The organism is Kitasatospora sp. NPDC052868 (assembly GCF_044547105.1).
Taxonomy (GTDB): domain Bacteria; phylum Actinomycetota; class Actinomycetes; order Streptomycetales; family Streptomycetaceae; genus Kitasatospora.
In genome coordinates this window covers 59,353-117,023 of record NZ_JBITZW010000021.1, presented here as the reverse complement: position 1 = coordinate 117,023, position 57,671 = coordinate 59,353, and the positions used below count along the sequence as shown (strand labels likewise).

The 57,671-nt window shown below is 74.5% G+C and carries 46 protein-coding genes (1 of these 46 running past the window's edge); 27 read left to right on the top strand and 19 right to left on the bottom strand.

Going from position 1 to position 57,671, the window contains the following annotated elements; all coding sequences use genetic code 11:
- Window positions 1–700: the 5' portion of a BadF/BadG/BcrA/BcrD ATPase family protein gene (locus ACIGZJ_RS28575; protein WP_396459940.1), read on the bottom strand. The gene continues 323 nt to the left of window position 1, outside the view; the window shows 700 of its 1,023 coding nt (coding positions 1–700); the start codon lies at window positions 698–700; the stop codon falls past the left edge of the window.
- 423 nt (window positions 701–1,123) lie between these two features.
- Here ACIGZJ_RS28575 and ACIGZJ_RS28570 point away from each other — a divergent pair, with 423 nt between their 5' ends.
- The gene (locus tag ACIGZJ_RS28570) at window positions 1,124–2,830 is read left to right on the top strand and encodes an N-acetylmuramic acid 6-phosphate etherase (protein WP_396459939.1); all 1,707 of its coding nucleotides are present in this window, start codon (window positions 1,124–1,126) and stop codon (window positions 2,828–2,830) included.
- A 108-nt stretch (window positions 2,831–2,938) separates the two neighbouring features.
- Here the strand turns inward: ACIGZJ_RS28570 and ACIGZJ_RS28565 are convergent, their stop codons facing one another.
- Window positions 2,939–3,799, bottom strand: a complete 861-nt coding sequence (locus ACIGZJ_RS28565) for an alpha/beta fold hydrolase (RefSeq protein WP_396459938.1) — start codon at window positions 3,797–3,799, stop codon at window positions 2,939–2,941.
- 201 nt (window positions 3,800–4,000) lie between these two features.
- Here ACIGZJ_RS28565 and ACIGZJ_RS28560 point away from each other — a divergent pair, with 201 nt between their 5' ends.
- The 7 genes from ACIGZJ_RS28560 to ACIGZJ_RS28530 all read left to right on the top strand — a co-directional run bounded on the left by ACIGZJ_RS28560 (window position 4,001) and on the right by ACIGZJ_RS28530 (window position 12,400).
- Entirely contained in the window at window positions 4,001–5,020 is a 1,020-nt protein-coding gene (locus ACIGZJ_RS28560) for a hypothetical protein (protein ID WP_396459936.1), read from the top strand.
- Window positions 5,021–5,239: 219 nt separating this feature from the next.
- Entirely contained in the window at window positions 5,240–6,340 is a 1,101-nt protein-coding gene (locus tag ACIGZJ_RS28555) for a DegT/DnrJ/EryC1/StrS family aminotransferase (protein WP_396459935.1), read from the top strand.
- A 350-nt stretch (window positions 6,341–6,690) separates the two neighbouring features.
- Complete coding sequence (locus tag ACIGZJ_RS28550; RefSeq protein WP_396459934.1) at window positions 6,691–7,638, top strand: NAD-dependent epimerase/dehydratase family protein; 948 nt, start codon at window positions 6,691–6,693, stop codon at window positions 7,636–7,638.
- 16 nt (window positions 7,639–7,654) lie between these two features.
- Window positions 7,655–8,755, top strand: a complete 1,101-nt coding sequence (locus ACIGZJ_RS28545; RefSeq protein WP_396459933.1) for a hypothetical protein — start codon at window positions 7,655–7,657, stop codon at window positions 8,753–8,755.
- A 196-nt stretch (window positions 8,756–8,951) separates the two neighbouring features.
- Window positions 8,952–9,395, top strand: coding sequence for a helix-turn-helix transcriptional regulator (locus ACIGZJ_RS28540; RefSeq protein ID WP_392938485.1), 444 nt, complete (start codon window positions 8,952–8,954; stop codon window positions 9,393–9,395).
- Between the two features lie 10 nt (window positions 9,396–9,405).
- Complete coding sequence (locus tag ACIGZJ_RS28535) at window positions 9,406–9,816, top strand: VOC family protein (RefSeq protein ID WP_396459932.1); 411 nt, start codon at window positions 9,406–9,408, stop codon at window positions 9,814–9,816.
- 178 nt (window positions 9,817–9,994) lie between these two features.
- The gene (locus ACIGZJ_RS28530) at window positions 9,995–12,400 is read left to right on the top strand and encodes an ATP-binding cassette domain-containing protein (protein ID WP_396459931.1); all 2,406 of its coding nucleotides are present in this window, start codon (window positions 9,995–9,997) and stop codon (window positions 12,398–12,400) included.
- Between the two features lie 120 nt (window positions 12,401–12,520).
- On the opposite strand, the gene ACIGZJ_RS28525 is transcribed toward ACIGZJ_RS28530, so the two are convergent.
- The 4 genes from ACIGZJ_RS28525 to ACIGZJ_RS28510 all read right to left on the bottom strand — a co-directional run bounded on the left by ACIGZJ_RS28525 (window position 12,521) and on the right by ACIGZJ_RS28510 (window position 16,206).
- Window positions 12,521–13,354, bottom strand: coding sequence for a polysaccharide deacetylase family protein (locus tag ACIGZJ_RS28525; protein ID WP_396459930.1), 834 nt, complete (start codon window positions 13,352–13,354; stop codon window positions 12,521–12,523).
- Complete coding sequence (locus ACIGZJ_RS28520; protein WP_396459929.1) at window positions 13,354–14,142, bottom strand: SDR family NAD(P)-dependent oxidoreductase; 789 nt, start codon at window positions 14,140–14,142, stop codon at window positions 13,354–13,356. Before ACIGZJ_RS28520 ends, ACIGZJ_RS28525 begins: the two co-directional genes overlap by 1 nt.
- A 184-nt stretch (window positions 14,143–14,326) precedes the next feature.
- On the bottom strand, window positions 14,327–15,214 hold the full coding sequence (locus ACIGZJ_RS28515) for a hypothetical protein (RefSeq protein ID WP_396459928.1): 888 nt from the start codon (window positions 15,212–15,214) through the stop codon (window positions 14,327–14,329).
- Window positions 15,215–15,399: 185 nt separating this feature from the next.
- Window positions 15,400–16,206, bottom strand: a complete 807-nt coding sequence (locus ACIGZJ_RS28510; protein ID WP_396459927.1) for an SAM-dependent methyltransferase — start codon at window positions 16,204–16,206, stop codon at window positions 15,400–15,402.
- Between the two features lie 235 nt (window positions 16,207–16,441).
- On the opposite strand from ACIGZJ_RS28510, the gene ACIGZJ_RS28505 reads away from it, so the two are divergent.
- Both ACIGZJ_RS28505 and ACIGZJ_RS28500 read left to right on the top strand, forming a co-directional pair.
- Window positions 16,442–17,050, top strand: coding sequence for an RNA polymerase sigma factor (locus ACIGZJ_RS28505; protein WP_396459926.1), 609 nt, complete (start codon window positions 16,442–16,444; stop codon window positions 17,048–17,050).
- An 86-nt stretch (window positions 17,051–17,136) separates the two neighbouring features.
- Complete coding sequence (locus ACIGZJ_RS28500) at window positions 17,137–17,859, top strand: hypothetical protein (RefSeq protein WP_396459925.1); 723 nt, start codon at window positions 17,137–17,139, stop codon at window positions 17,857–17,859.
- A gap of 91 nt (window positions 17,860–17,950) precedes the next feature.
- Here ACIGZJ_RS28500 and ACIGZJ_RS28495 read toward each other — a convergent pair whose 3' ends face one another.
- The 5 genes from ACIGZJ_RS28495 to ACIGZJ_RS28475 form a co-directional block, all read right to left on the bottom strand.
- A complete protein-coding gene (locus ACIGZJ_RS28495) occupies window positions 17,951–19,675 on the bottom strand; it encodes a condensation domain-containing protein (protein WP_396459924.1) in 1,725 nt (574 codons plus the stop codon).
- A 142-nt stretch (window positions 19,676–19,817) separates the two neighbouring features.
- Entirely contained in the window at window positions 19,818–20,531 is a 714-nt protein-coding gene (locus tag ACIGZJ_RS28490) for a 4'-phosphopantetheinyl transferase family protein (protein WP_396459923.1), read from the bottom strand.
- Entirely contained in the window at window positions 20,528–21,388 is an 861-nt protein-coding gene (locus tag ACIGZJ_RS28485; RefSeq protein ID WP_396459922.1) for a hypothetical protein, read from the bottom strand. The genes ACIGZJ_RS28490 and ACIGZJ_RS28485 overlap by 4 nt, the downstream gene beginning before the upstream one ends.
- Before the next feature lie 5 nt (window positions 21,389–21,393).
- Window positions 21,394–21,684: an acyl carrier protein gene (locus tag ACIGZJ_RS28480; protein WP_392938511.1), complete on the bottom strand. Its 291-nt coding sequence runs from the start codon at window positions 21,682–21,684 to the stop codon at window positions 21,394–21,396.
- 88 nt (window positions 21,685–21,772) lie between these two features.
- A complete protein-coding gene (locus ACIGZJ_RS28475) occupies window positions 21,773–22,705 on the bottom strand; it encodes a 3-oxoacyl-[acyl-carrier-protein] synthase III C-terminal domain-containing protein (protein WP_396459921.1) in 933 nt (310 codons plus the stop codon).
- Window positions 22,706–22,804: 99 nt separating this feature from the next.
- On the opposite strand from ACIGZJ_RS28475, the gene ACIGZJ_RS28470 reads away from it, so the two are divergent.
- The 5 genes from ACIGZJ_RS28470 (at window position 22,805) to ACIGZJ_RS28450 (ending at window position 26,665) form a co-directional block, all read left to right on the top strand.
- Window positions 22,805–23,101, top strand: a complete 297-nt coding sequence (locus ACIGZJ_RS28470) for a hypothetical protein (RefSeq protein WP_396459920.1) — start codon at window positions 22,805–22,807, stop codon at window positions 23,099–23,101.
- Window positions 23,098–24,294, top strand: a complete 1,197-nt coding sequence (locus ACIGZJ_RS28465; RefSeq protein ID WP_396459919.1) for a glycosyltransferase — start codon at window positions 23,098–23,100, stop codon at window positions 24,292–24,294. Before ACIGZJ_RS28470 ends, ACIGZJ_RS28465 begins: the two co-directional genes overlap by 4 nt.
- A 94-nt stretch (window positions 24,295–24,388) precedes the next feature.
- Window positions 24,389–25,345, top strand: coding sequence for an ATP-binding cassette domain-containing protein (locus ACIGZJ_RS28460; RefSeq protein ID WP_396459918.1), 957 nt, complete (start codon window positions 24,389–24,391; stop codon window positions 25,343–25,345).
- Between the two features lie 25 nt (window positions 25,346–25,370).
- On the top strand, window positions 25,371–26,135 hold the full coding sequence (locus tag ACIGZJ_RS28455) for an ABC transporter permease (RefSeq protein ID WP_392938523.1): 765 nt from the start codon (window positions 25,371–25,373) through the stop codon (window positions 26,133–26,135).
- A gap of 188 nt (window positions 26,136–26,323) precedes the next feature.
- Window positions 26,324–26,665 (top strand): hypothetical protein, encoded by a 342-nt coding sequence (locus tag ACIGZJ_RS28450; protein ID WP_396459917.1) that lies wholly within the window; start codon window positions 26,324–26,326, stop codon window positions 26,663–26,665.
- Between the two features lie 160 nt (window positions 26,666–26,825).
- On the opposite strand, the gene ACIGZJ_RS28445 is transcribed toward ACIGZJ_RS28450, so the two are convergent.
- The 4 genes from ACIGZJ_RS28445 to ACIGZJ_RS28430 all read right to left on the bottom strand — a co-directional run bounded on the left by ACIGZJ_RS28445 (window position 26,826) and on the right by ACIGZJ_RS28430 (window position 31,243).
- Window positions 26,826–28,226, bottom strand: a complete 1,401-nt coding sequence (locus ACIGZJ_RS28445; protein ID WP_396459916.1) for a PLP-dependent aminotransferase family protein — start codon at window positions 28,224–28,226, stop codon at window positions 26,826–26,828.
- Window positions 28,223–29,158: an alpha/beta hydrolase gene (locus tag ACIGZJ_RS28440; protein ID WP_396459915.1), complete on the bottom strand. Its 936-nt coding sequence runs from the start codon at window positions 29,156–29,158 to the stop codon at window positions 28,223–28,225. The genes ACIGZJ_RS28445 and ACIGZJ_RS28440 overlap by 4 nt, the downstream gene beginning before the upstream one ends.
- A gap of 64 nt (window positions 29,159–29,222) precedes the next feature.
- On the bottom strand, window positions 29,223–29,990 hold the full coding sequence (locus tag ACIGZJ_RS28435; protein ID WP_396459914.1) for a class I SAM-dependent methyltransferase: 768 nt from the start codon (window positions 29,988–29,990) through the stop codon (window positions 29,223–29,225).
- A gap of 149 nt (window positions 29,991–30,139) precedes the next feature.
- Complete coding sequence (locus ACIGZJ_RS28430; protein ID WP_396459913.1) at window positions 30,140–31,243, bottom strand: alpha-hydroxy acid oxidase; 1,104 nt, start codon at window positions 31,241–31,243, stop codon at window positions 30,140–30,142.
- A 184-nt stretch (window positions 31,244–31,427) separates the two neighbouring features.
- Here ACIGZJ_RS28430 and ACIGZJ_RS28425 point away from each other — a divergent pair, with 184 nt between their 5' ends.
- From ACIGZJ_RS28425 to ACIGZJ_RS28370, 12 genes are all read left to right on the top strand, one after another.
- Window positions 31,428–32,849, top strand: a complete 1,422-nt coding sequence (locus ACIGZJ_RS28425; protein ID WP_396459912.1) for a class I adenylate-forming enzyme family protein — start codon at window positions 31,428–31,430, stop codon at window positions 32,847–32,849.
- 228 nt (window positions 32,850–33,077) lie between these two features.
- The gene (locus ACIGZJ_RS28420) at window positions 33,078–33,353 is read left to right on the top strand and encodes an acyl carrier protein (protein ID WP_392938542.1); all 276 of its coding nucleotides are present in this window, start codon (window positions 33,078–33,080) and stop codon (window positions 33,351–33,353) included.
- Window positions 33,350–33,622: an acyl carrier protein gene (locus tag ACIGZJ_RS28415; protein ID WP_392938544.1), complete on the top strand. Its 273-nt coding sequence runs from the start codon at window positions 33,350–33,352 to the stop codon at window positions 33,620–33,622. Before ACIGZJ_RS28420 ends, ACIGZJ_RS28415 begins: the two co-directional genes overlap by 4 nt.
- Window positions 33,619–34,767 carry a beta-ketoacyl synthase N-terminal-like domain-containing protein gene (locus ACIGZJ_RS28410; RefSeq protein WP_396459911.1) on the top strand — a complete coding sequence of 383 codons (1,149 nt, stop codon included), beginning with the start codon at window positions 33,619–33,621 and terminating at the stop codon, window positions 34,765–34,767. Before ACIGZJ_RS28415 ends, ACIGZJ_RS28410 begins: the two co-directional genes overlap by 4 nt.
- Window positions 34,764–35,273 carry a hypothetical protein gene (locus ACIGZJ_RS28405; RefSeq protein WP_396459910.1) on the top strand — a complete coding sequence of 170 codons (510 nt, stop codon included), beginning with the start codon at window positions 34,764–34,766 and terminating at the stop codon, window positions 35,271–35,273. The genes ACIGZJ_RS28410 and ACIGZJ_RS28405 overlap by 4 nt, the downstream gene beginning before the upstream one ends.
- A 145-nt stretch (window positions 35,274–35,418) precedes the next feature.
- Window positions 35,419–37,038, top strand: a complete 1,620-nt coding sequence (locus ACIGZJ_RS28400) for a class I adenylate-forming enzyme family protein (RefSeq protein WP_396459909.1) — start codon at window positions 35,419–35,421, stop codon at window positions 37,036–37,038.
- Window positions 37,035–38,291, top strand: a complete 1,257-nt coding sequence (locus ACIGZJ_RS28395) for a beta-ketoacyl-[acyl-carrier-protein] synthase family protein (protein WP_396459908.1) — start codon at window positions 37,035–37,037, stop codon at window positions 38,289–38,291. Before ACIGZJ_RS28400 ends, ACIGZJ_RS28395 begins: the two co-directional genes overlap by 4 nt.
- Before the next feature lie 41 nt (window positions 38,292–38,332).
- Window positions 38,333–39,316 carry a 4-hydroxyphenylpyruvate dioxygenase gene (hppD, locus tag ACIGZJ_RS28390; RefSeq protein WP_396459907.1) on the top strand — a complete coding sequence of 328 codons (984 nt, stop codon included), beginning with the start codon at window positions 38,333–38,335 and terminating at the stop codon, window positions 39,314–39,316.
- Between the two features lie 27 nt (window positions 39,317–39,343).
- On the top strand, window positions 39,344–40,258 hold the full coding sequence (locus tag ACIGZJ_RS28385; RefSeq protein WP_392938560.1) for a phytanoyl-CoA dioxygenase family protein: 915 nt from the start codon (window positions 39,344–39,346) through the stop codon (window positions 40,256–40,258).
- Entirely contained in the window at window positions 40,255–41,307 is a 1,053-nt protein-coding gene (locus ACIGZJ_RS28380) for a thiamine pyrophosphate-dependent dehydrogenase E1 component subunit alpha (RefSeq protein ID WP_396459906.1), read from the top strand. The genes ACIGZJ_RS28385 and ACIGZJ_RS28380 overlap by 4 nt, the downstream gene beginning before the upstream one ends.
- Window positions 41,304–42,263 (top strand): alpha-ketoacid dehydrogenase subunit beta, encoded by a 960-nt coding sequence (locus ACIGZJ_RS28375; protein WP_396459904.1) that lies wholly within the window; start codon window positions 41,304–41,306, stop codon window positions 42,261–42,263. Before ACIGZJ_RS28380 ends, ACIGZJ_RS28375 begins: the two co-directional genes overlap by 4 nt.
- A 23-nt stretch (window positions 42,264–42,286) precedes the next feature.
- The gene (locus ACIGZJ_RS28370) at window positions 42,287–43,078 is read left to right on the top strand and encodes a DUF3050 domain-containing protein (RefSeq protein ID WP_396459903.1); all 792 of its coding nucleotides are present in this window, start codon (window positions 42,287–42,289) and stop codon (window positions 43,076–43,078) included.
- 9 nt (window positions 43,079–43,087) lie between these two features.
- Here ACIGZJ_RS28370 and ACIGZJ_RS28365 read toward each other — a convergent pair whose 3' ends face one another.
- The 4 genes from ACIGZJ_RS28365 to ACIGZJ_RS28350 form a co-directional block, all read right to left on the bottom strand.
- Window positions 43,088–43,939 carry a class I SAM-dependent methyltransferase gene (locus tag ACIGZJ_RS28365; RefSeq protein ID WP_396459902.1) on the bottom strand — a complete coding sequence of 284 codons (852 nt, stop codon included), beginning with the start codon at window positions 43,937–43,939 and terminating at the stop codon, window positions 43,088–43,090.
- Window positions 43,940–43,965: 26 nt separating this feature from the next.
- The gene (locus tag ACIGZJ_RS28360) at window positions 43,966–45,417 is read right to left on the bottom strand and encodes an MFS transporter (protein WP_396459901.1); all 1,452 of its coding nucleotides are present in this window, start codon (window positions 45,415–45,417) and stop codon (window positions 43,966–43,968) included.
- Between the two features lie 138 nt (window positions 45,418–45,555).
- Window positions 45,556–55,494 (bottom strand): amino acid adenylation domain-containing protein, encoded by a 9,939-nt coding sequence (locus ACIGZJ_RS28355; protein ID WP_396459900.1) that lies wholly within the window; start codon window positions 55,492–55,494, stop codon window positions 45,556–45,558.
- Between the two features lie 16 nt (window positions 55,495–55,510).
- Window positions 55,511–57,067, bottom strand: coding sequence for an alpha/beta fold hydrolase (locus ACIGZJ_RS28350; protein WP_396459899.1), 1,557 nt, complete (start codon window positions 57,065–57,067; stop codon window positions 55,511–55,513).
- Window positions 57,068–57,671 lie beyond the last annotated feature (604 nt).

Genomic DNA, 57,671 nt, shown 5'->3' with positions numbered 1-57,671 from the left:
CCGGGCAGCCGTCCGCGGCCGCCCCGGCGACGGCGGGGGCGAAGGCGGCCAGGAGGGCGGCACGGTCCGGGCGGGGCTGAAGGGCGGCGGGCAGGCCGGCGACCGGGCCGTAGTGCCGCTCGGCCAGGTCGAGCAGGGCGGTCGAGCCGCCGCTGCGGCCGTCGTGGGCGCGTAGCGCGGCCTCCAGGCCGGCCCGGCCGAGCCAGCTGCCGCCTCCGCAGTCGCCGAGCAACTGGCCCCAGCCGTCCGCCCGTTGCCAGCCGCGCTCCGGGTGGTAGCCGATCGCCACCACCCCGGTCCCGGCGGCGACGGCCACCCCCGGCCCGGTCCCGAGTGCGCCGATGTAGGCGGCGATCGCATCACCGGCCAGCACCAGGCGGGCGGCTCCGGTGCGGCGGGCCAGCGGGGCCGGCAGCTTGGCCGCGAGGTCGCGGCCGAGCAGCGCCATGCCGGTGGCGCCGACGGCGACCGCGCCGATCCGGCCGCCCGGCGGCAACGCGGCGGCCAGCGAGTCGAGTGCGGGCAGCAGTCGGTCGAGCAGGGCGTCCGCGTCGTGGCCGCTGCCGGAGATCCTTGCCGGGGCGGCGAGTTCGACGGTGTGCGCGTGCGCCAGGTCGGTCGGCCAGGCCTCGGGGGCGAGCGCCAGCCGGATGCCGCTGCCGCCGACGTCGATTCCGACCACCCAGGTGTCGTCAGGCATGCCGGAACCGCCGGTCGGCCGCCGGGGCCGCTGCCGACCGTCCGTTACGCCTGTTGCGCACGCGCACGGCCTGGTGGGTGAGGATGCGTTCGGCGAAGGCCCGTTGCACCGGTGACCGGGACGGCAGCGTGTCCCTCAGTCGGACGATCAAGGCCTGGGCCGATGTCCCGTCCACAGCATCCCTCCCGCGGGTCCTGCGCCGACCTGGCGCCCGGGTACGACGCCCCGACGGCGCCCCACACGATGCCTTCATAGTGCTCTTCACATCGGAGGAGCAGGGGCGAGACTCCCAGTTGCAGGCCATCCCATTTGGCCCCTTGATAGCCTGGAAGGTGTGATCATCACCGGATGCCTGGCGCCCGACGAGTTGCGGAAGCAGGGCTTTCCCCGGCCGCACCCAGACGGACGAGTGCGGACCGCCTCGTGAACGACGAAGACGGCGGGCTGGTCTTCCCGACCACCGAGCTTGCGCGCGACACAGTGCGCCACGCTCAGGCTCTGGTCCCAGCCGCGATCTTCAATCACAGCCTGCGCACCTACCTCTACGGACGCCTTCTCGGTGAGCGGCGTGGTCTGCAGCCCGACCGCGACTACGACGACGAACTACTCTTCCTGGGATGCGTCCTGCACGACTGCGGGCTCAGTGTCGAGGGCAACGGTGACCAGCGGTTCGAACTGGACGGTGCCGACCTGGCGGTCGGCTTTCTGACCGGGCGGGGAGTGTCACCGGACCGAACGGAAGTCGTGTGGGACGCGATCGCCCTGCACGTGGACCGTGAGATCGCCTTGCGGAAGCGGCCGGAGATCGCGCTGGTCGCCCTCGGCGCGGGTTTCGATCTGGGCGGCGGCCCGAGCGCACTCCCGGACGGCTACGCGGAACGCGTCCACCGGGTGCTTCCCCGTCTGCATGCGGCAGCGGTCCTCCACGACGGCATTGTCGGCCAGGCGCTGGCCAAGCCGCACAAGGCACCGCTCTTCACGATGCCAGGCGAGCTCGTCCGCCAGGTGACCGGCCGCGTCTGGCCGACCTGGAGAGAACTTTCCCGATCCTCAGGATGGAACGACTACGACGACTACCGCCCTGATGCGCCAAGCGCACCCGCGCCCAAGCCGAGCCGCATCACGCCGGCGCCGCTGCGCCAAGCCGTCACCAGGCCCATCCGCACCACACCCCGGGGAGGACCCGTGCACCATCTGCCGCCGACCGAGGGCCGCAATCCGCGCAGTGCCGACATCGACCTGCTGGACTCGCTGGGCATCCTGCGCCTCGTCAACGCCGAGGACGCCACCGTGCCCGCCGTCGTCGCCGCCGCGCTGCCCGTCCTCGCCCGAGCCGTGGACGCGGCGGTGGACGCGCTGCGGGCCGGCGGGACGGTGCACTACGTCGGCGCCGGGTCCTCGGGCCGCTACGCCGTCCTGGACGCGGCCGAGCTCCCGCCCACGTACGGGCTCGAACCGGGCCGCTTCCGGGCCCATCTCGCCGGCGGTCCGGACGCGCTGACCCGCGCGGCCGAGGGTGCCGAGGACCGCGAGCAGGCCGGCCGGGAGGCGCTCGCCGACGCGGCGGCGGGGGACGTCGTGGTCGGGCTGGCGGCCAGCGGGCGCACCCCGTACGTGGCGGGCGCACTGGCCGCCGCCCGCGCCGCCGGGGCCGTGACCGTCCTGGTCAGCGCCGATCCGCGGGCCCCGCTGGCGGCGCTCGCCGATCTGCACGTCTGCGTGCCGACCGGGCCCGAGGTGGTGACCGGCTCGACCCGGATGAAGGCCGGCACCGCGCAGAAGCTCGTCCTGCACGGCTTCTCCACCGCGGTGATGGTCCGACTGGGCCGCACGTACTCCAATCTGATGTCCGATGTGGCCGCCGGGAACCGGAAGCTGACCGCACGCACGCTCACGCTGCTCGGCCAGGCCTCCGGCGCCGAACCGGCCGCCTGCCGGGCCGCGCTTGACGCGGCCGGCGGTGAACTGAAGCCCGCGCTGGTGGTGTTGCTCTCCGGCGCCACCCCCGAGGCGGCCCGGTCCGCACTGGCGGCGGCCGGCGGCCAGGTGCGCGGCGCGCTCGCAGCGGTGCAGCCGGGCACGGACGCAGGCGCGGGCCGAGATCCCGACGGCTCCCCCGCCCGCCCGTGACCCGGCGGGCGCGCAGGTGGAGCCTGCCCCGGGGAGGACCTCCGTCCGTGCCCGCGCCAACGCCCCGGTGCCGTCAGCCCCTTCGCGCCCTCGCCGGCCTGCGGTTGGTCAGTCGGCGGACAGGAAGCCGTCGACCAGGTCCACGAACCGCTGCGGCTCCTCCACCCACGGCCGGTGCCCGGACCGGGCCATCACCTCCAGGCGGCCGCCGGGGTGGCAGGCGGCCACCGCTCGGGCCGGGGCGGTGCCGATCATGCCGTCCGCCGCGCCGGCCAGGACCAGGACGGGGGTGGCGGCGGCGCCCAGCCGGGCGATCCGGTGCGCGAGCGTCGCCGGTTCGGCCGAGCCCGCGTAGAAGGCCTCCCGCAACCACGGCAGGGCGGTGGCGTATTCGGGCCGGTACTCGGCCCGGCGCTGCTCGGTCCAGGTGTGCCAGAAGAACGGCAGGATCCGCTGCTGGAGCGCCGCCGACCCCGCGCCACCGACGCCTCCCTCGGCGAGCAGCCGGTCGGCCTCGGCGGCGTCCCGGTACCAGGGTTCGCCGGAGCGCGCGGCCCGGAGGGCGGCCAGCTCGGCCAGGTCGGGCTCGCGGCCGGCCCGGCCGACGGGTGCGACCAGCACCGCCCGCCGCACCCGGCCCGGCCGGGCGGCCAGGTACTCCTGGGCCGTCAGGCAGCCCGCCGAGTGCGCGAGCAGGTCGAACCGCTCCAGCCCCAGATGGCGGCGCAGCGCCTCCAGATCCCGGGCCTGTTCGACGAAGGAGACGGTGGCGCGGTCCTCGGGCACCTCCGAGCGGCCGGCGGCCCGCGCGTCCACCAGCACCAGTCGGCGTCGGCGGCCGAGCCCGCCGAGGTCCCCCAGGTACCGCACGTCCATCCCCGGGCCGCCGGGGAGGACGACCAACGGCTCGCCGTCCCCGGCGAGTTCGTACCGGATCCGGGTGCTGTCGTACGAGGGGAAGGTCGGCATGCGGGAAACGATCACATGCCGGGCCGGGCACTGTCACCAGCATTCCGCATAGTGGTCTGGACCACTAGGCGGAATGCTGGTGACCGGCCATCCGGCGGCACCGGGCGGGCGGGACGGGAGCCGCCGCGAGCAGGATGGTGGAGAGCCGTCGACCGTCCCGGCCCGCCTGGGAGGCGGACCCGCCAGCCATGGGAGTGCGCCGTGTCCGGAGAGACCGAGCCGAGTACCGGGAGCAGGGCGGAGCGGGCCGGTGCCGCCGACCTGACGATGGTCGCGCTGGCCCACCGGCCCACCGGGGTGGCGGTCACCCCGGACGGGCGCCGGGTCTACCTGACCGTGCTGGACCGACACCCGGACGGCCTCGACTTCGGCGGCGTGACCGTCGTCGAGACCGCCACCGACGCCGTGACCGCGACCCTTGACCTGGGCCGAAGCCCCCGCGGGATCGCGATCTCCCCGGACGGCGGCCGGGTCTACGCGCCTTCCGTCGACCCGGTCCGCGGCGAGAGCGTGCTGAACGTGATCGACACCGCGACCGACACCGTCGCCGCCAGGGTCGTCCTGGGCCCCCGCTCCACCCCGCCGACGGGCGTGGCGCTCTCCCCAGACGGGGCGCTCGCCTACGCGGTGACGGTCCCCGGGCCCGGCCTGTCCTCGGGCGCCCTCCATGTGGTCGACACCGCGAGCGGGACTGTGACCGAACGGATCGCGGTGGACCTCGACCCCTTCGGCATCACGGTCACCCCGGACGGGCGCCGCGCGTACGTCAGCATCTCCGGTGACGACGGCGTGGAGGTCGACCTCTCCACCCGCACCGTCACCCGCCGCCTCGGGTTCCCGTTCTCCAGCGAGTTCAGGATGGCCGTCACCGCCGACGGCACCCGGGCGTACGTCGTCCGCACCGACAACACGGACGCGTTCGCGGTGGACCTCGCCACCCTCCAGGCCACCGGCGCCGCCGAGACGACGGGCCTCACCACGGATGTGGCGATGGCGCCGGACGGACGCCGGGCCTACGTCACCCAGCGGCAGGGGGAGAGCGCCGCGCAGAACCTGATCGCGATCGACACCGCGACCGACCGGGTCACCGACTCCCCCGTCCGCTGGCCGGGTGACGCCAGCGCCCTGGCGATCACCCCGGACGGCACCCGCGCGTACGTGGCCGACCAGCGCGCCAGTCAGCTGGTCGTCATCCTGCTCCCCCTTCCACCACAGCCGTAGCCGCAGGACCCTGCGGCCGCAGCCGTAGCCGCCGGGCCGGGTGCCAGGCGCGGAGCCCCGGGCCGGCGGGTCACCCGGGCGGTGGCGACGACGGGCCGGGGGCGGTCCGGGGAAGTAGCGTGATGTGTCTGACCCGACCGCTTTGGGCGGGTATCGCCAGAGATGACCCGTTCATCCCGGAGCCGGAGGTGGCCGATGGGGGTTCCAGCCGCTCGCATCGTGTTCGACGAGAGTGACCGCACGGCCGTCGCGGACGCCGTGACGGAGATGCTCACCACCGGTGCGCTGACGCTCGGCCCGTGGACGGAGCGCTTCGAGCAGGCCTTCGCCGCCGAGCACGGCGCCTCGCACGCGGTCGCCGTCGCCAGCGGCACGGCCGCCCTGGAGATCGTGCTGCGCACCGTCGACGTCCGGGACCGCGATGTGGTCGTACCGGCCGTCACCTTCTACGCGACGGCCGGCGCCGTCCTGCACGCGGGCGGGCGGCCCGTCCTGGCGGACGTCGATCCGGAGACCCTCGCGCTCAGCCCGCAGACGCTGGAGGCGGCGCTCACCCCGGACACCGCCGCCGTGGTGCTGGTGCACATCGGGGGCCTGATCACCCCCGACGTGGACGGGCTGCGCGCGGTCTGCGACCGCCGGGGGATCCCGCTGGTCGAGGACGCCGCCCACGCCCACGGGAGCGGCTACCAGGGCCGCACGGCGGGCTCGTTCGGCCTGGCCGGCGCGTTCTCGTGCTACCCGACCAAGGTCACCACCAGTGGCGAGGGCGGCATGATCCTCACCGAGTCGGCCGAGCTGCGCGACGAGGCCAGGATCTACCGCGACCAGGGCAAGGGCTCCTTCACCACCAACCACCACGTCCGGTTCGGGGCGTCCTGGCGGATGAGCGAGCTGAACGCCGCCGTCGGCACCGTGCACCTGCGGCGGCTGAAGGAGTTCGTCGAGACCAGGCGCCGGGTCGCCCAGCGGTACGACGCCGCGCTCGCCGGCCTGGACGGCATGCGGCCCGTCCTCGAACCGGCGGGCTGCCGCAGCAACTACTACAAGTACGTCGCGCTGCTGCCCCCCGGTGTCGACCGCGCCGCGTTCAAGCGCGCCGTGGCGGAGGAGTTCGGCGTACGGCTGTCCGGCGAGGTGTACGACCTGCCGCTGCACCACCAGCCCGTGTTCGGCCCGTACCGCGGGGTGCCGCTGCCGGTGGCCGAGGACGTCTGTGCGCGGCAGATCTGCCTCCCGGTGCACTCCGACATGACCGAGGACGAGACCGACCAGGTGATCGCGGCGGTGTCGGCCGTCCACGGCCGACTCGCCGGCTGAGCCTGCCGGACGGCTTCGCCGCCCCCTGCACTTTGCAAACAGTGACTTTGCAAAGCGCAGGGGCACCCAAGAGTTAGCGGCGGCGGATCGATTCGGCAGGCCGGCCGTGCGGAGTCGCCGGCCTGGCGACTTTGCAAAGTCACTGTTTGCAAAGTCGTGGCAAGCGGTCACTGCAGGCGGTCACCGCAGGCAAGCGGCCTGTGCGAGGAGGCCGCTGCAGAGGGTCGCTGCAAACAGGCGGTCCCGGCGAGGAGCCACGGCAAGAAGGGTCACCGCAGGCCCCGACCGGACGGCGGCGGCCCCGACCAGAGAGCAGCCCCGACCCGGGGCTCCGGAGAAGGAGTGAGAACGTGCGCGTAGCCGTCACCGGGGGGTGCGGATTCATCGGCTCACACGTCGTGGACCGGCTGCTGGCCGCCGGGCACGAGGTACTCGTGGTGGACACCACCGACAAGTACCTCAACACCGACGCCGAGCACGCCCGGATCGACATCCTCGACCTGCCCGCGCTGACCTCCGCCCTCGACGGCAGCGAGGTGGTCTTCCACCTCGCCGCGATGGCCGATGTCGAACAGGTCGCCGCCGACCCGGTCAGGGCCGTACGGCTGAACATCGACGGGACCGAGACCGTCCTGGAGGCGGCCCGGCGCAGCGGCCTGAGCCGGACGGTGCTGGCCAGCACCGTCTGGGTGTACGGCGCCGCACTCGCCGAGAACCACCTGGACGGCGAGGAGCAGGAGCTCGACGAGCACGTCCCGATCGAGCTCGACCACAGCGGCCACCTGTACGTCGCCACCAAGCTCGCCGCCGAGATGCTGGTCCACAGCTACCGGGAGCTGTACGGGCGGCACTTCACCATCCTGCGCTACGGCATCCCGTACGGGCCGCGGATGCGCGACGAGCTGGTGGTCGCCCGATTCGTCCAGGCGGCCCTCGACGGGCGGCCGATCACCATCGCGGGCGACGGCCGGCAGAGCCGCAACTTCGTCTACGTGGAGGACCTGGCGGACGCCCACGTCCGGGCGCTGTCCCCCGCCGCCGAGGACCAGACCTTCGCGCTGGAGGGCTCGACCGCCGTCTCCGTCCGGGACATCGCCGACACCGTCGACCGGCTGCTCGGCCCGGTGACCATCGAACACATCAAGGCCCGCGCCGCCGACTACGCCGGGCGCCGGATCTCGCACGCGCAGGCGAAGCGGCTGCTCGGCTGGTCCCCGCACACCAACTTCGCGGACGGCGTGAGCCGGTACGCGGACTGGTACCGGGAGGCGTCCGGCCGCCCGGCCGGCGGGTCCTGAGCGGCCGGGTCCCGTCGTGCCGCATGCACTGCTGGTGTCCGGTTCGCTCGGCCAGGGGCACGATGTGATGGCCCAGGCCTGCGCGGACTCGTTGCGGGAACGGGGCTGGACCACCTCGACGGTGGACGCGATGGCCCTGCTGGGGCAGCGGGCCGGCGCGGCCGGGGAGGCGGTCTTCCGGCACCTGCTGGACCTGCCCGGGGTCTACGACGCCTTCCACTTCTCGGCGCTGCGGCCGGGCGCGCGGCTGGCGCTGCTCGCGGACGCGGCCGCGCGGCGGCGGCTCGGCCCGGCCCTGCGGGAGCTGGTGGCGGCGCAACGGCCGCAGCTGGTGGTGTCGGTGTTCGCGACCGCCACGTCGGCGGTGAACGGGCTGCGGGCGCGGGACTTCCGGCATCTCGTGCTCTGTACGGACGTGACACCGCACCGGCTCTGGGTGCAGGACGGTACCGATCTGTTCCTGGTCACCTCGCAGGTGGCGGCCTGTGCGGTGCGGCGCTACCGGCCGGATGCGCCGATCGCCGTGGTGCCCGCACCGCTGCGGGCCCCGTTCTACCGGCCGCCGGGGCGGGCGCAGGCGCGGGCGGAGCTGGGGGTGCCGGGGGGTGCGCGGTGCGTGCTGCTGATGTCCGGGTCCTGGGGGCTCGGCCCGCTCGCCCGGACGGCGGCGGCCTTGGCGGATGCCGGGCCGCACGTGCTGGCTGTCGCCGGGCGCAACGAGGAGTTGGAGCGCCGTCTGCGGCACGCGGCGGGGAGCCGGCCGCGGTTGCACCCCTTCGGTTACACCGAGCGGATCCCGGCGCTGATGGCGGCGGCGGACCTGGTGGTGACCAGTTCCGGGGACACCTGTAGCGAGGCGCGCGCGCTGGGTCGGCGTCTGCTGCTGCTGGACGTGGTCCAGGGCCATGGGCGGGACAACCTGCAGCACGAGCTGGAGCTGGGCCACGCCGATGTCACCTCCGCCCGCCCGGAGGAGGTGGTCCGCAATGCGCTGGCCGCTCTGCACCGGCCGCCGCCCGGTCTGTCGGCGGGCGCGTCCCCGCTGGGGTGGCGGACGGGGTTCGCGGCGGCACTGGACCGGGTCGGCCTGGGGGCGGCGGGCGAAGGGCGGGGGTAGCGGTGGGGGCGTCGGGTCGCGGGTGGCACCGGGTTGCGTCCGCGGGCCGAACTCCCTTGCCGGTTGCGGTCCCTGCCGGTCGGGGGAGATCCGGGACGGGGCTCGGGGTGTTCGGCCGCCGTGGTCGGGGCGGGGTCGGGCCGGCGCCGGTTCGGCCACGCTCGCGGCTGTCGGTGCCGTGTGGCAGGATCCGCAGGTGACCAGCAGAGCCAGTGAATCGCAGCGGCTGAACGATCTCGCGCGGCTGCGCCGGGTCCGTGACCGGATCGACCGGGAGTACGAACAGCCGCTGGACGTCGAGGCGCTGGCCCGCGGCGCGCACATGTCGGCCGGGCACCTCAGCCGCGCGTTCCGGGCCGCGTACGGCGAGTCGGTCTACGGGTACCTGATGACGCGGCGCATCGAGCGGGCGATGGCGCTGCTGCGCCGTGGCGACCTCAGTGTCACCGAGGTCTGTTTCGCGGTCGGTTGCTCGTCGTTGGGCACGTTCAGCACGCGTTTCACGGAGCTCGTCGGCATGCCGCCCAGCGTGTACCGCCAGCAGGCGGGGGGCGTGACGGAGGGGATGCCGTCGTGCGTGGTGAAGCAGGTGACCAGACCGGTCAGGAATCGAGAAGCGCCCCCTGCGGGCCGCGGCTAGCGTGATCGACATGGATCTCACCATTCACACCACGTTCCTCCCGCACGACGACGCGGACGCCTCGCTGGCCTTCTACCGCGACATCCTCGGCTTCGAGGTCCGCAAGGACGTCGGGTACGGCGGGCTGCACTGGATCACGGTCGGCCCCGTCGACCAGCCCGGTACGTGCATCGTCCTGGAGCCGCCGGCCGCGGACCCGGGCATCACCGACGACGAGCGCCACACCGTCACCGAGATGATGGCCAAGGGCACCTATGCCCGCCTGGTCCTGGCCACCGCCGACCTCGACGGCACCTTCGGGCAGCTGGTGGCCAAGGGCGCCGAGGTCGTCCAGGAGCCGACCGACCAGCCGTACGGGGTGCGCGACTGCGCCTTCCGCGACCCTGCGGGCAACCTGATCCGCATCAACGAGGTGCGCTGAGCCGTCCGGCGGGCGCGGACGGCGGCAGTACCGCGTCGAGTGCGACCCCGGCGGGCGTCCGAGGGGGGCGCACCGGCGGAGCAGTACCGGACGTACCGACCGGGGCCGGTCGGATGATCAGGCGAGGCGACACCGACGGAGGCCGCGAGGGCGGCCCCGCCCGACAGATGGAGACACGATGAGCAAGGCCACGAGGACGGACTCGCCGTCGCCTGCGCCGCACGCCGCCGACAGCCACGAGATGATCCGGGTGCACGGCGCGCGGGTGAACAACCTCAAGGACGTCAGCGTCGAGATCCCGAAGCGCCGGCTGACGGTGTTCACGGGTGTCTCCGGCTCGGGCAAGAGCTCGCTGGTGTTCGACACGATCGCCGCGGAGTCCCAGCGGCTGATCAACGAGACCTACAGCGCCTTCGTGCAGGGTTTCATGCCGACGCTGGCGCGGCCCGAGGTCGACGTCCTCGACGGGTTGACCACCGTGATCACCGTCGACCAGCAGCGGCTGGGCGGCGACCCGCGGTCCACGGTCGGCACCGCCACCGACGCCAACGCGATGCTGCGCATCCTGTTCAGCCGGCTGGGCGAGCCGCACATCGGTCCGCCGGGTGCGTACGCCTTCAACGTCCCCTCGGTGCAGGCGACCGGTGCGATCACCGTCGAGCGCGGTGCCAAGAAGGCGGTCAAGGCGACCTTCAGCCGCACCGGCGGCATGTGTACGCGCTGCGAGGGCCGGGGTTCCGTCTCCGACATCGACCTCACCCAGCTCTACGACGCCTCCAAGTCGCTCGCCGAGGGCGCGTTCACCATCCCCGGGTGGAAGTCCGACAGCTTCTGGACGGTGCGGGTCTACGCCGAGTCGGGGTTCCTCGATCCGGACAAGCCGATCTGCAGGTTCACCAAGAAGGAGATGCACGACTTCCTCTACCGGGAGCCGACCAAGGTGAAGGTCGAGGGTGTGAACCTCACCTACGAGGGGCTGATCCCCAAGATCCAGAAGTCGTTCCTGTCCAAGGACAAGGAGGCGCTGCAGCCGCACATCCGCGCGTTCGTGGAGCGGGCGGTCACCTTCACCACCTGCCCGGAGTGCGAGGGCACCCGGCTCAGCGAGGGGGCGCGGTCGTCGAAGATCAAGCGGATCAGCATCGCCGACGCCTGCGCGATGCAGATCACCGACCTGGCCGAGTGGGTCCGCGGTCTGGACGAGCCGTCGGTGGCGCCGCTGCTCGCCGCGCTGGAGCAGACCCTCGACTCGTTCGTGGAGATCGGGCTGGGCTACCTCTCGCTGGACCGGCCGTCCGGGACGCTGTCGGGCGGCGAGGCGCAGCGCGTCAAGATGATCCGTCATCTCGGGTCGGCGCTCACCGACATCACCTACGTCTTCGACGAGCCGACCATCGGTCTGCACCCCCACGACATCCAGCGGATGAACGACCTGCTGCTGCGGTTGCGGGACAAGGGCAATACGGTGCTGGTCGTGGAGCACAAGCCGTTGACGATCGCGATCGCCGACCACGTCGTCGACCTCGGTCCGGCTGCCGGTACCGGGGGCGGCACCATCTGCTTCGAGGGGACCGTCGAGGGGCTGCGGGCCAGTGGCACCATCACCGGCCGTCATCTCGACGACCGGGCGGGTGTCAAGGCGCAGGTGCGCACGCCGACCGGTGCGCTGGAGATCCGTGGCGCGACGGCGCACAATCTGCGCAAGGTCGATGTCGACATCCCGCTCGGGGTGCTGGTGGTCGTCACCGGGGTGGCGGGCTCCGGAAAGAGCTCGCTCGTGCACGGGTCGCTGGTGAAGGACTCGGGGGCGGCGGGGACGGGTGTGGTGTCGATCGACCAGGGCGCGATCCGCGGCTCGCGGCGGAGCAATCCGGCGACGTACAGCGGTCTGCTCGATCCGATCCGCAAGGCGTTCGCGAAGGCCAACGGTGTGAAGCCGGCGTTGTTCAGTGCCAATTCCGAGGGTGCGTGTCCGACCTGCAACGGTGCCGGGGTCGTCTACACCGACCTGGGGATGATGGCCGGTGTCGCCACCACCTGCGAGGAGTGCGAGGGGAAGCGGTTCGAGGCGTCGGTGCTGGAGTACCGGCTCGGCGGGCGCGACATCAGTGAGGTGCTCGCGATGTCGGTGACCGAGGCCGAGGAGTTCTTCGGCTCCGGGGAGGCGAAGACGCCGGCCGCGCACGCCGTCCTGCGGCGGCTGGCCGATGTCGGGCTCGGCTACGTCAGCCTCGGGCAGCCGCTCACGACGCTGTCCGGTGGTGAGCGTCAGCGGTTGAAGCTGGCCACCCACATGGCGGAGAAGGGTGGCGTCTACGTCCTCGACGAACCGACCACGGGCCTGCACCTCGCCGATGTCGAGCAGTTGCTCGGTCTGCTCGACCGGCTCGTCGACTCGGGGAAGTCGGTCATCGTGGTCGAGCACCACCAGGCGGTGATGGCGCATGCCGACTGGATCATCGACCTCGGCCCGGGGGCCGGCCACGACGGTGGCCGGGTGGTGTTCGAGGGCACGCCCGCCGAGCTCGTCGCCGCCCGGTCGACGCTCACCGGCGAGCACCTCGCGGACTACGTGGGCGCCTGACCGCGGAGCCCGGGTCCGACGCTTGGCACGTTGTGTCGGGGTGGCGCGTCGTGTCGGGGTGTCGCGTCGTGTCGTCATGACATGTCGTGTCGGGGTGGCATGTCGCGTCTTGGTGGCGGGTCAGGTCGCTCCGGCATGACGTGCCACCCCCGTGCACGGTGGCACGCTGTGCCGGAGTGGCACGTCGTGCTCGTGCAGGGGGCCGAGGGTGAGGCCCCGGTCGTGGCAGTGGGCCGCGATGAGGGGGAGGGCGCCGAGGGTGGAGCGCCAGGAGCCGGGGGCCGAGGTGCAGTCGGAGTCGTGCAGGAGCAGCGTGGCGCCGGCGGTGAGGCCGGGGCGGGCGGCGGCGAGGACGGACTCCGGCGAGGCGTCCGCGGTCCAGTCCCGGCCCCAGACGGTCCACAGGACGGTGCGCAGGCCCAGGCGGTGGGCGGCGTGGGCGAGGCCGGCGGTCAGGACGCCGTAGGGAGGGCGGTACCAGCGCGGACGGGCGCCGCACAGCTCGGTGACGGCCTCGGTGGTGCGGCGCAGTTCGCGCAGGTCACGGGCGGGGGCCGGGTACCACTGCTCGCGGTGTCGCCAGCCGTGGACGGCGACCTCGTGGCCGCGGTCCACCAGCTCGCGGCCGAGGGCGGGGGAACGCTCCAGCATCTCGCCGAGCAGGAAGAAGGTGGCCCGTACGCCGAGCGCGTCCAGGGCGTCCAGCACGGACGGGGTGCCGCGCGGGTCGGGTCCGTCGTCGAAGGTCAGGGCGACGTGGTGCGGGGCCGATCCGTAGCCGGCGGTGTGCCGAGCGACCGTGTGGCGGACGAGGTCCAGGCGGACGGCGGCCGGGGCAAGGTGGAGCAGTTGGACCGCCGCCCCGGCCGTGGCGGCCCACCCGGTGGCCCGTACTGCGCCGCCGAGCGGGCCGGTGGAGCGGCCGGGAGAGCAGGCGGCGCGCTCCCGGTCCATCAGCCGAACCTGGATGCCATCCGCCGGAACACCCCCGGTGCGGCGCCGTGGATGCGGGCGGGGAAGCCGAGCCAGCGCGGGACGAAGGGCCGGTCGCAGGAGGTGGTGATGGTCGCGAGGACGGCGTCCGCGACCCGCTCGACGGCGACCGGGCGCGGGCGTTCGCGCTGGTAGGGGGTGCCTCGGCGGGCGAAGAAGGGGGTGTCCACCGGGCCGGGCAGGACGATCCGCACGGCGACGCCGGTGCCGCGCAGCTCGTACCAGAGGCTCTCGGCGAACATCGCCAGCCCGGCCTTGGTGGCGGCGTAGGCGGCCTCGTCGCGCACGCCGACCTGGCCGGCCACCGAGCCGAGCAGGACGATCCGCCCGCGCCGGCGCTCCAGCATGCCCGGCAGCAGGAGCCGGACCAGCCGCAGCGGGGCTGCCAGGTTGACCTCCAGCATCCGGTCCAGGGCGTCGGACGGGGTTTCGGCGAAGGGCCCGCGCCAGCCGAGGCCCGCGCTGGCGACCAGGGCGTCGATCCGGCCTGCGGTGGCGAGGGCGGCCTCGGCGAGGCGTTGCGCGCCGTCCGGTTTGGCCAGGTCCTCGGGCAGCGGGTGGCCGCCGGTGCGGGCGGCGACGGCGTCGAGGCGGCCGCGGTCGGTGCCGGAGAGCAGGAGCCGCCAGCCGGCTGCCGCGAGGCGGTCCGAGGTGGTCGCGCCGATGCCGGAGGAGGCTCCGGTGACGAGGGCGACCGGCGGTTGCGGGTGCTCCGACCGCCGGGACCGTTGAGGGGCTTCGTCCGCCATGGTCTCCTACCGCTCTCCGGTCGCCTTGCCGTCCACGGGTCGGGGACGGGCCGTCCGGCACGATCTGTCCGGGGTTCCCGGTCTGGAACGGTCCGAGGTCCCCGGTGTGGGGCGCCTGATCGGAGCCGTGCCGTCTGGGTGGTTTCGCCCGGAATGTCACCATCCCATGGCTCTGGTGGCCGGGCTACCGGGGCCGGGCCGCCGCCTCGGTCGGGGCCGCCAGCGGCTGCCGGGCGTCCGGCGCCACCTCGGCCTCCACCTCGCCGAAGCGTGCGAGCACGAACGTCCCGCCCACCGCGACGGCGAAGCCGGTGAGTGCCGACCAGGCGTACCCCGGTCTGGCCGCGTCGCCGAGTGCGGCCACGCCGACCAGCGCCGGGCCGAAGGTCTCGGTGACCGTCCCGGCGGCCGTCGCCGCCGTGACCGTGCCGCGTTGCAGGGCCAGCGCGTACGCCAGGTAGCCGCCGAGCCCGCCGAGGGCGAGGGCGTACGCGGCGGGGTCGGTGAACAGGTCGGCGGGCCCGGCGATGTCGAGGACCCGGACGGCCAGGCTGGTCACGCCGAAGCCGGCCCCGGCGAGCAGGCCGAGGCCGGCCGCCGCGGCGTTGCCGGCCCGGCGGGCGAGCAGGAAGGTGAGCAGCAGGATCAGGAGCGTGGTCGCGAGCAGCGCCCAGTGGAAGACCGGACCGGCCTGTTCGCGGCCCTCGCGGCCGGAGCCCAGTGCGAGCAGGGTGAGGCCGACGACCACGGCGGCGATCCCGAGCAGGTCGCCGCGGCGCAGTCGGGCGCCGAGCAGCCAGACGGCGGCGAGGGCGGTCACCGCGAGGCTGGCGTTGGTGACGGCCTGGACCAGGAAGAGCGGCAGCCTGCGCAGGGCGACGATGCTCAGCGCGAACCCGCCGATGTCCAGGGCGGTGCCGAGCAGGAACTGCCAGGACCGCAGGAGCGCGGCCAGGAGGCCGACCTGCACCCGGTCCGCTCGGGGGGCGGACCGGGCACCGCGTGCCTGGAAGACCGACCCGAAGCCGAAGCAGGCGGTCGCGACCAGCGCGGTGGTGAATCCGAGCAGCATGGCTCTCCCAGCCTCGGGGGCAGGATCCACCACCAGTCTCTGCCCGGCGGCACGGCGGCGCGACGGCGCAGTGGCAGGGCGGCTCGGCGGCACGACGGCGCAGTGGCAGGGCGGCGCAGTGGCAGGGCGGCTCGGCGACACGCCGGCTCGGCGGCACCCGGGGTGTCCCCGGGCGGGCGCGGGGGTCAGGGTTTGAGGGCGGCGGCCGCGTAGGCGGAGGACTCGATGTCGGTGACGGCGAGGTCGTCGGGGTGGTCCGGGCGCCAGCGGGGGGTGGGGACGAGTCCGGGGGCGATGACGTCCCAGCCCGTGAAGAAGCGGGTGAAGTCGTGCCGGCTGCGGACCCGCAGGGCGGTGCCGGCCGCTTCGTAGATGCTCACGAGCCGGGCGATCCGGCCGGGCGCGAAGTCGGCGGTGGCGTGGGACATCACCAGGGCGCTGCCGGGGACGAGTGCGGACTTGAGGTGGTCGACCAGCTCGTAGGCGCCGCGCGCGTCGGGGACGAAGTGCAGCAGGGCGTTCAGCGAGAGGCCGACGGGGCGGTCCAGGTCGAGGGTGTCGCGCAGCCGGGGGGAGGCGAGCAGGGCGGCCGGATCGGTGGCGTCGGCCTCGACGTAGGCGGTGCGGCCCTCGGGGGTGCCGGTGAGCAGGGCCTGGGCGTGGGCGAGCACGATCGGGTCGTTGTCGGCGTAGACGACCCGGGCGCTCGGGTTGATGCGCTGGGCGATCTCGTGGAGGTTGGGCGAGGTGGGGATGCCGGTGCCGATGTCGAGGAACTGGTCGATGCCGGCGAGGGCGAGGGCCCGGGTGGAGCGGTGCATGAAGGCCCGGTTGGCCCGGGCGGCGGCGCGGATCCAGGGGACGACGGCGAGTGCCTGGCCGGCGGCCTCGCGGTCGGCGGCGAAGTTGGTGAAGCCGCCGAGGAAGTAGTCGTACATCCGCGCCGAGTGCGGAACGTTGAGGCGGAGGTCCACCCCGTCGTACTCGTTCATCCTTCGCCCCTCCCGCCCCGCGCACCCCTCGATTGCTGCCCACGGTACCGGTGAGCCAATCACCGTTCGTCTCCGGCCAGTTCTGGGCGCAGGCCGATAGCGGCACCCGATGAGATGACAATCTGTATTCGGAAGGAAGCCTGGAGTGACAGGACGGGGGGACTGAGGATGAGGGGCACACAGCTCCCGCCCACGCGGCCCGGCGCACAGCCGGCGGTCGCAGAAAGCAGGCCCGATGACGATCGACAGGGGTGCCCACTCCTACGGGCGCCGGGGAGGCCCGGCGGTGGAGGACAGCGGCGAGCAGGCCGAGGCCGTCCGGATGGGGTTGGCGTACACGGCGTTCTGCGAGACCCATGAACCGGCCTGGCGGTCGCTGGCGCTGACCCGGATAGGCAACCGGGCGGACGTGACGGCGGTCGTCGAGGCGGTCAAGGACGACCTCGCCCGCTCGTGGGCGCATGTGCTGCGGTTCGAGGAACCCGCCGCCTACGCCTGGCGACTGGCGAACCGTCAGGTCGCCGATTGGGTGGCCGGGTCGGAGCCGGTGGAGGTGGAGGCCGTCACCTTCGCCGCGGTGATCGGCGCCTTCAAGGACGTCGCCAAGGGCCTCCTCCGCAACGAGGCGGACGAGGTCAGGCTCTATGCGGCGATTCTCGAACTACCGGACCGGCAGCGGGATGTGGTCATCCTGCGCTATCTGCTCGGCCTGCACGTCAAGGTGATCGGCGCCTATCTGGACCGGCCGGTGGCGACCGTCCACTCCAACCTCCGGCACGCCCGGGAGCGGCTGGGCCGGCGGCTCGGCGTCCCGGACCTGCCGGACCACGGGGGCGCGCCGTGATCCCGGGAAACCCGCCCGAGACCCTGGCGGCTCCAGCGCCGACTGAGACTGCGGCGGAGGCTGAGACCGAGGCGGGAGCGGTTCGGGTGCAGCCGCCGGGCGACGGGCCGGCCCCGCTGCGGGTCCCCCGCCCGGAGCGCGCGCACGCCCGGCGGATCGCGGCGCTGCGCCAGGCGCGACTCACCGCGGCCCCCGCGCACCTGCCCTCCGAGCACGAGCAGGCGGCGTTCGAGCTGGGCCTGGTGGTCGCCCTGGTGCTGGGCGCGCCGGACGCCTCCCGGGGCCTGGACCTGCTGGTCAACGCGCGCCGGATCCAGCCCGAGGGCGCCGAGGTGTTCGGCGCGCTGCTGTACGCGACGGGGCGCGCCGACGGCGCCGAGTTCTGGTGGCGGTTCGCGGCCGGCTCCGGCAGTCGGACCGCCGCGTACTGCCTGCACCTGTACCACCTCAAGCTCGGCGAGGCGGACGACGCCGACTACTGGCGGGCGTGGTCGGACCAGCTCGCCGCGACGGCCCGTCCGCCGGGCCTGCGCCCGCTGCGGGTCGGTCCGCCGCTGCTGCCGGACGACGTGCGCCGCGACATCCTCTCCCGCTGCCACCGGGGGCTGGCGCCGCAACTGCCCCCGGCCCTGGTGGAGGTGATCGACCGGCTGCCGGTCGGGGACGGCGTGGACGGCGGCGGCGGTGTGGGCGATGACGACCGTGGCAGCGGTGCGGACGACCGCGGTGCACCGCAGGACCAGGTGCCCTGCCCGTGGGACCTCACCTCGGAGGCGACCTCCGGCTGCTCCTGGGACCCTGCGGGGTGAACCGCCCGGGGAGCGGGCCGCGCCCCTCTTTCAGGTGAGCCCGCTCCGCTCCCCCGGTCGGCCTGCCGATCGCCGGTCCGACCGAGCCGGGTCAGCCGGCTTCGGTCTCGCGGCCGTCACCCTCCGCGGCCGGCGGCAGCGTGTCCCCGGACAGTGCCTCCCCGAACTGCGGGGTGCCGGGCTGCGGGGTGCCGGCCGGGACGCGGTGGACGAGGTAGTGGTGCGGGGCCATCGCGGTGTCGTGGCCCGGGAGTTCGGCGATCACGGCGCGGTGCGCGGCGGTCGGCGTCAGCGCCGGGTCCGCGGTGGCGAGACGGGCGACCAGGCGCCCGCCGGCCACCGTCACCTGCACGGCGACGCCCGGGCCGAGGGCGTCACCGACCAGCGCGCGGACGGCGGCCAGGTCGATCCAGCAGCCGTCGATCAGGTGCCAGTCGCCGTCCCGGCCGACCGGCCGCAGCCCGGTCAGCGCGGGCAGTTCCGCGAGCGGCACCGGGCCGCGCGCGGCGGCCTTCAGCACGGCAAGGAGCCCGTGGGCGAACTGTTCGGCCTCCGCCCGGTCGAGTACCTGCGGGCAGGCGACCAGCACGAACTCCAGCCGGCCGGCGATCCGCAGGATGTTGAACATGATCCGGACCGGGATCCGCTGGTCTGGCAGCCAGAACAGCTCGGGGTCGCTCTGCGGGGCCGGGCGGGACTCCGAGACGGCCTCGGGGATGGTCAGGCTGAGGTCGTTCACCACCACCTGGCGGGCGAAGCGGGCGCCGCGCCGGTGGGCGACGTCCTCGATCAGCTGCCAGACCTTGCCGGCGTCGAGGGTGCTGTGCCAGTAGCCGGTGAAGGAGGCGGCCTTGGCCCGGCCGATCAGCTCGTCCAGGTCGGTGGCGTCCGTGTCCAGGGCGATCAGCGCGTCCTGGGCGAGGGTGCCGATGTGGTCGGCCATCACGGAGCGCTGGCGGTTGGCCGAGAGGGCGGCGAACACCAGGTCGGACCGGTCGGCCCGCTGCGCCACCAGGGCGGAGAAGGCGGCGAGCAGCACCACGGACGGGCTGCTGCCGGTGCGCACGGAGGCCGCGGCGAGGTCCTCGGCGGCCGACCGGGAGCGCAGCAGGGCGACGCCGACGGCCTCGGCCGGCCCGGTGATGCGGGAGTCGGCGAAGACCGCCTGAGGTCCGGTGGTGAGCAGCCGCTCCCAGTGCTGGAGGGAGGCGGCGGCCTTGCGCCGGCCCTGGGCGGTCGCCTCCTGGGCGGCGACCTCCAGCGGGGTGCGGGCGGTGGAGGGCGGCAGCTCCTTGCCCGCGGCGAGGTCCGTCCAGTCCTGGATCAGCAGGGTGGCGGCGGCGCCGTCCGCCCCGGCGTGGCAGACCACCACGATCAGTCGCAGGACGAGGTCTTCCTGGGTGAGCAGGGTGAAGCGCAGCCGGACACCGGTCGTGAGGTCGAACGGGACGGCGACGTCTGCGCGTGCCAACTCGTCAGCGAGCTGGTCGAGTTCGGCGCCCTCGCGGGAGCCGGCGTCGATCGCGGTGACGGTGAACTCGCCCTCGCCCCGGATCTCCTGGCGGTCGGGGAAGCCGTCGGGGCCGGGCGGGAAGACGGTGCGCAGCGATTCGTGGCGTTCGGCGAGGGCGCGCAGGGCGTCGAGGGCCGCGGGGAGGGTGGTGCCGTCGGGCACGGGCCAGACGGATTCCTTGTTGATCTGCTCGGGGGCGTCTCGCCGGATGCAGCGGATCATGTTGTCCTGGCCGAGCGTGAGCGGTCCTGAGCCGCTGCTCGCGCCGCCGAAGCGGACCGTGATCCGTCTGGGGTCTGTCACGTGGCACGCGTCCTTCGGGTCGCCGGGCCTGAGCGGGGTGTGGTGGATCCGGTCCGGACGCTACCGGCGGCCCGGAAGATCGGTCTACGCCAGAAAGCCGGGGTGGAACGGGAGGCGTGAAGACAAGTTGAGGTGTCGTCAATCACCTTGATGGCGGAGCGAGTTCGGGCACCAGGTGCGCCGACCAGTACCGGCGCCGGACTTCGAACGGGCGGTCGCCGACGGCGGCGACGGCGGCGTGGAAGGGTCCGGGCACGGGGATGTCCTGCACCCGGCACGGCCCCTCCCCCAGTGTGCCCACCGTGTCCAGGCGCAGTGGCGCCGGGCCGGCCAGCGGCAGGCCGAAGCCCTGGACGAGCCGTCCGCCGTAGGCTTTGACGCACGCCTCGCGACGGCTCCACAGCCGGGTGAAGCGTGCGGCGCGGGCGCTCGGCGTGGCGGCCCGGGCGATGAACTCGGCTTCGGCGCGCGGGAAGTAGCGGTTGGCGATGCGGGCCGCGACCCGTTCGTCGCGGAGCTCCTCGACGTCCGCGCCGACCTCGCGCCCGTCGGCGATCGCCAGGACGGCAAGGGCGCCGGAGGCCGAATAGCTGAGCTGGAGCAGGCCGTTGCCGACGGCCGGTTCGGGTTTGCCGTGCGGGCCGTACCGCCAGGCGAGTTCGGCGGGGTGCAGGCCCAGGCGTTCGGCGGCGAGCAGCCGTACCACGCCGTGGACCACGGTGAAGCGGCGCCCGATCAGCACGTCCTTGTCCGCGCGGGCGCGTTCGCCGGGGTCGAGCACGGTCCGCAGACGGTGGACCACCGGGTCGGGTTGGTCGGTCGGGATGACCCAGAGGTCCACCTGGTCCGGGATCATGGCCCGGCCCGGAGGGTCAGGGTGCTCAACAGTCCGAGCCGGCGGTCGAGGGCGGCGACCAGGACGGGGCTCGGCCTCGGCGGAGCGGGCTGCGGCGGATCGGGCTGCAACGACTTCGACTGCGAAGGCTGCGGCGACCGGTCGGACAGGTGCTCGGCGAGTTGCGTCCACACCCCGGTGAAGGGCTGCCCGGCGATCGGGGGCTGCGCACCGGCGACGCCCGACAGGCCCGGGTCGACCAGGACGAGCGCCCCGGAGCCGAGATCCCCGACCTCGGCGGCGAGCTGCTTCGAGGCGGACTCCTGGTCGGCGGGCTTGAGTTGACGAATCGTCAGTTCAGAGCCCGGATCCTTCTCGCAGACCAGGACGACCACGCAGTGCCGGTCGGGCAGGTCGACCGGCTCGGCCGGCCGGTAGTGCAGCGCGGTCTGCTCGGCGAGGACCACCACCACCCGGTCGAAGCCGCTCCCGCCGGACGTGAAGTCGGCGGCGAGCTGCAGTGCGGTGAAGGCCGCCGCCGTTCCCTCGTCGCAGACGGCGAAGGCCAGCGGTGAGCCCGGGCAGAAGCGGCTCAGGTGGATCGAGGCGGGCGCCCCTGGTCGGACGTCGGGCGAGTCGAAGGCCAGGATCAGCAGGTCGACGGGCTTGCCGTCGGCCACCGCCTCGCGCAGCGGGCCCTCGGCCATCTCGCCGTAGGAGTGTCCGACGCCCTCGTCGAGCAGGTCCTCGCGCAGCGGCAGCCCGTGCGGGCGGACCAGGTCCGAGACGAAAACCCGCAGGTCCGGGTCGAGGGAGGTCTCGGATCTGCCGTCGACGTAGCGGGTCACGGCCTTGGCGATGCGCAGACCGGCGGGCACCCCGGTCAGTCCTCGGGGATGATGTGCGCGGCGACGAAGTCGGCCAGCCTCGTCACCGAGCGCAGGTCGTCCTCGCCGATCTGCTCGACGTCGACCTGGATGTCCAGGGACTCCTCGATCTCCAGGATCAGCTCGATGGTGCCGGCCGAGGTGAGTCCGAGGTCGTCGAAGAGGCAGGCGTTCTCGGGGATCTCGGGGAGCTCGCGCTTCAGTACGCGCGGCAACAGCTCGCCGATGCTCCGGAGGATCCGGTCCCGAAGTTCGACATCAGTGGTCTGGACCGCGGGGTCTGACATGGGTGTCCCGTCCCGTCGTGCGAAGGAAGTGGCTGGGTGCGGCAGGCGGCGGCGATCGCCGTCGGGGGCCGTCCGGTCCGGCGGTGCGTCAGTGTTCGACGGCCATGGCGGAGAAGGTGGCCCCGATGCCGGCGGCGGCGATCAGGTAGCGGTCGCCGGGCTGGAGCAGCCCCCGCGTGGTGGCGGTGTGAAGATTGATCAGGCTGTCTGCAGCGAAACTGTGCCCGACCGCGGCCACGTTGTCCAGCACGACCTTCTCCAGCGGGAAGCCGATCCGCTTGGAGATCATCCGCCAGGAGGCCTGGTTGACGTTGTGCGGAAGGATCGCGGCGAGGTCCGAGAGGTCCAGACCTGCCTGGTCGAGGGCGGCCTCGATCGCCTCGATCATCACCGCCGGGTACTCCCGCTGGTATCGGGCGAGCAGGTCCGGGTCCTCGGCCAGCCGGCCGTCGAACTCGGGCCGGTGGCGGACGGCGTAGGAGAGCACGCGGTTGCGCTCGCCGGCGGCGCTGACCAGACAGGCGGCCGCGCCCTCGGCGAAGATCCCCGTCTCTGGCACCACCTGGGCGTCCTTGGTGAAGGTCTTCTCCCCGGCCAGGACCAGGGCAAGCGCCCGCGGGTCCGGATCGGCGGCCAGCAGTCGACCGGCCACGTCGACGGCCAGCAGGCCGACCGCGCAGGCGTGGTGGGTCACGGTGAAGGCCCGGGCGTGGGCCAGCCCGTACCGGTCGAGCAGTCGGTGCAGGGGGTTGAACGGATAGGGCTCGGCCACCGGCATGCTGCGCGCGTGCACCACGAACCGTACGTGGTGCTCGCGTCCGCGCAGCTCCGGCAGCGCCTCTACGGCGGAGCCGAGCAGGTCGAGCAGCGTCCCGTCCGGGTCCAGGCGCAGCTGGTCCAGGCCGTGGAAGCGGCGGAAGAGTCGAAGTTGACGTGGGGTCAGGCCGATGCGTTCGCCCACCGCCTCAATGGGCACGGTCTGGTGGGGAAGGTGAACGGCCACTGCCTCCAGTGCTGTCACCCGGGCTAGTATTCCGACGCCCGACGGGTCGCACAAGTGATCTCGGGCCGTTGCGCACCTCATCCGCCCCCGTGCCGTCGAGCAGGTGGAGCTCTCCTGATGACCGATCGTATACCTCCGAATTCTCCTGACGCGGTCTCCCCCGAACTGGTGGAACTGCTGGTCAGAGCGGCCGAGGCGCCTCCCGAGTGGGCGGCGCTGGTGACCCCGCAGGCTCGCCTGGACGGCGACCTTCTGCTGGACGAAATCGAACTCGAACAACTCGCGGAGCTGTTGCGCGAACGGTTCGGCGCGGCGGCCGATCTCGGTGCGCTGCGCGCCGGACTGGACCTGGCCGGCCTGGAGGAACTGACGGTGGAACGGGTCCAGCGACTGCTCGAGGAGGCGCGGGGATGAGCCGCTTCCTGCTGGTGGTGCCGCCGCTGACCGGGCACGTCAATCCGACCGTGGGGATCGCGCGGGAGCTCCGGGCGCGCGGGCACGAGGTGGCCTGGACCGGGACGGAATCCGTGCTGCGCCCGCTGCTCGCCCCCGGGGCGCAGGTGCTGGGGACGGGCACCCGGGCGTTCCGCGCGCAGGGCGGGCACGGGCTGGCGGCCCTGCGCTCGCTCTGGGAGGGGTTCATCGTCCCGTACGCGCGGTTCACCGCGAAGCCGCTGGACGCGGCGGTGCGGGAGTACCGGCCGGACGCCCTGCTGGTCGACCAGCACACGCCGGCGGGCGCGCTCGTCGCGCACCGGCACGGGCTGCCGTGGGCGAGCCTGGCCCCGGGTGCGATGGAGCTGGGGCGGCCGCTGCGGGCGCTGCCGCAGGTGGAGGCCTGGATGACCGGGCTGCTGCAGGGGTTGTGGCGGCGGGCCGGGCTGCCCGAGGAGGAGTACACCGACCCGCGGTTCTCGCCGCGGCTGGTGCTGGCGCTGACCGGTCCGGCGCTGACCGGTCCGGCGCTGACCGGAGCGACGCCGTTCCCGGAGCACTACGCCCTGGTGGGACCGGTTCTGGCGGAGCGTCCGGCCGACCCGGCCTTCCCCTGGGAGCGGCTGGAGCAGGGGCGGCGGCGGGTGCTGGTCACCATGGGCACGCTGGCCGGGGAGCTCGGCGCGGACTTCCTCGCCAGGGCCGTCCGGGCGCTGGAGCTGTGCGGCCGCGACGTGCAGGCGGTGGTCGCCGCGCCGCCCGAGCTGCTGCCCCCGCTGGCGCCGGACACGGTGGCCGCGGCGCGGGTGCCGGTGCTGGAGCTGATGCGGCGCGGCGCGTTGGACGCGGTGCTCTGCCACGGCGGGATGAACACCGTCGGCGAATCCCTCGCCCACGGGATTCCGGTGGTCACCGCGCCGATCCGGCACGACCAGCCGTTCGTGGCGGCGCAGCTCGCGGCGACCGGCGCGGGCCTGCGGGTGCCGTTCGCGCGGGTGACGCCGGATCGGCTGGCGGCCGCGCTGCGGACCGTTCTGGAGTCAGACGCCCACCGGGCGGCGGCGGTTCGGACGGGGGCCGCACTGCGGGCGGGCGGCGGGGCGGTCGCGGCCGCCGATCGGCTTGAGGCGCTGGTCACAGCAGGGGAACAACACGTGAATCCATTGGTCTAGGCCATTGTTTCCGGGGTGCCGGAGACCCTAGGGTGGCGAACGGCACCACTTTCCCAGGCGCTCCGGCAGCCCATCCCCGTACGGGAGTTCTGGCTTGATCGAGACCAAGGGACTTCGCAAGTCCTATCCGTCCAAAAAGCGCGGCCAGGCCGCTGTCGACGCCGTACGCGGCATCGACCTGGACGTGGCTGCAGGTGAGATCTTCGGCTTCCTCGGCCCCAACGGCGCCGGCAAGACGACCACCATGCGCATGCTCGCCACGCTCATCCGGCCCGACGGCGGCGACGCCCTGATCGCCGGCGCCGATCTGCGCTCCGACCCGGCCGAGGTGCGGCGGCGCATCGGCTACGTCGCCCAGGGCGGCGGCACCACCGACGCCGTCACCGCCCGCGAGGAGCTGGTGCTCCAGGCGCGGATGCACGGCACCGGCAAGGCCGAGGCGCTCCAGCGCGCCGAGCAGGCCCTGCAGGCCTTCGAGCTCACCGAGTTCGGCGACCGCCCGTGCCGTACCTACTCCGGCGGCCAGCGCCGCCGGCTGGACATCGCACTCGGCGTCATCCACGCGCCCCGCGTGCTGTTTCTGGACGAGCCCACGGTGGGCCTCGACCCGGCCAGCCGGGGCCACGTGTGGGCGGAGATCCGCCGCCTGCGCGCCGAGGGGATGACCGTGGTGGTGACCACGCACTACCTGGAGGAGGCCGACGCGCTCTGCGACCGGGTGGCGATCGTCGACCACGGCGAGATCGTCGCCGAGGGCACCGCCGAGACGCTGAAGCGGGAGATCTCCGGCGACGTCGTCCTGGTCGGCGTCGCGGCCGGGGAGGCCGAACGCGCGGCCAAGGCCCTGCAGGAGCAGTCCTACCTCCACCGGGTGGAGGTCCAGGGCGAGGACGGCGTGCGGCTCTACCTGGACGACGGGGCCGCCGCGATACCGCGGCTGCTGCGCGCCCTGGACGCGGCGGGCGTCGTACCCGGCACCGTCCAGCTGCAACGGCCCAGCCTGGACGACGTGTTCCTGGCCCGCACGGGCCGCTCGATCGAGCAGTCCTGACCATCCGCGATCCCGAAGGGCCCTGATGAAGCTCGCCCGCGACACCTGGCTGGTCTTCCAGCGGCAGCTGCTGCTCATGTGGCGGACACCGATCTGGATCGCCGTCGGGGTGATCCAGCCGGTCTTCTATCTGCTGTTGTTCGCTCCGCTGCTCAAGAAGGTGCTGGCGCCGATGGGCGCGACCACCTATGCCGAGGCCTACCAGATCTACGTGCCCGGCCTGTTGGCAGTGCTGTGCATCTTCGGCGGCCTGTACACCGGGTTCAGCCTGCTCGGCGAGCTGAAGGCCGGAATCATCGAGCGGTCCCGGGTGACGCCGGTCAGCCGGCTGGCCCTGCTGCTCGGCCGGGCCCTGCGGGAGACCGTGGCACTGCTGGTGCAGGCCGTCATCATCACGCTGATCGCGCTGCCCTTCGGGCTGCGGGTGGGCGTGGGGGACCTCCTGCTGGCCTATCTGCTGCTCGGCCTGCTGGCCCTGATGACCTCGGCGATCTCCTACGGCATCGCGCTGGTGCTGCCGGCCCCCGAGGCGATGGCCCCGGTGGTGAACACCATCGCGCAGCCGATCGGACTGCTCTCCGGGGTGCTGCTGCCGCTGGCGCTCGCGCCGATGTGGCTGCAGTCCATGGCCAAGTGGAACCCCTTCTACTGGGCCGTGGAGGGCATGCGGGCGCTGTTCTCGGGCCACGCCGGGGACAACGCGGTGTGGCAGGGGCTGCTGGTCGTGGGTGTGATGACCGTCGTCTCGGTGTACTTCTCGGCCCGGCTGTTCTCCACCCGGGTCCGTTAGGTTCTGCCCGGCAGGGCGCTCCGGGCCGGTCCGTCCGGGCAGGGCTCGCAGCCTGCTCGGGCGGGTCGGCCCGGTCCACTTGTGCACTTGTCAACTCTTGCCGCTGACATGAGAGTTGCTTGCCGCTCGGCCTGCCAGGACCTATCGTCGTCGACGGTGCACGTCCAGGCCTGCCGAGAGGAACCGCTATGAGTCCGCGCTCCGGGAACGAGACCTCCACCGGCGGCGGTGACGCCGTACCCGCCCGACGCCGCCGTGCGCGGCTGGCGCTGGCGGGCGGGGCGGTCGCGGCGCTGCCGGTGGTCGGTCTCCTCGCCGCCGGGTCGGCCGCCGCCGAGCCCGTCGCGGTCAGCGCCCGCGTGGCGGCCAAGCCGCCCGTGAAAGTGGTCGCGGCCAAGCCCCCGGCCAAGGTCGTCGCCGCGAAGCCGCCGATGAAGGTCGTCGCCGCGAAGCCCCCGGCCAAGGCGGCCGCTGCCAAGCCCCCGATGAAGGCCGCCGCCGCGGACCCGCGGCCGGGTGCCGCCCACTGAGCACGGCAGCGCCTTTCCCGCACGAGGCCGCAACAGCCAGCCGCGGACGGCCGGACAGGGCCTAGATGACGATGGCGGCCGGTCCCGGAAACGGGGACCGGCCGCCATCGGCCGTTCGGCGCCGCGGTGGCGGCGCTGCCGGGCGGGCCCGGCGCAGGGGCTACGCGCCCCGCGTCCCCGCGCCCACGGGCTCAGGCGCGGGCTCGGTGGCCGTGACCGCGGCGCACTCCGCCCGCACGAACGCGGCGAGCCGCTCGACGCCGTCCCTGATCTGCGGTCCGCTCAGGGAGCTCACCGACAGCCGCAGCCGGTGCTCCCCGCCGCCGCCCGGATAGAACGGCGCCATCGGCGTCCAGAGCACCCCGTGCTCGCCCGCGCAGCGCTCCATGGCCGCCTCGTCCGCCGTGAACGGCACCGTCAGCACGGCGAAGAAGCCGCCCTCCGGCCGGTTCCAGGACAGTCCCAGGCGTCGGCGCTCGGCGGCCGGGAAGTGCCGCTCCAACTCCTCCAGCAGGGCTTCCATGTTGGCCGCGTAGTAGGCCGTCGCACCGGCGTTGGCGGCCCTCAGCCGGCAGTCGCTGCGCAGCAGCATGCCGCCGATGACGGCCTGGCTGAGCGCGGGCGTGTTGACGGTCGTCATGCTCTTGAGCTTCGCCAGCTCGTCCGCCAGCAGGGTGCGCCGGCCGCCGGGCCCGGCCACCTCCTGGTCCGCGACCACGTAGCCGAGCCGGGCGCCGGGGAAGCAGGTCTTGGCGAAGGAGCCCAGGTAGACGACCTGGCGGCGGCGGTCGAGCGCCTTGAGCGTCGGCCGCTCGCCGGGGTCGCGGGCGAAGAAGCCGTACGGGTTGTCCTCGATGACCAGCAGGCCCTCCTCGGCGGCGGTGTCCAGCAGCCGGGAGCGGGCGGCCACCGGCATGCTGGTGCCGGAGGGGTTGGCGAAGTCGGGGACGACGTAGAGCGCGCGCGGGCGGCGGCCCTGGGCGCGGACGGCGCGGGCGGCGGCCCGGACGGCCTGCGGATCCGGCCCGCCGTCGGGGCCCTCGGGAACGGGGACGGTGGTCAGGTCCAGCAGCCGGGCGGCGCCGGTGACGCCGACGTAGCAGGGCGAGCTGACCAGCAGGACGTCGTCCCGGGTGGCGCACAGGGCGCGCAGCGCGAGCAGCATGCCCTCCTGCGCGCCGACGGTGAGGACCAGGGCCTCGGGGGCGACGTCGAGGCCCTCGTCGTTCGCCAGGGTGCGGGCGACCAGGTCGGCGATGATGCCCTTGGTCGGCCCGTACTGGAACAGGGTGGTGCGCGCGGCGTCGCGGTCGAGGCCGCGCTCGGCGAGGTGGGCGAGGTAGGCGTCCAGGTGCCGGTGGACGTCCTCGGGCTCGAAGAAGCCCTCGTAGGGGCGGCCGGGGGCGAAGGAGAGGGCGCCGGGGTAGCGGGTGGTGACCTCGTTGAGGAAGGTCATGGCGTCGAGCAGCGGGTCGGCGAGGGAGGCGTGCAGGTCGCCGAGCCGCAGCGGCTCGCCGGGCGCGGGCCGGTCGGCCGGCGCGTGCGGGTCGGCGGGGCTCACCGGAGGGCCTCGCGCAGCCGCTGCGCGGCGTACTCGTGGGCCTCGCCGCCGGCGTCCAGCACGCCGGCCATGGCGAAGAAGCCGTGCGGCATGCCCGCGTAGCGGCGGGCCTCGACGGGCACGCCGGCGGCGCGTAGGGCCTCGGCGTACTGCTCGCCCTCGTCGCGCAGCGGGTCGTACTCGGCGGTGATCACGGTGGCGGGCGGCAGGCCGGACAGGTCGGCGGCGCGCAGCGGGGAGGCGTGCGGGTGGTCGCCGTCGGCGGGGTCGGCCAGGTAGTGGCCCCAGTACCAGGCCACCGAGCGGCGGTTGAACAGCGCCGGGTCGTCGTGCTCGCGCAGTGAGGCGGTGTCGGCGCCGTGGTCCGTGTTGGGGTAGACGAGCAGTTGGTGGCGCAGCGCCGGGCCGCCCTCGTCGCGGGCGATCAGGGTGAGGGCGGCGGTGAGGTTGCCGCCCGCGCTGTCGCCGCCGACGGCGAGCCGTGCCGGGTCGATGCCGAGGGTGTCGGCCTGTTCGGCCAGCCACCGGGCGGCGGCGCGGCAGTCGTGGACGGCGGCGGGGAAGGGGTGTTCGGGGGCGAGCCGGTAGCCGACGGAGGCGGTGACGCAGCCGACGGCGTTGGTCAGGCTGCGGCAGATGGCGTCGCTGGTGTCGGGCGAGCCGAGGGTCCAGCCGCCGCCGAACAGGTAGAGCAGCGCGGGGAGTCGGCCGGCCGCCCCGGCGGGGCGGTAGATCCGCATGGTGAGTTCGCCGCCGGGGCCGGGGATGCGGTGCTCCTCGACCGCGCCGACCGGCTCGGGGTTGCCGGCGGCGGCCTGGATGTCGGCGAGGTCGGCGGCGCGGGCCTCGGCGAGGCCGAGGGTGTAGAGCGGGGGTGTGCCGGCGCGGGCGCGCTGCGCGCGCAGCGCCTCCGCCTGGGGGTGCAGTGGCATAGGGGTCCCATCGGTGCGGGTGCCGGCGGTGGGCACCGGACGGTCGGCGGCGGAGGCCGGAGGGTCAGCGGTCGGCCTCGACGTAGATGGTCTCGTCGGTGCGCAGGGCCGTGTCGAGGTCGGCGACGTCGGCACGCAGGCCCTGCCGGTAGGCGCAGTGGCGGACCTGTCCGGGCTCGAAGCCGGCCCGGGTGAGCACGTGGCGCAGCTCGTCCAGGTCGTAGATCCACTGGTGGCCGAAGTGGCGGAAGATCTGGTTGACCAGGAAGGCCGGGCGCTGCGGCATCGGCGGGCCGAAGCCGAGGGTGGAGAGCCGGCGGCGGTGCTTGGCGAGGAAGCCGTCGTTGGTGGCGTAGCCGACCAGGTAGCGGGCCAGGTCGGGGGTGGTGATCCGCAGGACGCCGCCGGGTCTCAGCACGCGTCTGGCCTCGCGCAGCCAGCCGACGGCCACGGGCATGGTGACGTGCTCGATCAGGTGCTCGGCGTAGACCCAGTCGACGCTGGCGTCGGCGAAGGGCAGCGGCTGGGAGATGTCGAGCCGGGTGAACCAGCGGTCGCCGTCGACGCGGTAGAGGGTGCCGGGCTCGGTGGTGGCGTCGGGGCTGGTCAGGGCGGCGAGGTCGGTGCCGAGGCCTTCCGGGTGGGCGGTCCGGAAGGCGGCGAACTCGATTCCGGTGAGGCCGAGTTCGCGGAAGCCCTGGTGGTCGCGCGGGAGGCCGGCGGGGGCGGGTTCGAGGCTCTTGCAGGTGGCGACCCGCTCGCTGAAGCCGTCGAGGTGGACGGCGAGGCCGTCCGGGTCGTCCCAGTCCCAGCCGGGGAAGGCGTTCGTCATGTCGCTGGTCTTTCTGGTGGGTTGCGGTGTCGGGCGCCCCGGCGGGCCTGCGGGCCTGCGGTGCGGGGCTGCGGTGCGGGGCTGCGGTGCGGGGCAGGGAGGCCGGGTGCGCTGTCAGGGTCCCGGCGGTGTGCAGGGCCGGGGCCGGGTCAGGTCCGGGCGGTGTCGGCGGCCGGCCAGGGCGCGAGGGCGCCGCGGTCCAGGTCGGCGAGTCGGGGGCGGCCCAACAGGGCCATGGTGTGCTCCAGTTCGTCGCGGAGCAGGCCGAGGACCCGGGCCACGCCGGCCTCGCCCTCGGTGGCCAGGCCCCACAGGACGGGGCGGCCGACCAGGACGGCCCGGGCGCCGAGGGCGAGGGCGATCGCGATGTCCGTCCCGCTGCGCACGCCGCCGTCGAGTAGGACCGGGTAGTGCGGGGGCAGGGCGTCGACCACCTCGGGTAGGGCGGCCAGGCTGGGCAGGGCGCCGTCCAGTTGGCGTCCGCCGTGGTTGGAGACCACGACGGCGTCGACGCCGTGGTCGGCGGCCCGGCGGGCGTCCTCGGCGGTCAGGATGCCCTTGAGGACCAGCGGCAGGCTGCTGCGCTCGCGGATCCAGGCGAGGTCGGCCCAGGTCACCGTGGGGTCGAACTGCTCCGCGGCGTGGTCGGCGATGCCGGAGGAGCCGGTGGTGGCGCGGTGGCTGGCGGCCATCAGCCGCTGGTCGAGGTTGACGGCGCGGATGTCCGGCGGGACGGCGAAGCCGTTGCGCAGGTCGCGCAGCCGGCGTCCGATCCGGGGCGCGTCCACGGTGAGCATCAGGGCGGCGAATCCGGCGGCCTCGGCCCGTTCGATCAGTGCGGCCAGGGCGTCGCGGCGGCGCAGCCAGTAGAGCTGGAGCCAGAGCGGGCCGGTGGCGGCGGCGGCGATGTCCTCCAGGGTGCGGCTGGCGAAGATGCCGGCGACCAGCAGCGCGCCGGCCTGCCCGGCGGCGCGGGCGGTCGCGGTCTCGCCCTCGGGGTCGATCAGCCGGTGGTAGGCCATCGGTGCGATGCCCACCGGCAGCCGGAGTTCGGAGCCGAGCAGGGTCAGTGCGGGCGAGCAGGCCGAGACGTCGACGAGCGCACGGGGTCGCAGGGCGTACCGGCCGAACTGCTTTCCGTTCGCCGCCAGGGTTCGTTCCGTGCCACTTCCGCCTTCAATGAAGTCCCAGATTTCTGGGAGAAGTCGGTCGTGCGCCGCGCGCTCGATCCCGGCCAGCGTGAGTGGTCCCACGGGGCATCCTCGTTCCCGGACGGCCGCGCTCGGACCAGTCCCGGATCTGCAGCGTAGGAGGTTCGGACCACATTGGTATAGACCTTGATTTGACCAATCGTCTGTGCAATCGTCTGGCAACGGAATTGACCGTATTGGTTCTGAACAGCGTCCATGTCAAATCTCCTCACTGCGTGGAGCGGCGTTGACCGCCATTTCCCTCTCATCACCTCCGCCTTCCGCGGCCCCGCACGCCGACGCCCCCGAACACTGGGTGGACCGGCTGCTGCTGGCCGGCCCCGGAAGCGAGGAATGCCTACGCTTCGGCACCCCCGTCGATCGCGACACCCTGCGCCGCCTGGTCGGCGAGCAGGCCCAACGGCTCGCCCTCGCGGGCCTGGAGCCAGGCGGGACGGTGGCGTTGCGGCTGCCGCCCTCGCTCGGCTTCGTCGTGGCCCTGCTCGCCTCCTGGCAGAGCGGCGCCCAGGTCGCGCTTCTTGACCACCGGTTGACGGACCATGAGGTCGACGCGGCCGTCGAACGGCTGGCCCCCCAACTGTTGGTAGGCTCGGCACACCGGTCGGCGCCGGCACTGCGCGGCTTCCACGAGGTGGATCCGGTGGCCGTCCGGCTGTCGGCGGGCCGCCCGGCCCGCACCGGCCACGCGCTGGTCCAGCTCAGCTCCGGCTCCACCGGTCCGGCCAAGGTCATCGCCCGCACGGCCGGTGACCTGATCCGCGAACTCGGTTGCTACCAGCGGCTGGAGGAGTTCCCCGGCGAGGGCGAGCGGGTGGTGCTGCTCTCCTCGGTGGTGCACGTCCTCGGACTGGTCGGCGGGCTGCTCAACAGCCTGCACGCCCGGGCGCCGCTGACCGTGCCGGAACGGATGACGGCGGCGGGCATCCTCGCCACCGTCGGCGCCGACACCCGGCCGACCACGGTGGTCGGGGTGCCCTTCCACGCCGAGCTGCTGGCCGGAGCGGCAACACCCCCGCCGCTGCCCGGACTTCGCCGGATGGTCGTGGCCGGCGAGCTGGTCCGCCCCGGACTGCCCGCCGCCTTCACCGCCAAGTACGGCGTGCCGCTCGGCACCATGTACGGGATGACCGAGCTCGGGGTCATCGCGACCGATCTCAGCGGTCGGCTGCACCCTCGGGTGCAACCCGTTCACGGCACCGAACTCCGCCTGGTCAATGGCGAGTTGCAGATCGGCATGACCGCCTCCCCGTACCCGGGGCTGGACGATCCGACCCGGTGGGCCGAGGGCTGGCTGCACACCAGGGACGCCGCCGTGCTCGACCCCGCGACCGGGTACGTCACCGTGCTGGGCCGCCGGGACTCCCAGGTCTCGATCGGCGGCCTGAAGGTCGACCTCACCGAGGTCGAGCAGACCCTGGCCGCGCTGCCCGGGGTCCGCGAGGCCGTCGTGGTGTTCGACCAGGGCACCATCGAGGCCTACCTCTCCACCGAGGAGGGCACCGAGCCCGCGCTCGTCGAGGGCGGACTGGCGCGGCAGTTGGCCGCCTACAAGCGGCCCCGCACCCTGGCCTTCCTCCCCGCGCTCCCCCGCACCGCCACCGGCAAGCTGCTGCGTGATCCGGTCGCCCTGCGCGCGACCGCCCGCTGAATTCCCCGCCGCACCCGAACCGATTTCCCGATCAGGCAAAACACACTTCCCGATGGGGAAGCACCGGATTTCCCGCTGTGTCCGAACGGCTTTCCCGATTGGGCCGCACCGCCTTACCCGGCGGCCCCGGACGGCCTTCCCGACCGGGTCGGCCCGATTTCCCCGCCGTACCCGACTCCTCCCCGACCCCGCGCGCCAGCACAGGCGCGCAAGCACAAGGAGCACACCATGCAGGACCGCATCCGCGAGTTCGTCCTCGCCGCCCTGGCCGAGATGCAGTACGACGTCTCGGAGGTCACCGGCGACACCGACCTCGGACCGGCCGGGCTCGACCTGGAGTCGCTCGCGCTGGCCGACCTCTCCGTCCAGGTCGAGGACGAGTACGGGATCAAGTTCGACCTGGACGAGATGGAGAGCACCGCACTGATGACGCTCGACCAGTTCACCGCCGACGTCGCCAAGCGGATCGCCGCCGTCCCGAGCACCTCGGGCAGCCCGGCGTGACGGACACCCGCCTCCCCGGCCGGGCCGAGGTCCTGGAGATGCTGGCGGCGTTCGGGCAGCGCGCCGCCGAGAGCGTCCCGGAGACCGTCGGGTCGCTGGAGCTCACCTGGCTGATCGCCGAGTTCGAGCAGCGCTACGGGGTCGAACTGGACCTCGACGACGAGCAGTTCGAGGCCGTCCGGACGGTGGACGACGCCACCGCGGTGCTGTCCGCGGCCGTGCTCGCCGCCGCCGGGGACGACCGCACCGCCGGGGCCGCGCAGTCATGACCGGCAACGCCCCGCCCGCCGTCCGGCCCGTGGTGACCGGCGTCGGCGTGCTCAGCGCGGTCGGCTCCGGGCTCGACGCGCTCGCCGAGGCGACCGCCCACGGCAAGGCCGCCTTCGCCGCCGTCACCCGGTTCGACGTCTCCGCGCGCCGGACCACCCGGGCCGCGCTGCTGCCCGAACCGGTGGCACTCGCCGACGCCGTCCTCGCCGCCGTGGACCAGGCCTGCCGCCAGGCCGGCCTGCCCGCCGCGGACGGCGCCGGCGTGCCCGCGTCCGCGCCCGACGCGGGTGCCACGCCCGTCCTGCTCGCCCTGCACAGCGACCTGCGGACCAGGGAGGTCACCGAGGCCGTCGCCGCCGGGGCCGCCCGGGTCTGGGGCCTCGCCGGGGTGACCAGGGTCTACACCGGGGCCTGCGTCGCGGCCGGCACCGCCGTGGCCGACGCGGCCGCCATGGTCGCCACCGGCCGGCACCCCCGGGTCCTGGTCGCGGCCGGACACCTGGTGGAGCCGGGCGTGTTCGCCGCCTTCGACGCCGGCCGGGCGCTGGCCCGCGACGGCGAGCTGCGCCCGTTCAGCGCCGGCCGCAGCGGCACCCTGCTCGGCGACGCGGCCGCCGCCGTGGTCGTCGAGGCCGAACCGGCCGCCGAGCGGCGCGGCGCGCCCGTGCTCGCGCGGCTGGCCGGCTGGGGCCGGACCGGGGACGCCCACCACGTCTGCCGCCCGGAGCCGGACGGCGAAGGCGCGGCCCGCGCCGTCGAGGCCGCGCTCGCCCGGGCCGGCGTCGCCCCGGCCGAGATCGGCTACGTCAACGCCAACGGGACCGGCTCGCCGCTGGCCGACCGGGCCGAGGCAAGCGCACTGCGCCGGGTCTTCGGCCCGCACGCCGAGCGGCTGCCGGTGAGCTCCAGCAAGTCCGTCCACGGCCACGCCCTTGAGGCCTCCGCGCTGCTCGAACTCGCCGTCACCATCGCGGCGTTGCGCGACGGCCGACTCCCGGTGAACGCCGGCTGGCTCGGCCCGGACCCGGACGTCGCGGTGGACCTGGTGCTCGACGGACCGCGCGCCGCCCGGCCGCGCTACGCGCTGACGCTCAACTCCGCGTTCGGCGGCGCCAACACCGCACTCCTGGTGGCCGCCCGATGACCGGACTGCGCATCCTCGCCCAGGCCGGCTGGCCCGACCCGGACGTCCCTGAGCCCCTCCCCCCGATCCCCGGCTTCACCGCCTCCTCGTTCAACCCCCTGGTGGCCGAGACCGCCGAGCGCTGTCTGCGCGCCCACCACGGCGCCGCACCGGCCCCCGGCCGCACCGCCCTGCTGCTGGCCAGCGCCGGCGGCGACCGCGCCACCGCCCGGGCCATCGAGGAGGCCGCCGCCTCCGACCGGAGGGTCCCGCCGCTGCTGTTCTTCCAGTCCAACCCGAACGCCGTCCTCGGCCACATCGCCGCACGCTGGGGCCTGACCGGACCGGTCGTGGCGATCAGCCCCGCCGCGAGCCGCCCGGGCCGGGTGCCACAGGACGCGCTCGACCTGGCGGAACTGCTCCTCGCGGACGGCGACGCCGACCAGGTCCTCGTCATCGCGGCCGAGCAGGCCGACGCCGGCCAGGGGGCGGACCACGCGGTCGCCCTCCTGGTCACCACCGCCTGACCGGGCCGGCCCCGACCGCACCCGTATCCGGAGCCCGCGCAACCCGCGCCACCAGTTCCACCCGCAGCACCGCCACCACCGAGCGAGCGGCCCCACACGCCAGCCCGCCGCAGCACGCCCCGCACCATGGGAGGGATCCACCACCGTGAGCATCCGCAGTATCCGCACCCTTCTGGCGGACGACCCCGACGTCGGCGCCGGCAACGTCCTGACCAGCCGGCTGGCCCTCGGCCTCGGCCTGGACGAGCCGCTGGTGACCTTCGACACCGCGGTGGACGACCACGCCGCCTGGCAGCCCTTCACCCTGCGCGAGCTCGACCGCGCCGTCCGGGCCCGGGCCGCCGCGCTGCACGCCCTGGGGGTGACCCGCCGCGACCCGGTGGTGGTCTACACCAGCGACGCCGCCGACCACGTGCTGGCCTTCCTCGCACTCGCCCGGCTCGGCGCGATCCCCGCCCTGCTCAACCCCAACGTGGACGGCGAGCGGGCCGCCCGCTACATCCACCGCCTCGGCGCCGTCGGCATCCTCGCCGACGCCCCGCACCTGGCCGCGCTGGCCGGCCACGACACCGGCACCCCCAACCTGCCCGAGATCTCCACCCTCGGCGCGGGCGACCCCGACGCCGCTCCGGCGCCCTACCGGCACTGGTCCGGCGACCCGGTCGCGATCACCCACTCCTCCGGCACCACCGGTCTGCCCAAGGCCGTGGTCCACTCGCACGCGAGCCTGTACGCGGCGATCCGCCACCGCCTGCGGATGCCCCGCCCGCAGGGCCAGGACCGGATGCTCAGCGCACTGCCCGCCCCGCACGCCGCCACCCTGATCGCGATCAACCTGGCGCTCAGCTCCCACACCCAAATCGCCCTGCTCTCAAAGCAGTCGGGCTCGGGCGTACTGGACGCGATCGAGCGCTGGGAGCCCAGCGGCGTCATCGGCTTCGCCGCGACCTGGGCCGAGCTCGCCCACCACGACCTGAGCGCGCGCCGGACGGACTCGGTCGCACTCTGGTGGAACACCGGCGACTGCGCGCACGAGGTGCACATCCGCCACCTGATCGCCGCCGGCAGCCGGGAGACCGTCACCCGCGAAGGCCGGGTCCGGGCGCCCGGCTCGCTGTTCGTGGACGGCCTCGGCTCCACCGAGATGGGCCACTCGCACTTCTTCATCACGCACGGCCCCGGCACCGAGCGCTACGGCCGCTGCGTCGGCCGCCCGCACGCCTTCGTCGACTGCGAGGTGGTCGGCCCGGACGGCGAGCCGCTCGGCCCCGGCGAGGTCGGCGAACTCGCCACCACCTCCCCCACCCTGGCGCTCGGCTACTGGAACGACTCGGCCACCACCTTCCGCACCCGGATCCGCGGGCGCTTCCTCACCGGCGACCTGATGTACCGGGACGAGGAGGGCTACTACTACCACGTCGACCGGGCCGTCGACTCCGTCGAACTCGGCGACGGCAAGCGGCTGTTCACCGCGATGTCGGAGGAGCGCGTGCTGGCCCGCTGCCCGGACGTGGCGGACTGCACCGTCGTCGCCGTCCGAGACGGCGACCGGGTCGTCACCGACGTGCTGCTCCTCCTGGCCACCGGCGCCGACCCGGAGACGGACCGCACCAAGGAGGTGACGGCGGCGCTCGACGAGCACAGCGCGGCGACCGTCCGCAAGGTCCTGGTGGTCTCCGGCGAGGACATCCCGCTCGGCCCGACCGGCAAGGTCCGCAAGGTGCTGCTGCGCCAGCGCTACCTGGACTCGGCGGCGGGCCGATGAGCGCCCGCCCGGGCGCCACCGTCACCGGCCTCGGCCTGGTCACGCCCCTCGGCCGCAAGCCCTCCGAGGTCTTCGAGGCACTCACCACCGGCCGCAGCGGCATCACCGCCGTGCCGGAGGGCCACGCCGCGCACGGCTGGCTCACCGCCGCCGGCATCGCCCCCGCGGTGGAGGGCCGCGAGGTGCTGCCACCCACCGAGACCCGCTGCGTGGACCGCTTCGTCCTGCTCGCCCTCGCCGCCGCCGACGACGCGCTCGCCGACGCCGGACTGGTCGTCGGCCAAGACGTCGACGCCCACCGCACCGCCGTCGTCCTGGCCACCGGCGGCGGCGGCCTGGAGACCTTCGAGCAGCAGTCGCACCGACGCCTGGAGCGCGGCCGCCCCGGGGTCAGCCCGTACCTGCTGCCCGGCATGCTCTCCAACATGGCCACCGCCCGGATCGCCATCAAGCACGGGATCCGGGGCTACAGTTCGGCGATCGTAACGGCCTGCGCGGCCGGCGCCCAGGCCGTCGCCGAGGGCCTGCGGCTGATCCGCGCCGGGGACGCCGACGTGGTGGTGTGCGGCGGCAGCGAGTCCTCGCTGCACCCGACGATCGCCGCCGCCTTCACCAACGCCCGCGCGCTGTCCCACGGTTGGGAGGATCCGGAGCAGGCCAGCCGGCCGTTCGACGCCCGCCGCACCGGCTTCGTGCTCGGTGAGGGCAGCGCCGTCCTGGTGCTGGAGCGCGCCGAGCACGCGGACGCCCGCGGCGCCTCCGGGTACGCCGACCTGACCGGCTGGGGCGCCTCCACCGACGCCCACCACCCGACCATGCCGCGCCCGGACGGCGAGGGCGCCGCCGACGCGATGCGCGCCGCCATCGCCAACGCCGGCCTGTCGCCCGCCGACATCGGCTACGTCAACGCGCACGGCACCGGCACCAAGCTCGGCGACATCGCCGAGACGGCGGCCCTGCGGGCCGTCTTCGGCGCGCAGGGGCCCGCGGTCAGCTCCACCAAGGGCGCGACCGGCCACCTGCTGGGCGCCGCAGGGGCGTTGGAGGCCGCCGTGACCGCACTCGCGGTGGCCCGCGGGACGCTGCCGCCGACCGTGAACCTCACCGACCCCGACCCGGCCTGCGCGCTCGACCACGTCCGGGGCGCCGCACGCACCGCGGCCCCGGGCGCCGCCCTGAGCAACGCCTTCGCCTTCGGTGGCCACAACCTCAGCCTGATCTTCGGCCCGGCGTCCACCCGTGCCGCCAAGTAGCGCTCCGCAAACCGCCCTTGCCACACGCCCGGGGAGTACCGATGTCCGTCCAGTCCATCACCCATGTCGAATACCACTGCGCCGACGCCGACCTGACCGCCGCCGGGCTCTGCTCGGACTACGGCTTCCTGCATGACGACCAGGCCCCGCCCCAGCCCGGGATACGCACCGTCCGGCTGCACCAGGGCACGATCCGGATCCACGTCTCCTCGGCCGAGGACCCCGCCCACCCGGTGGCCCGCTTCGTGGCCCGGCACGGCGACGGCGTGGCCGTGATCGCGCTCGGCTGCACCGACCCGCAGGCCTCGCTGGAGCGCGCCGAACGGCACGGCGCCCGGGTCCTGGACCGGGCCGGCGGCCTGGTCGCCGGCTTCGGCGACGTGGCCCTGCGGTTCGTCCCCGACGCCCCGGCCCAGGCCGCGCCCGTCGGCCTGCTGGAGGCCCTCGACCACGCCGCGATCTGCGTGCCCGCCGGCGAGCTCGCCCCCGCCGTCAAGTTCTGCGAGGCCGCGCTAGGCTTCCACCGAATCTTCGGCGAGTACATCGAGGTCGGCGCGCAGGCCATGGACTCCAGCGTGGTGCAGAGCGCCTCCGGCGAGGTCACCTTCACCCTGATCGAGCCCGACACCAGCCGCCAGCCCGGCCAGATCGACACCTTCCTGGACGCCAACGAGGGCGCCGGCGTCCAGCACCTGGCGTTCCGCACGGAGGACATCGCCACCGCCGTCCGCACGGCCCGCGCGGCCGGCGTCGAGTTCCTGAGCACCCCCGGCGCCTACTACGACGCCCTCGCCGAGCGGCTCGGCGCGACCGCCATCCCGGTCGACACGCTGCGCGAGCTGGACGTGCTGGTGGACCAGGACCACGGCGGACAGCTGTTCCAGATCTTCGTCCGCTCGACCCACCCCCGACGGACGTACTTCCTGGAGCTGATCGAGCGCCAGGGCGCGGGCACCTTCGGCACCGCCAACATCAAGGCCCTGTACGAGGCCGTCGAGCGGCAGAGCTCCACCGCGTCCGTCTGACCCACCCCCCGAGGAGACCGCCCCGCCATGACGACCGCACCCGAGTTCCACCTCACCGACGCCGAACGCGCCCTGCTGCCCACCCCCGAGGAGGTGGCCGGCTACCTGGAGCACGGCTGGTACCTCTCCCGCCGGCTCTTCAGCGACGAGGAGCTGGACACCCTCCAGGCCGCCACCGAGAAGTACTACGAGGGCCACCGCGACCGCACCCTCGCCGTGCGGCCGCCCAACCTCGCCTCCTGGGAGCCCTCGCACGGCCCGATCCAGCGGCACAACGACTACGTCCACTACGAGAGCGACGCGATCGGCGCGATCCTGCGCAAGCCGCTGCTGGGCGCCGTCGCCGCGCTGCTCGCCGAGGCCGAGGAGATCCGGGTCTTCCAGGCCACGCTGATCTTCAAGCCGCCGGTGCCCGAGGAGCCCACCAACCAGGTGCCCTGGCACTTCGACAAGCACTACTGGCAGACCTCCAGCTCCGACCGGATGCTCACCGCCTTCCTCCCCTTCCACGACTGCGGCGAGGAGAACGGCACGATCACCATGATCGACGGCAGCCACCGCTGGCGGGAGCTGGACTCCGGCGAGGACTCCACCCGGCACTTCGCCCAGCGCGACCGCTCCGAGCTGGAGGGGATCCTCGCCGAGAACGCCCGCTTCAACGGGCAGGAGGTGCGCAAGGTCCCGATGGTGATCCCGCGCGGGCACGTCAGCTTCCACCACTGCCGCACCTACCACGGCAGCGGCGCCAACCTCTCGGACGCCCCGCGCCGGGCCGTCTCCCTGCACCTGCAGGACGGCGGCAACGAGTACCGCCACCACACCCGGGCGGACGGCGGGACGGTCGTCTACAACCACGACGTGGTGGTCCGGCGCACCGCCGACGGCCGACCCGACTACGCCGACCCGGACATCTGCCCGGCCGTGTGGCGGGGAGCGCTGTGACGATCGACCAACCTGCCACCGACCGGAGTTCGGGGCCGACCGGCGGCGCCGTCACGGCGGGCAGCGCCGTGACCGCGCCGCTCGGCACGCCCGAACAGCGCTACCGGATGCTCCGGCTGATCCGCGGCTTCGAGGAGCTGGCGCTCGGCCTGGTCCGCGCCAAGGTGATCATCGGCGGCGTCCACCCGTACATCGGCCAGGAGGCCGTCGCCGTCGGCGTCTGCGCCGCACTCGGCCCGGGCGACCGGCTCACCAGCACCCACCGCGGGCACGGACACGTCCTCGCCCGGGGCGTCGACCCGCACCGACTGCTCGCCGAACTCGCCGGTCGGGTCGACGGGTTGAACCGGGGGCGGGGCGGCTCGATGCACGCCGCCGACCTCTCCCTGGGCATCCTGGGCGCCAACGGCATGGTCGGCGCCGGGGCGCCGATCGCGGTCGGCGCCGCCTGGGCCGCCCAGCAGGCCGGCGACGGCCGGGTGGCGGTCGCGTTCTTCGGCGACGGCGCGCTCAACCAGGGCGTGCTGCTGGAGGCGTTCAACCTCGCCGCAATGTGGCGGCTGCCGGTGGTCTTCGTCTGCGAGAACAACGGCTACGCCACCACGCTGCCCGCCTCCACCGCGGTGGCGGGCAGCGCCCTCGGCCGGGCCCGGGCCTTCGGGATCCCCGCCGTCGAGGTCGACGGAATGGACACCGAGGCCGTCCGCGCGGCCGCCGCGGAGGCCGTCGAGCGGGCGCGCTCGGGCGGCGGACCGGGCTTCCTGGAGTGCCGGACGTACCGGTTCGAGGCCCACCACACCATGGAGCACCGGATGAAGCTGCACTACCGCGCCGCCGAGGAGGTCGACGCCTGGCGGACCCGCGACCCGCTGCCGCGCGCCGCCGCACTCATCGGCGAGGCGCGCCGGTCCGCCCTGGACGAGGAGGTCGCGGCCGAGCTGGCGGCGGCCGAGCGGTTCGCGCTCGCATCCGAACACCCGGACCCGGCAGGCGCGTTGGACTACCTGTACGCCGACGGGCTGCGGCCCAGGGCGGGGGCGTCGGGATGAGGCTCTCGTACGCCAAGGCCCTCAACCGGGCGCTGGCCGACGAACTCGCCGAGGACCCGGCGGTCTGCGTGTTCGGCGAGGACATCGGGGCCGGCATGGCCGGTCCGACGCTCGGGCTGCTGGACCGCTTCGGATCTGGGCGGGTGGTCGACACCCCGCTGTCCGAGCAGGCCTTCACCTCGATGGCGATCGGTGCGGCACTGTCCGGCCGGCGGCCGGTGATCGAATTCCAGATCCCCTCGCTGCTGTTCCTGGTCTTCGAGCAACTCGTCAACCAGGCACACAAGTTCTCGCTGATGACCGGCGGCCAGGCCGGTGTGCCGCTGACCTGCCTGGTGCCCGGATCCGGCTCCCGCGACGGCTGGGCGGGCCAGCACTCCGACCACCCGTACAGCCTGTTCGCGCACGCCGGGATCAAGACCGTGGTGCCCGCCACCCCCACCGACGCCTACGGGCTGATGCGCTCGGCCATCCGCGACCCCGACCCGGTCGTGGTGTTCGCGCCGGCCGCCGCCCTGCCCGTCCGGGAGACCGTCACCTGGGAGTTGGCGCCGATCCCGCTGGGCTCGGCCCGGGTGCACCGGGAGGGGACGGACGTCACCGTCGTGGCCGTCGGCCACCTGGTGCACGACGCGCTCGCGGTCGCCCAGGAGGTCGCCGACGAGATCTCCGTGGAGGTCCTCGATCCGCGCACGCTCCACCCCTTCGACTGGGAGGCGCTCGCCGCCTCGCTGGAGCGCACCGGTCGGCTGGTCGTCATCGACGACTCCAACCGCAGCTGCGGCATCGGCGGCGAGGTGCTGGCCACCGCCGCCGAGCAGATGCGGCTGATCGCCCCGCCCCGGCGGATCACCCGCCCGGACGGCACCGTCCTTCCCTTCGCCCCGCAGCTCGACCGCGCCCTGCAGCCGGGCCGCGAGCAGCTGCGGCACGCCCTCCACTCCGTCATGAAGTAGCCGAGCCCCCGAGGAGTCCTCCGATGTCCACCAACCGCTACCACTGGGACCGTTCGCACCCGGGCCTGTCCAGCCTCCAGCAGGCCATCGATCCGCTGCGCCGCGAGGTCGTCGACCACACCGTCTACGGCGGCCTGAACAGCATCGAGCGGGTCCGCACCTTCCTGGACAGCCACGTCTTCGCCGTCTGGGACTTCATGTCGCTGCTGAAGAGCCTCCAGCGCGAGCTCACCAGCGTCGACGTGCCCTGGGTCCCGAACGGTCCGACCGCCAGCAGGCGGCTGATCAACGAGATCGTGCTGGTCGAGGAGAGCGACGAGCTCGGCGAGGGCTTCACCAGCCACTTCGAGCTGTACGTCGAGGGCATGCGCCAGGCCGGCGCCGACCCCAAGCCGGTCGAGGACTTCCTGGAGCTGCTGCGTTCCGGCACGCCGGTGCCGCAGGCGCTGAAGGCCGCCGGGGTGCCGCAGGCCGCCGTCGACTTCACCACCACCACCTGGGAGATCATCGAGAACGCGCCGGTGCACTGCCGCGCCGCCGCCTTCGCGTTCGGCCGCGAGGACCTGATCCCGGACATGTTCGCCCAGGTCATCAAGATCGACGACCCGGAGGGTGTGCTGACCGTCTTCAAGGACTACCTCGCCCGGCACATCGAGGTGGACGGCGAGCAGCACACCCCGATGGCCATGCAGATGCTGATCGACCTCAACGGCGACGACCAGGCCAAGTGGGATGCCTGCGCCGAGACCGTCCGCACCGCGCTGCAGGCCCGGGTCCGGCTCTGGACGGCGATCGAGGAGGCCTTCCCGGCCTAGGCCCCCGTCCTAGGCCCTTTCCGGATCGCACCGCTGCGGCCCCGCCGCCGTAGCGGTGCTGTCCGCTGCGCTGCGGCGGGCCAGGAAGAGGTAGGTCCGCCAGGGCAGGGTGAAGGACCCGCCGAGCTCCCGGAGCAGGGCGCTCTCCAGGTCCTTCACCAGGTCGTCGCGGACCCCGTCCGGGAGCACCAGCAGCTGGGAGGTGGTGGCGCGGTAGGCCGCGAACTCCGCCGCCTCCCAGTCCTGTTCCCAGTCGTAGGTGAGCAGTTCGAGCTCCTGGAACCCGTGCCGGCGCGCCGTCGGCTCGGTCGGCCAGACCGCCGGCCCGAGGCCGCCGTCGTCCCGGGCCTCCTGCCCGTGCCGGGCGAAGGCCCGCTCGATCACCGACCGGGCGGGCGTCCCGCCCCACTGCTCGACGTCCCACCGCTCGACGTTCCAGAGCAGCGCGAGCAGGCCGCCCGGGGCGACCGTCTCGGCGGCCTTGGCCCAGCACCGCTCCTGGTCGAACCAGTGCCAGGCCTGGGCGCAGACCAGGCCCGAACTGCGGTACGGCGGGCGCCAGTCCTCGAACGGCTCGACGTGGACGCCGACGCCGCGTACCCCGGCACCGGCGTTCGCGCGCATCAGTACCGTCGCCATGCCCAGGTCCGGCTCCACGCAGGTGACCTGGACGCCCCGGGCGGCGAACAGGCGGGTCGCCTTGCCGGTACCCGCACCGGGTTCGACCAGGGTCGGCCCGGGCAGTCGGGCGACGATCTCCCGGATCGCGGGCTCCGGGTAGGACGGCCGGGCCACCTCGTACAGCGACGCCGCCGGGCCGTAGCTCCGGGCCCGCTTCGCCCACTCGTCGGGCGTGTTCACTCGGCTCCCCCTCAGGGATCGTACGGCTACTCGGACTTGACGGGCTTGGGGACGAACAGGGCGGCCAGCGCCGCGCCGAGCCCCGCCAGCACGGCGGCGGTCAACGCGATCCGCAGCCCGCCGGCGGACGGGTGGACCGCGCCGCCGTCCGCCGCCGAGGCGGTGGTGGTCAGTGCGGCCAGGACGGCGCTCACCACCGCGCTGGCCACCGAGGCGCCGATCGAACGGACCAGGGTGTTCAGGCCGTTGGCGGCGGCCGTCTGGGAGTGCGGGGTGGCGGCGACGATCAGCGCGGGCATCGCGGCGAAGGCCAGCGCCAGGCCGGCGCCGACGATCACGGCCAGGACCGACAGCCACCAGCCGCCGCCGAGCAGCGGGATGCCGGTCGCGTAGCCGACCGCGATCACCAGGGCGCCGAGGACGAGTGTGGCCCGGGCGCCCCACCGGGTGGACACCGCCGGGGAGAGCAGCGCGACGGCCATCATCACCACGCCGGCGACGGACTGCAGCAGTCCGGTCTCCACCATCGAGAAGCCCGCGCCGTAGCCGGTACTCGGCGGGGCCTGGAGGATGTGCGGCAGGACCAGGGAGATCACGAACATCGCGAAGCCGACCAGCAGCGTCGCCGCGTTGGTCGCCAGCACCGGGCGGCTCGCCGAGGTGCGCAGGTCCACCAGCGGCTGTGCGGTGCGCAGTTCGAAGCGGACCCACCAGAGCGCCGCGGCCACCCCGAGGGCGAGCGCCCCGAGCGTCGGCCCGCTGGTCCAGCCCCAGCCGCGCCCCTTGGACAGCGCGAGCAGCAGGCAGACCAGGGCGACGCAGAGTCCGGCCGCGCCCGGCCAGTCGAAGCGTCCGCCGAAGCGCACCCCGGTGGCGGGGATGTAGCGCGCGGCGAGCAGCAGGTTGCCCGCGCCGAGGGCGGCGACGGCCCAGAACAGCACGTGCCAGTCGGCGTGTTGGGAGAGGAAGGCGGAGAACGGGAAGCCGATGGTGGAGCCGACGCCGACGGTGGAGCTCATCACCGCGAGGGCGCGGCCGAGGCGTTCGCGCGGGACTTCGTCGCGCATGATGCTCAGGCCCAGCGGCAGTGCCCCGGCGCCGCAGCCCTGGAGGGCACGACCGGCGATCAGGACGGAAATCGAGTCGGCGGCCGCGCACAGCATCGATCCGGCGACCATCAGCGCCAGGCACCAGAGCAGCACCCGGCGTTTGCCCAGCATGTCGCCCAGCCGGCCGCTGACCGGGGTGCAGACGGCGGCTACCAGCAGCGTCGCCGTGACGGTCCAGGCGGCGTTGGCCGGCGAGGTGTGCAGCAGCTGTGGGAGGGAGGGCAGCAGTGGGATCGGCACGGTGTTGACCAGTGCCGCGGTGAACCCGCCGAGCGCGAGCGCGGGCACGGCGGCGCGTCGGCCCCCGGCGGCGCCGGGCGGGGCGGGCGGCTCGCCGGTTCGGGCGGATCCTGCTGCGGTGGGTCGCACGGGGGCGGACCTCCCTTGGTCGTGGGGCGGGTGGACGGTGCCGGGCCCCCGCCCGCCGGAGCGGGGCGGGCGGGGGCGCCCAACGGGCGGCTTCGGACGGCTTCGGGCGGCTTCAGGCGAGTGCGCCGGGTGCGGCGGTCAGGCGGTCCGCTCGGCCACCGCGCGCGCCACGGCCCGGACGGTGGGTTCGCGCATGAACTCGCCCAGCGGGTACTGGTAGCCGAACCGGTCCCGGATCCGGCTGAGGATCCGCACGGCCTTCAGCGAGTTGCCGCCGAGGTCGAAGAAGGAGCGGTCCAACGGCACGGACTCCAGGCGCAGTTCGGCGCACCACATCAGATGCAGGGCCTGCTCCGCCGGGGTGGTGGGGGCGCCTTCCGCCGTGGCGGCCGCGGCCGCATCCGGCGCCTGAGCCGGGAGTGCGCCCGGCTTCCCGACCGGATCCGGCAGGTCCTGTGCCCGCAGTTTGCCGCTGGCGTTGACCGGCAGCCGGTCCAGCCGCACCCAGTGGTCCGGGACCAGATAGGGCGGCAGCGTCGCGGCGAGGCCGGTGCGCAGCGCGGCGCTCCACTCGGCGCCACCGTCCGCCTCGGGGGCGACCACGTAGGCGACCAGTTGGGCCTCGCCGTCCGCGTCCCGGCGGGCCAGCACGGCGGCGTCGCGGACCCCGGGCAGCCGCCCGAGCGCCCACTGCACCTCGCCGGGCTCCACCCGGTGGCCGCGGATCTTCACCTGCTCGTCGGTGCGGCCCAGGTACTCCAGCGTGCCGTCGGCGCGCAGCCGCACGAGGTCGCCCGTCAGGTAGACCCGCTCGTCGGGGCCGGCCGGGCCGGTCGGGAAGCGCTCCGCCGTCCGCGTCTCGTCCCCGAGGTAGCCGATGGCCAGCCCTGGTCCGGCCAGGGCGAGTTCGCCGGTCGCGCCGACCGGAACGGGCCGGCCCGCCCGGTCCAGGACGTGCACCCGGACGTTGTCCACCGGCCGGCCGATCGGGATCCGTGCCTCGTCCAGGTCGGTGACCGGGTGCGAGAGGGCGATCACCGAGGCCTCGGTGGGGCCGTACTCGTTGAACAACCGCGCCTCGGGGTGGGCGGCGAGGAAGCGGCGCAGCGCCGGGGTGGCGACCAGCTGCTCCCCCGCGAGCCGGACCTCGCGCAGGGTCGGTACGGAAAGGCCGTGCTCCACCAGGTACTTGAACGGGGTGCCGGCCATGTGCAGCCGCTCGACCCGGTGGCGGCGCATCGCGGCGGCCAGTTCGGCCGGGTCGCCGCGCAGCGCCTCGGGGACGAGGACGAGGGTGGCGCCGGCGGCCAGGGTCGCGAAGATCTCCTGCACGCTGACGTCGAACCCGGTGGAGGTCCACTGGAGGGTGCGCAGTGCCGGGCCGGTCCGCAGCTGCCAGCGGACCAGGTTGACCGGGCCGCGGTGGGGCACCAGGACGCCCTTGGGCCGACCGGTGGAGCCGGAGGTGTAGATGCAGTACGCCGGGTCGTCCGGGCCGACGGCCGGCTCGGGCCGGGTGTCGGGGAGCCCGTCGCGGGCGTCGTCGAGCAGGAGGACGGGAACGTCCACCGTCTCCCGGCGGTCGGTGAGCAGCAGGACGGCGCCGCTGTCGGCGAGGCAGTCGGCGACGCGTTCGGCGGGCAGCGAGCGGTCCAGCGGGAGGTAGGCCGCGCCGGTCTTGAGGACGGCGAGCAGCGCGGTGACCAGGTCGGCGCCGGCGGGCAGGCCAACCCCGACGATGCGGCCCGGACCTGCGCCCCGGGCCGCCAGGGCGTGTGCGAGCCGGTTGGCGGCGCGGTCCAACTCCCGGTAGCTGACGGCGGTGTCGTCACCGAGCAGGGCCGGGGCGTCGGGCGTGGCGTCGGCCTGCCGCTCGACCAGCTGGTGCAGGCAGTCCGGGGAGGTGCCGGTGGCCTCGCCGTGCCGGGCCTCGACCGCCGCCCGGTCGCCGCCGGTCAGGGCGGTGAGCTCGGAGAGCGGCGCGGGGCCGGCCTGGCGCAGTACCTGCTCCAGGTAGTCGAGGATCCGCCGGACGGTGGACTCCTCGAACCGCGCGGCGTTGTACTCGACCGCGCAGCGCAGTCCGGCCGCGTGCCGGGTGAGGTAGAAGGTCAGGTCGAACGGCGCCCGGTCGCTGGGCAGGTCGACCAGTTCGACGCCGATCCGCGGCGGGTCGAACTCCAGCGGGGTGTGGTTCTCGTACTCGACCATCACGCCGAACAGCGGGTTGGCGCCGGGGACGCGTTCGGGGTTGAGGGCGTCCACGAGTTCGTCGAACGCCACGTCCTGGTGCTCGTAGGCGCGGGTGCTGCGTTCGCGGACCCGTCGGACGAGTTCGTCGAAGCCCGGGTCTCCGGAGAGGTCCATCCGCAGGACGACGGTGTCGATGAACATGCCGATGTGGTCCTCGGCGCCCTCGGGCCGGTTGGCGACGGCGGTGCCGAGCATGAAGTCGTCCTGGCCGCTCAGCCGTCCGAGGACGGCGCCCAGTGCGGCGAGCAGCACCATGAACGGCGTCGCCCCGGCGGAGCGGGCGAACCGTGCGACGTGGTCGGTGAGTTCGGCGTCGTAGTCGTGGACGAGGCTGCGGCCGCGGCTCGTTGCGGCGGCGGCGGCCGCCGGGCGGTCGGCGGGCAGGGCGAGGACGGGCGCGCCGGCCAGCTCCCCGGTCCAGAACTCCAGGCTGCGTGCGGCCGGTCCGGCCGGTGCGGCCGGCGGGTCGCCGAGCTCCGGCAGGTCGGTGGGCAGGGCGGGCCAGGCGCGGTAGTACGCGGCGAGGTCGAGGCAGAAGACCTGGGTGGAGAGCGAGTCGAAGACGATGTGGTGCGCGAGCAGGAACAGCACGTGCCGGTCCGGGCCGAGCCGGGCCAGGCGAAGCCGCACCAGCGGGCCGGTGGCCAGGTCCAGGACGGTGTCCCGCTCGGCCTCGACCAGGGCGGCGAGCGCCTCCTCCACGGGCGTGCCGGTGAGGTCGGTGACCGGGCAGGGCAGCGGAGCGAGGGGCAGGACGACCTGGCGGAGCCCGCCGTCGGCCTCGTGGAACACCGTGCGCAGTTGCGGGTGGCGGGCGGCGACCCGGTCCAGCGCGCCGTGCAGGGCGGTGAGGTCCAGCGGACCGGTCAGCACGATGCCCTTCGGCTCGTGGTAGTCGGTGCGTCCCGGGTACATCCGGTCGACCAGCCAGAGCCGGCGCTGGGCGGGCGTGGCCGGGGTGCCGGGCGTTGTCGGGGTGGCCGGGGCGGCGGGTGTGGCCGGGACGGCCTGCGGCTGCGATCGGTGGACCGGCCGGTGGGCGTCGCGGAGCTCGGTGACCAGGGGCAGCGCGGCCAGCAGCTGCTCGCCGGGCACGCCGAAGTCCACGAAGCAGGCGATCTCGTCGGCGCCGGCCGCGACCACCGCCTCGGCGACGGGCCGGGCACTGTCCGGGCTGCCGATCAGGGCGCGGTCCTCGCAGTAGCGGTGGAACGCCCGGTCGAGCAGGAAGTCGACGTCCTCCGGGTCCGCCTGCTCCAGCTCGGTACCCAGGCCCAGGCTCTCGGCGAAGCCGCCGAGCAGCGAGAGCGAGGAGCGCAGGTAGGACCGGAACGGCCCGGCGGCCTCCCGGCGCGCCTGCTCCCGGTCGGCGCCCAGGTAGGTGTGCATCAGCACGACCACCCGCCCGGCCGCCGGGTCCAGGCCGCACTCGGCCCGGGTGCGGCGGTAGAGCGCGATGTTCGCCGCCAGGTCGGCCACGCTCTGGGTCATCAGGTTGGTGACCACGCCCAGGTCGTTCTCGGCGGCGCGGCGGTAGCTGTCGGGGTTGGCGACCACCGCGACGAACAGCGGCGGCTGCGGCTGCACCGGCCGGGGGAAGAGGCCCACCTCGACCTTGGCCCCGGTGCCGGAGACCGCGGCCACCTGCTCGCCGGCCCAGAGCCGGCGGACGGTGCCGAGCTGCTCGTACATCAGCTCGCGGTGCCGGCCGAAGTTCCCGGGGGCCAGGACGAAGTCGTTGGCGTGCCAGCCGGAGGCGACACAGAGCCCGGCCCGCCCGTGCGAGAGGTTGTCCACCACGGACCACTCCTCGGCGACCCGGATCGGGTCGTGCAGCGGCAGCACCACGGAGCCGGCGTGGATCCTGATCCGGGTGGTGCGGGCCGCCACGGCCGCCGCGAGGACGGACGGGTTGGGGAAGATCCCGCCGAAGGAGTCGAAGTGGCGTTCCGGCAGCCAGACGGCGTGGAGGCCGCTGCGGTCGGCGAACTCGGCGGCCGCGAGGACGTGGCCGTACTTGTCGGTCGCGGACTGGTCGGGGTAGTCGCCGAAGAAGTAGAGGCTGTAGTCGCAGGCGGCCCGGCCGACCGGGGGCCGGCTCGAGGGAGCGGGCACGGGCACGGCGGCGGGAGCAGGAGCGGCCGCGACCGGGGTGGGCGCGGGTATCGACCTGGCGGCGGGTACCGGCGCGGGCGCCGGGACCGGCGGGGCGGCGGGTGCGGGGGCCGCGGGCGCCTGCCTCGGTACCGCACCGGCCGCTGCGACGCCGACGGCGGCAGTGGTGGCGGCGGGTGCGGGGGTGGTCGGGCCGCCGCCGTTCACATCGCCCCACAGGTCCAACTGGCGCGTCATCAGGCCGGTGACCTTGGCCATCATGTCCTCCGCGACCCGCAGCTGCGAGGCGCACAGCTGCGCCAGCTCGCTACCGGGGACGGCCGTCGGCACGGCTGCGGCCGGTGCCGGGGCGGGCGCGGCCGCCGTGGTCCCGGCCGGCGGCGGGCTGACCGCGGAGTCGGCCACCCCGCCAGCCGCCGAGGCCCCAACCGGGGCCGGGTCCTGAACGGGGGCCGGAGCCGGGGCAGCCGCTTGGACCCACCCAGCCTCCGGAGCCGCAGCCGCAGCCGGAGCCGGAGCCGCCAGACCGTCGGCCCCCTGCGCGCCCAGCAGACCGGCCAGCCTGCGCGGAGTGTCCGCCTCGTCGAAGAACGCCCGCATCGGCACCCGCACCCCGCACTCCCGGTCGAGTCGCCGGGCCAGCCCCACCAGCGACAGTGAGTCGCCACCAAGGGCGATGAAGGTCTCGTCCACGTCGAGCAGCCCGGGCTCGAGGCCGAACCGCTCCGCCGTCAGCGCGCGGACCAGGTCGAGCAGACCGTCCGCCGCCCCGACCGCCCGCGGCGCCGCAGCCGGAGCCCCGCCGGCCACCGGTACCGCACTCGCCGGTACCGCACTCGCCGGTACCGCACTCGCCGCGAGCGCACGCACCGGTACCGCACTCACCGGGACCGCTCCCGCCGCCGGGCCCTCGCCGCCGGACGGCACCCGCCGCCCGAGGACGGTCCGCCGGAACGGGTACCCGGGCAGCGGCACCCGGTGGCCGCCGTCCGTCAGCCGGTCCCAGTCCAGCGCGAACCCGGCGCAGTACAGCTCGCCCGCGGCCAGTTGCAGCGCCGCCGACTGGCCGCCGTCGCGCAGCTGGGATGCGGTCCAGGCGAGGTCGGGCACGGCCCGCCGGCCGAGCAGCGTCAGCTCCTCGCGGGGGCCGATCTCCACCACCGTCTCGCAGCCGGTCGCGTGCAGGGCGGCCAGCGCCAGGTCGAAGCGGACCGGGCGGCGGGCCTGGCGCACCAGGTAGTCGGCGGGCGGCACCTCGCCGGCCGGCAGCACCATGCCGTCCGCGGCGGTGATCAGCGGCACCCGCAGCGGGGCCGGCACGCATGCCTCGACGGCCTGCGCCAGCGGCTGCAGGACGGCCTCCAGCATCCCGCTGTGGAAGGCGCGGTCGACCGGCAGCCGCCGCGCCTCGATCCCCATCCCGTCGAGCAGTTCCTCCGCCGTCCGCAGGGCCAGCGGGGTGCCGGAGAGCACGAAGGTCCCGGCGCCGTTGCGGGCGGCGATCTCCAGTCCGCTCTCCCGCGCGACCCGTTCGGCGACGGCCGGGTCGGTGCGCAGCGAGAGCATGCCGCCCTCCGCCATCGCGGTCTCCATCAGCTCGCCGCGCCGTGCGGTCAGCCGGATCCCGTCCTCCAGGGAGAGCGCGCCGGCCGCGCAGAGTGCGGAGAGCTCGCCGAGGCTGTGGCCGAGGACCTGGCCGGGCTCGATCCCCCAGGCGCGCCACTGGGCGGTCAGCGCCGCCTGGAGTGCGAACAGCGCGGGCTGGGCGAGGCCGGTGGCCAGCGGTTCGCCCGACCGGCCGGAGTCCAGCAGGGCGGCCAGCAGGCCGGGGGTGCCGACGGCCTCGCGGTAGGCCTGCTCGCAGCGGTCGAGGACGTCCCGGACCACCGGCAGCGCCGGGTACAGCTCACTCGCCATGCCCCGGGACGCCGAGCCCTGCCCGCTGTACGCGAAGGCGACCGCCTCCGGGGTACCCGGGCGGGGAGTGCCCAGCCGGAACGCGGTGGCCGCGTCGGGCTCGGCTCCGGAGGCCAACCGGTCCAGTTCGCGGGCGAGTTCGGCGGTGTCGGCGGCGACGACCGCGGCCCGCACGGCCAGCGCCGGCCGGGTGGCCAGGCTGGCGGCGACATCCGCCACGGCCGTGTCCGGGTCGCGGCGCAGCCGGTCGGCGAGTTCGGCGGCCAGTTCGCGCACCGCCGCCTCGTCGCGCCCGCTCAGCGGGACGAGGCGGGCGCCCCCGGCCGCGGCCGTGGTGGCGGCCGGGCGCGGCGGGGCCTCCTCCAGGACGGCGAAGGCGTTGGTGCCGCCGACACCCAGCGCGTTGACGCCCGCCCGCAGCACCGGCGAGCCGCCGGGTGCCTGCGGCATCGGGCCGTGCTTGGTCACCAGGGTCAACGGACTTCCGTTCAGGGCTAGTTCGGGATTGGGGCGGTCCAGGTTGCGGGTCGGGACGAGCTCGCGGTGCTGGAGCATCAGCACCACCTTGATCAGCCCGGCCATACCGGCACAGCTGTCGAGGTGGCCGATGGCGGCCTTGACCGAGCCGACGGCGCAGAAGCCCTCCGGGCCGCCCGGTGAACCGAGGCCCAGGCTCAGGGCCTTGAACTCGACCGGGTCGCCGATCGGCGTGCCCGTCCCGTGCGCCTCGACGTAGCTGAGGTCCTCGCCGCGCACGCCGGCCCGGCGCAGGGCCTCGCGGACCACGTCGACCTGGCCCTGCACGCTGGGGGCGGTGAAGCCGACCTTGCGGGCGCCGTCGTTGTTGACGGCGGTACCGGTGATGACGGCGAGGACGGGGTCGCCGTCGGCGAGTGCCCGGTCGAGCGGCTTGAGCAGCACCACGCCGATGCCGTTGCCGCCGACGGTGCCGTCGGCGGCCGCGTCGAAGGGGCGGCAGCCACCGGTGGGCGAGAGCACGGACTCCGGGTGGTAGCGGTAGCCGGCACCCTGCGGCAGCTGGAGGGCGGCCGCGCCGGCCAGCGCGAGGTCGGCCTCGCCGTTGCGCAGCGCCTGGACGGCGAGGTGCACGGCGACCAGGGAGGTGGAGCAGGCGGTGCGGATGCCGATCGCGGGCCCGGAGAGGCCGAGCCGGTAGGAGACCCGGGAGGCCAGGTAGTCGGGCAGGCTTCCGAGGGCGGCCTGCATGCCGTCGGCGAGGTCCGGGTCGGGTGCGGAGCTGTCGGACTGATAGCCCGTCAGATTGGCTCCCTCGCCCGCGTAGACGCCGATCCGCAGGCCGGGGGCGGGCTTCGCGTAGCCGGCCGTCTCCAGTGCGTGGTAGCTGGCCTGCAGGAACAACCGGTGGGCGGGGTGGGTGAGTTCGGCCTCGCGCGGGCTCATGCCGAAGAAGCCGGGGTCGAACGTGTCGACGCCGGTCAGGACGCCGCCGACCGGCACCCGGTCGGGTGCGGTGCGCTGCGCCTCGGAGAGTCCGGCGGCCTGGAGGTCGGCCGGGGTGAAGGCGGTGAGGCAGTCGCGGCCGGTGCGGAGGTTCTCCCAGTACTCCTCGGGCGTTTCGGCGCCGGGGAAGCGCAGGCCCAGGCCGATCACGGCGATCGGCGCGTCCACGGGCACCGGCACCGGCACCGGCACCGGGACATCAGCCTGGACGACAGGTTCCGGCACCGACTCCGACTCCGGCCGGGGCTTCCGGACCTCCCGCACCCCCAGGGAGCCGAGGTGGTCGGCGAGTTCGGCGATCGAGGGGTGCTCGAAGAGCGCGGAGACGGCCAGTTCGGCACCGAACCGCACGCCGAGGGCGCGGTGCAGCCGGACCATGGTGACCGAGCCGAGGCCGAGCTCGTAGAAGGGCGCCCGGTCGTCACCGCCGTCCCGGTCGACCCGGGTGCCGGATAGGGCCGCGACCTCGGCGCGCAGCAGGGCGCGCAGTTCCGCCCCGCCCAACTCCCCGCCGCGCGAGCCGTCGGGCGCGGGGGCCGTCGCAGGCGCCGGCGCGAGCAGCTTCACCAGTTCGCCGCGGCGGACCTTGCCGCTGGAGGTCCGGGGGAAGTCCTCGGCGGCCAGCGGCACGACGTGCCGGGGGAACAGTCCGAGCCTGCGCAGCACCACGCGGCCGATCTCGGCCCGCGTCTCCTCCACCGGCCGGTCGCCCGTGGGGGCGAAGAACAGGGCGAGGGTCTCGCTGCCGAGCTCCTCGTCCGGCACCCCGCAGGCCGCCGCGCCGCCGGCGGCCACGCCCGGCACGGACTCGACCACCGTCTCGACGGCGTGGCAGGGGTGGTTCTCGCCGTTGATGATGACGATGTCCTTCTGGCGGCCGATCATCACGGCCTGGCCGTCCCGGATGAACGCCAGGTCCCCGGTGTCCAGCCAGGGCAGCTCCTCGCCGACGTCGACGAAGGTCTTCGCATTGGCCTCGGGGTTGGCGAGGTAGCCGGGGGTGTTGCGGATCGAGCGGACCTGGAGGCGCCCGACCGTTCCCACCGGCACCACCGCGCCGTCCTCGTCGACCACCCGCAGGCCGGCGCCGGGGGCGGGGGCGCCGACGGCGACGAAGGTGGTGCACAGCTCGTCCGGCACGTCCGCGCCGGCGGCGACGGTGGCGCCGCCGAGGCTGTCGGTGCGCAGCCGGTGCAGGCTGCCGGGGGCCCGGTAGCGGCTCCAGCTGATCGCCGTGGTGGTCTCGGTCATGCCCCAGCAGGGCACGAAGCAGTCGGGGTCGACGCCGTAGGGCGCGGTGGCGGCGAGGAAGCCGTCCACCACCCGCGGGGGGATCTGCTCGCCGCCGCTGACCAGGGTGCGGACGTGCGCGAGGTCCCAGTCGGGGGCGGGGGCGTCCTGGAGGGCGGACCAGACCATGCGGAAGCCGAAGGACGGCGCCCAGGTGTGCCGGGAGCGGTGCTCGGTGACCAGGTCGAACCAGCGCAGCGGCTCGGCGAGCACCAGCTCGGTCGGGACCTGCACGTTGTCGCTGCCCAGGTAGACCGGCAGCACGTGGTAGAGCAGCAGCGCGGCGCTGGCGTCGACCGGCAGCCAGCTGAGGGTGGAGTCGTCCTCGCCCCAGCCGAGCGCCTGTCGGCTGCCGGGGAGGAAGTCCAGCAGCGCCTCGTGGGTGAGCGGGATGACCTTGGGCAGACCGGTGCTGCCGGAGGAGAGCATCAGCAGGGCCGGGTCGCTCCCGGCGGGGACGAACTCCCCCTGGCCGTCGGAGTCGTCCCGGCCGTGCTCGCCTCCGCCCGCGCGGCAGTCGGCGATGTCCAGCGCCTCCAGTGCGGCGCCCTCCGGGTGGCCCGCCAGGTCGGCGGTGCCGGCGGCGTCGGTCAGCACGCGGGGGCCGTCGAGCAGGGTGCAGGCGCCGGCGAGCCGTTCCACCGAGCGCTGCCGGGCCGAGGCGTCGCGGCGCACGTCGACCGGCAGCGGGACGATCCCACCGAGCACGCAGGCCCAGAACGCCGGGAAGTAGTCGGCGAGTTCGAGGCCGTACAGGACGAGCACGTCACCGGGCCGGCAGCCGCCGCGGCGCAGTCCGGCGAGGACCGTGCGGGCCTGGGCGAGCAGGTCCGGGTAGGGCATCCGGGTGGCCCGGCCGGCCGCGTCGACCACCACGACGCCCCGGTCCGGCCGGTCGGCGGCCGCCCGGGCGAGTACGGCGGCCAGGGTGGCCGGTTCGTCCGCCGCCCGGAGCACGTCCGGCCCGTGGCAGATCGCGGGTTCCGGCCGGTGCGGTGTGCGCTCGTCCTGCTGGGTCATCCGTCCGTCCCCCCGGTCAGCGGGTCCGGCGCCAGTAGGCGCCGTAGCCGTCAATGTCCTTGATCTCGTCGTCGATGCCGTGGCTGCGGCGGAAGTCGTGGACGGCCTCCTGGCACACCGTGATCAGGTAGTCGTCCACGATCACGAAGCCCCCGACGGAGAGCTTCGGGTAGAGGTTGGTGAGCGCGTCCATGGTCGACTCGTAGAGGTCACCGTCGAGCCGCATCAGGGCCAGGCCGCGGATCGGGGCCTTGGGCAGGGTGTCCTTGAACCAGCCCGGCAGGAAGCGCACCTGGTCGTCCAGCAGCCCGTACGCCTCGAAGTTGCTGCGGACCTGCTCCAGCGGGACGCCCATCACGTCGTTGAGCAGGTGGGTCTCCAGTTCGGCGTCGCCGGGGTGGCCCTCGGCGCCGACCTCGGGCATGCCGCGGAAGGAGTCGGCGGCCCAGACCCGGCGGTCCGTCACCCCGTGGGCGCGCAGCAGGGCGCGCAGGAAGATGGAGGTGCCGCCGCGCCAGACCCCGGTCTCGATGAAGTCGCCGGGGACGCCGTCGCGCAGGATCCGCTCGACGCAGTACTGGACGTTGTCCAGGCGGCGCAGGCCGACCATGGTGTGGGCCTTGCTCGGCCAGTCGAGCCCGGCGTGGCGGCTGATCGGGTCGTAGGAGTTGTCGGGGGCCCAGTCGCTGGGCAGTGGCGGGTCCTCGTAGATGACGTTGGTGAGGGTCTTCTTCAGCAGGTCCAGATACAGCTCGGTGCCGGTGTCCACGGCAGCCGCCTTTCCTGTCGTACCGCCCGGTGTGCCGGCCGTGGTGCCTCCGGTCGCACCGCCGGGCGGGGTGCCGGTCGGGGGGTCGCCGAGCAGGTCGCCCCGGAGCAGGGCGACGGCCCGGGAGGCCTGTTCGGTGAGGAGGAAGTGCCCCGCCCCGGTCGCGGTGCGGATCTCGACGGGCCGGCCGACCGCCTCCTGCCAGTCCTGCGCCCGGTACGGCGCGGTGACCGGGTCGGCGTCGCCCCACAGGACGGTGACCGGGCTGTTCAGGGGTTGGCGCGGGGGGCGGTAGTGGTAGGCGTCGGTCAGCCTGGCGTCTTCGCGGACCAGGCCGGCGTAGTAGGCCATCGCGTCGCGGTCCCGGGCGATCTCGGCGGGGACGCTGCCGAGCCGGAGCAGGAAGGCCTCGACCTCGGAGTCCGGGGTGTCGGCGTCCCACTTCGGGCCGAAGCCGCGCTGCGGCGGCGGGCAGGCGGAGACCACCAGGCGCCGGGCGGGCGGGAAGCCGCGCTCCTGGAGCAGGCGGGCGGCCTCGTAGGCGATCAGGGCGCCCATGCTGTGGCCGAGCAGCACCCAGTCGGCGCCGTCCGTCTCGGCGGCGATCACCCGGGCGAGGTCCTCGGCCGCCTCGGGGATGCCCTGGTAGCCGCGCTCGGCCGAGCGGGTGCCGCGGCCGGCGGACTCGACCGGGCGGACCAGCAGTTCGGCGCCGAGCAGCTGCTGCCACTCCTGGAAGGCCGCCGTCGTCCCGCCGGCGTGGGGGATGCAGAAGAGGACCGCTGGGGTACCACGAACCGGCAAGGCCGTCACCTCTCGCTGAAGGCGCCCGGTGGGGCGGGGTGTGCGGAGACCGCCGAGCGGGTCCGGTGGGTCCCGTCCGGCGTGAGGTTGATCACGGGGGCGTGAATACAATGTCACATGCGCCATGTCATGCCAAGAGGTCTCCTGACACAGACACATCAATCGCCACTCCCGTAACTGCACCTCAACGGCCCGTTTCAAACGGGGCGCACACGGTTGATCTGTGTACGGTTCATCGGCGCACGGCTCGTCAGCTCACAGCTCGACGGCCCGCCGGGGAGGTCTGCCGGTGCGCATCCGCCGGCGCACAGGGGGAAGGCGGAGCGGGCACGCCTCAGGACCCGCCGGGCGGACGCACGGCGGGTCGGATCCGATCCGCGCGACGGCGGGGACGGCGCAGGCGGCACGGGCACGGGCACGGTGCAGGCGCAGGCGCAGGCGGCGCGGGCACGGTGCAAGCGATAGCGGCGCGGGGGGGGGCGCCCCACGGCCCCCCCCCCCCCCCCCCCCGGGGACCCCCCCCCCGGGGTACAAGGTGCCTTTGCACCGGGGGGGCCCCCCCCCCCCCGACGACCGGCCGGGGGCCGGCCCGGGGCCGCCACCC

Excerpts from the sequence above, each read along its gene's own strand:
- ACIGZJ_RS28470 (WP_396459920.1), top strand. The coding sequence starts at position 22,805 with ATGACCGATCGTATACCTCCGAATTCTCCTGACGCGGTCTCCCCCGAA.
- ACIGZJ_RS28505 (WP_396459926.1), top strand. The coding sequence starts at position 16,442 with ATGACGATCGACAGGGGTGCCCACTCCTACGGGCGCCGGGGAGGCCCG.
- ACIGZJ_RS28520 (WP_396459929.1), bottom strand. The coding sequence starts at position 14,142 with ATGGCGGACGAAGCCCCTCAACGGTCCCGGCGGTCGGAGCACCCGCAA.
- ACIGZJ_RS28525 (WP_396459930.1), bottom strand. The coding sequence starts at position 13,354 with ATGGACCGGGAGCGCGCCGCCTGCTCTCCCGGCCGCTCCACCGGCCCG.
- ACIGZJ_RS28535 (WP_396459932.1), top strand. The coding sequence starts at position 9,406 with ATGGATCTCACCATTCACACCACGTTCCTCCCGCACGACGACGCGGAC.
- ACIGZJ_RS28420 (WP_392938542.1), top strand. The coding sequence starts at position 33,078 with ATGCAGGACCGCATCCGCGAGTTCGTCCTCGCCGCCCTGGCCGAGATG.
- ACIGZJ_RS28530 (WP_396459931.1), top strand. The coding sequence starts at position 9,995 with ATGAGCAAGGCCACGAGGACGGACTCGCCGTCGCCTGCGCCGCACGCC.
- ACIGZJ_RS28395 (WP_396459908.1), top strand. The coding sequence starts at position 37,035 with ATGAGCGCCCGCCCGGGCGCCACCGTCACCGGCCTCGGCCTGGTCACG.
- ACIGZJ_RS28375 (WP_396459904.1), top strand. The coding sequence starts at position 41,304 with ATGAGGCTCTCGTACGCCAAGGCCCTCAACCGGGCGCTGGCCGACGAA.
- ACIGZJ_RS28515 (WP_396459928.1), bottom strand. The coding sequence starts at position 15,214 with ATGCTGCTCGGATTCACCACCGCGCTGGTCGCGACCGCCTGCTTCGGC.
- ACIGZJ_RS28565 (WP_396459938.1), bottom strand. The coding sequence starts at position 3,799 with ATGCCGACCTTCCCCTCGTACGACAGCACCCGGATCCGGTACGAACTC.
- ACIGZJ_RS28465 (WP_396459919.1), top strand. The coding sequence starts at position 23,098 with ATGAGCCGCTTCCTGCTGGTGGTGCCGCCGCTGACCGGGCACGTCAAT.
- ACIGZJ_RS28455 (WP_392938523.1), top strand. The coding sequence starts at position 25,371 with ATGAAGCTCGCCCGCGACACCTGGCTGGTCTTCCAGCGGCAGCTGCTG.
- ACIGZJ_RS28490 (WP_396459923.1), bottom strand. The coding sequence starts at position 20,531 with ATGATCCCGGACCAGGTGGACCTCTGGGTCATCCCGACCGACCAACCC.
- ACIGZJ_RS28355 (WP_396459900.1), bottom strand. The coding sequence starts at position 55,494 with ATGACCCAGCAGGACGAGCGCACACCGCACCGGCCGGAACCCGCGATC.
- ACIGZJ_RS28410 (WP_396459911.1), top strand. The coding sequence starts at position 33,619 with ATGACCGGCAACGCCCCGCCCGCCGTCCGGCCCGTGGTGACCGGCGTC.
- ACIGZJ_RS28510 (WP_396459927.1), bottom strand. The coding sequence starts at position 16,206 with ATGAACGAGTACGACGGGGTGGACCTCCGCCTCAACGTTCCGCACTCG.
- ACIGZJ_RS28480 (WP_392938511.1), bottom strand. The coding sequence starts at position 21,684 with ATGTCAGACCCCGCGGTCCAGACCACTGATGTCGAACTTCGGGACCGG.
- ACIGZJ_RS28405 (WP_396459910.1), top strand. The coding sequence starts at position 34,764 with ATGACCGGACTGCGCATCCTCGCCCAGGCCGGCTGGCCCGACCCGGAC.
- ACIGZJ_RS28440 (WP_396459915.1), bottom strand. The coding sequence starts at position 29,158 with ATGCCACTGCACCCCCAGGCGGAGGCGCTGCGCGCGCAGCGCGCCCGC.
- hppD (WP_396459907.1), top strand. The coding sequence starts at position 38,333 with ATGTCCGTCCAGTCCATCACCCATGTCGAATACCACTGCGCCGACGCC.
- ACIGZJ_RS28450 (WP_396459917.1), top strand. The coding sequence starts at position 26,324 with ATGAGTCCGCGCTCCGGGAACGAGACCTCCACCGGCGGCGGTGACGCC.
- ACIGZJ_RS28370 (WP_396459903.1), top strand. The coding sequence starts at position 42,287 with ATGTCCACCAACCGCTACCACTGGGACCGTTCGCACCCGGGCCTGTCC.
- ACIGZJ_RS28385 (WP_392938560.1), top strand. The coding sequence starts at position 39,344 with ATGACGACCGCACCCGAGTTCCACCTCACCGACGCCGAACGCGCCCTG.
- ACIGZJ_RS28435 (WP_396459914.1), bottom strand. The coding sequence starts at position 29,990 with ATGACGAACGCCTTCCCCGGCTGGGACTGGGACGACCCGGACGGCCTC.